Here is a 56306-nt window from a genome sequence, read left to right as displayed (position 1 = left end):
CGTCATGATAGACGCCCGGCTGGGCGGCGAAGGCAAGGCCCAGGAACAGTACGATGAAGATGTTGCCCACGCCGTGAATGGTGCCGAGCAGCAGCTTGAAGGTCTGGCTGACGATCGCCCCGCCGCTGGAGGCGAGCGCGCCGGCACCGGGCAAGGGCCCGCGCGATGGCGCCGCTGGCGCGGGCGTCGCGTCCGGCGAGGTCGTGGCGTCCGACGCAGCGTTGCCGAGATCGAAGAAGCTGGTGTCGATGCCGTGGGTTTCCAGGAAGGACCTGACATTCACGATCTGCGACTTGATGGTCTTGCTCAGCAGCGAGGCCTGTTCGGCAATGGTGGCGCCGCCCAGATAGGCGATGCCCGCGAGAAGCAGGGCGAGCGCGACGCAGACGATCGCAAGTCGGACCGTATGAGGCAGGTGAACCCGGCGGCCGAGCGCATGGACCAGCGCGTTGAGACCGAGGCCGAGCAGCATGCCGGTGAAGATCAGCAGCAGGGTGGCCGCAAAATACCAGGTGAAGGCGAGCAGTGCGGTGAACAGCACGACCCCGATGCCTCCGACCGAAATCGCCCAGGCCTGATCCCGAGCCAGGTCGCTGCGGGTCCGGAGGCGTTCATCTCTGGGAATCGTCACATTGGATCCTTTTCGAGGGGGCGGCGCCAGCGCACTCTTTCGCGAAATCCTGGCGCGGATCAAGCGGGACACGCGCCGGATCGGCGCGCTGGTCGCCAACGCGGGGCTGTAAGTCCCCTTCGAGCGATCGGACTCGCCGCCGCCCGGCCTGCCACGGCGCTCCAGTCCGGGTATTTGCGCGAAAATAGCATTGCCGTCCCGCGATCCCTTCTGTTGAATTTGTTCCATCGGAGGGGCATGTTGACAGAATCTTCTTACCTGGAGGCGCGGAACGACAGATGAGAAAGCCGGTCGTCGGCGTGATCGGGAATTCCCATCGCGTCGAAAATCGATTTCAGGTCCAGATGGTCGGCGAGCGAAACCTGCGCGCCGTGGCTGAGGTCTCCGGCGGCTTGCCGGTGATGTTCGCGGGTTCGCCCGACATCACGGATATCGCGGCGCTGCTCGATACCGTGGACGGCATCATTCTCACCGGCGCCCGCGCGAACGTGCACCCGACCCGTTTCAACGTCGATCCTTGCGAGAAGCACGAGCCCTACGACATCCACCGCGACGAGGTGGCGCTGGCGCTCTCAGTTGCCTGCGTCTCCCGCGGCATCCCGCTGTTCGGTATCTGCCGCGGTCTCCAGGAGATGAACGTCGCCTTCGGCGGCTCGCTGCATCCCGAGATCCGCGAGATCCCGGGCCGTATGAACCATCGCATGCCCCGGCTCGAGAACGGCGAGATCCATCCCGATCCGACGGTGGTGTTCGCCGACCGCCATGACGTCGACCTGACGCCGGGCGGGGCGTTCGCAAAAATCCTCGGCTGCGAGAAGATCCGGGTGAATTCGCTGCACGGCCAGGGCATTCTCGAACCCGGCAAGCGCGTCCTGATCGAGGGCGTCGCCGAGGACGGCACCATCGAGGCGATCCGCATCGCTGAAGCCCCGGCCTTTGCGCTCGGCGTGCAATGGCATGCGGAGTACGATCCGCAGCACAACCCGATCAACCGCAAGCTGTTCGAGGCCTTTGGCCAAGCGCTGGTCGCGCGGCAGAGGGCGGCGGCGTAGCTCGCGCTCGTGTCCCGGACGCGCTGCAGCGTTCTTGCGCTGCTGCGCAGAGCCGGACTCAGCGTCGCGCCGTGGAGCGCAGTTGCATGGACCCCGGCTCTGCAGCGCACCACTGAAGAAGCGCTGCGTCCGGAGCATCAATACGCATTCCAAATCTTGGCAAGCCAATCTTCAGCGGCATAAACCAATCAGTAGGAATTGGTCCGCCCCGATTTTTGCGGTGCTGATTTGTTCTTTGAGAACGAAGTGGAGTCAGATGCAGAACGAGAGCTGACGGCTTTCGGCAAGGGCTGCGTCCGCAATCTCGTCGTCATAGGCTTGGAGCAGATCATTTCAGCCGGCCTCACGCCGCGTGTTCCATCCTCCGTGCGCGATAGGCCCGCGGTGACATCAGTGTCAGCTTGCGAAACGCCTTGCGGAAGCTGCTTTCGTCCTCATAGCCGGCGGCACGCGCGATGGTCTTGACCGGCTGTGCCGTCGTCTCCAGCAGCGTGCGCGCGTGCTCGACGCGGCGGCGCATGATGAAGGCTTGCGGCGGCTCGTGCGTGAGTTCCTGAAACTTCCGGTTCAGCGTGCGCTCGCTGAGGCCGAGCGCACCGGCGAGACGTTTGACCGTCATCGGGCGCTTGCCGGTGCGTCGAACCAGCAGGTCGGCCCTGGTCAGCAGCGGGTCCTGCGAGAGCAGATAGCCGACGGGCATGAAGATCGACTGGGTGCGCTGCGCCGTGTCGATCACGACGTAGTCCGCGCACAATCTTGCGGTCTCCTTGCCCTCGACCATCTCGATCAGCCTGAGCAGGAGGTCCACCCAGGACATCGGTCCAGCCGCACAGACGATGCGGTCCGCCGCGGTGATGACGGCATCCGGGGCGAGGTCGATGGTTGGATGCCGCTGCCGCAATTCGCCTTGCAGCCACCAGGTGATCGTCGCGCGGCGGTTGTCGAGCAGGCCGGCGCCTGCGAGCAGGAACACGCCGCTGCAAAACGCGCCGATCAGGCGGCCATTCGCGTGCTGCCGCCGGAGCCAGGCGCCGGCCCGGGCATATTGCGGTTGCAGGCGTTTTGCCGTGACGTGATCGACGAGGTTGCCGGGAACGAGGATCGCGTCAAGGGACGCGCGTTTGCCGATCGCGCCGTCGACCGCGACAAGCTGGCCGCCGCCGGCGCGCACGGGCTTGCCGTCGAGCGAAAGCGTCTGCCAGCTGAAGCGGGGTTTTGCGCCGCTCTGCTGCATGACGTGATTGGCGAGCGACAGGACGTCGGCGACGCCGGCGATCGCCGAATGCATGCAACCTTCCAGCGCCAGAACTGCGAGCTTCATGAGACCCCCGGGTGATGCCGTATCCTAGCCGATCGGTGCGCGGGCGTGTGGCGGAAATTGCCCGATGTCCGTCTTATCTGCCACTGCCGTGCCGAGAGCGTCCGGTCCAATCTGGCGCCGTCGTCACCGACATGATTGGAGAGAGACATGCCTTACGTCACCATTTCCACCGTCCGCGGCATTCTGGATGCTGCGCAGAAGAAGATTCTGCTCGAACGCGTCACGGACCTGCTGGTCGAGGTCGAAGGGCAGGGCAGCCCCGATTTCCGCCGCAACGTCTGGGTCAGGATCGAGGAGCAGGAGCCCTCGCACTGGTCCCTGGGCGGCATGCAGCCGACGAGCGAGATCATCGCCGGCACGTTCGGCCCGATCGGGGCGGATGGCATGCGGGTCGCGCGGCCGTAGCAGCGGCATCGTGCGCGGGCGGATCAGCCGAAGGCTTGGTCCGCCCCTGTGCGCAATCTGCCTGCGGGGCGATTTCCATTGCATCGCACAATCACGACAATGGTCTGCACGCGGCCACATTGAGGTTCGACCGGCGCGCACCATATGCTCTGAAAGGGAGCCCGTGCCGTGCAGACCATGAAGGCGGCCCTCGTTGCGACGATCACCGTCGTGGCTTTGATCTGCTGCCTCCTTCCCAGTTCAGCGGAGGAGAGCGGCCGTGTTGCACTTGTTGTTACGATCGACGGGGCGATTGGCCCGGCGTCGGCCAGCTACGTGCAGGAGGCTTTGGCCAAGGCGGGCGAACGGCGGGCCGAGGTCGTGCTTCTGAGGATGAACACTCCCGGCGGTCTCAATTCCAGCATGCGCGAGATCATCGCTGATGTGCTCGCGTCGCCCGTTCCTGTTGTCGGCTACGTCGCTCCCTCCGGCGCCCACGCGGCGAGTGCCGGGACCTATATCCTTTATGCGACCCACATCGCGGCGATGGCACCAGGCACCAATATCGGGGCGGCGACGCCGGTGCAGATTGGCGGGCCGCTTCCGGGCCTGCCGAGCGGCACACCCGAGAAGGATGGCAAAGACAAGAAGGATGAGCCGAAGGACGCGATGACGGCGAAGGCCACGAACGATGCCGTCGCCTTCATCCGCAGCCTCGCCGAGCTGCGCAACCGCAACGCGGACTGGGCCGAGAAGGCGGTCCGTGAGGCTGCAACACTCTCTGCCAACGGCGCGCTGGAGGCACATGCCATCGATCTCGTCGCGCGCGATCAGGCTGAATTGCTGCGGCAACTCGATGGTCGTGTGGTGGAGGTTGCCGGCGGCAGGACGCAACGCCTCGCGACGAAGGATGCTGTCGTCGAAGCCATCGACCCCGGACCGATATCCCGCTTCCTGGCAGTCATCACCAATCCGAACGTGGCATTCATTCTCCTGATGGTCGGCATTTACGGCCTGATCTTCGAGTTCGTATCTCCCGGTGCGGTCGCGCCGGGAGTCGTCGGCACGATCTGCCTGCTGACCGGCCTCTACGCACTCAATTTGCTGCCGATCAATTATGCCGGTCTCGCCCTGATGTTGGTCGGACTGGTGCTTCTCACCGTCGAAGCCTTCAACCCGACCGTGGTGGTCGGCTTCGGAGGGATCATCGCCTTCGTGCTGGGAGCGATGATGCTTTTCAGGAGCGAGGCGCCTGGCTACCAAGTGTCGTGGTGGGTGATCGGCGCCACTGCGGCAGTGTTCAGCGGCTTTGCGCTGATCGTGCTTGGTTCGCTTCGGCGCGTCCGCAAAGCTCCTGCGCTGGTCGGCGCACAGGCCATGCGCGGCTTGCCCGCCGAGATTCTCGACTGGAACGGGAACGAAGGTCATGTCTTCGCCCATGGTGAGCGCTGGCAGGCGCGCGGCGCCGAGACGTTCAGGCCCGGAGAGATCGTCGAAGTCGCCAACATCATCGACCTGACGCTGCTGATACGCCGCACACCCGCCCGAACAGGCGAGGGAGGTACGTCATGATGCTCGAATATCTGACATATGCGGCGCTTGCGCTGCTCGTCGTCGTGTTTCTGTCCCAGGCTATTCGAATCCTGCGCGAATACGAGCGTGGCGTGATCTTTACGCTCGGCCGCTTTACCGGCGTGAAGGGCCCGGGTCTCATTCTCCTCGTGCCGATCGTGCAGCAGCTCGTAAAGGTCGATCTGCGGGTCATGGTGCAGGTCGTGCCGCCGCAGGACGTGATTTCGCGGGACAACGTGTCCGTCAAGGTGAATGCCGTTCTGTACTTCCGCATCGTCGATCCCGAGCGGGCAATCATCAAGGTCGGCGACTACATGGCGGCGACCAGCCAGCTCGCCCAGACCACGCTGCGTTCGGTGCTCGGCAAGCACGAGCTCGACGAGATGCTTGCCGAGCGGGACAGGCTGAACGCCGACATCCAGGAGATCCTCGACAAGCAGACCGACGTCTGGGGCATCAAGGTCACCGGCATCGAGATCAAGGACGTCGATATCAACGAAACCATGGTTCGCGCGATTGCCAAACAGGCCGAGGCGGAACGCCTGCGGCGGGCCAAGGTGATCAACGCGATGGGCGAGCAGCAGGCGGCCGAAAAGCTGGTCGAAGCCGGCCGGATCCTCGCGCAGGAGCCTCAGGCCATGCAGCTGCGTTACTTCGCGGCTCTGCACGACATCGCCGGCGAGCGGTCCTCGACCATCGTCTTTCCGCTGCCGACGGGCTTGCTCGACCACTTCATGCCGCGGCCAAATAACCCGTAGCGATAGGCTTGCCGCAACGTCCAAAACGAAAAGGCGCCCCTTTCGGAGCGCCTTTTGCCTGTCGTGGTCTGTTCGAGCCGATCAGCCCGAATAGTACATGTCGAACTCGATGGGGTGCGGGGTCATCTCGAAGCGCTCGACCTCGGTCATCTTCAGCTCGATATAGGCGTCGATGAAGTCGTCGTCGAACACGCCGCCGGCCTTGAGGAAGGCGCGGTCCTTGTCGAGGTTCTCGAGCGCCTCGCGCAAGCTGCCGCATACCGTCGGAATCTGCTTCAGCTCTTCCTTCGGCAGGTCGTAGAGGTCCTTGTCCATCGCCGGACCCGGATCGACCTTGTTCTTGATGCCGTCGAGGCCGGCCATCAGCATCGCGGCGAAGCCGAGATAGGGATTGGCGAGCGGATCGGGGAAGCGCACCTCGACGCGCTTGGCCTTCGGCGAAGCAGTGTAGGGGATGCGGCAGGACGCCGAGCGGTTGCGCGCGGAATAGGCGAGCAGCACGGGGGCCTCATAGCCCGGGACCAGACGCTTGTAGGAGTTGGTCGAGGGGTTGGTGAAGGCGTTGATCGCCTTGGCGTGCTTGATAATGCCGCCGATGTAGTGGAGGCAGGTCTCCGACAGGTCGGCATATTTGTTGCCGGCGAACACCGGCTTGCCGTCCTTCCAGATCGACTGGTGCACATGCATGCCCGAGCCGTTGTCGCCATAGACCGGCTTCGGCATGAAGGTGGCGGTCTTGCCGTAGATGTGCGCGACCTGATGGATGCAGTACTTGTAGATCTGGAGGTGGTCGGCCATCAGCGTCAGCGTGTCGAACTTCATGCCGAGCTCGTGCTGGGCGGAAGCGACCTCGTGGTGATGCTTCTCGACCTTGACGCCCATCTTGGCCATGGCCCCGAGCATCTCCGAGCGCATGTCCTGCACGGAGTCCTGCGGCGGCACCGGGAAATAGCCGCCCTTGGTGCGGACGCGGTGGCCGAGATTGCCGCCCTCATATTCGGTGTCGGAATTGGTCGGCAGCTCCGAGGAGTCGAGGCGGAAGCCGGTGTTGTAGGGGGTGGAGGAGAAGCGCACGTCGTCGAACACGAAGAACTCGGCTTCGGGGCCGACGAACACGGCGTCGCCCACGCCCATCGACTTCACCATCGCCTCGGCCTTCTTGGCGATGCCGCGGGGGTCGCGGTTGTAGGGCTCGCCGGTGGTCGGCTCGAGCACGTCGCAGGTGATGACCATGGTGGTCTCGGCGAAGAACGGATCGATCGTCGCGGTCACCGGATCGGGCATCAGGCACATGTCGGACTCGTTGATCGCCTTCCAGCCGGCGATCGAGGACCCGTCGAACATCGTCCCTTCGGCGAAGATGTCTTCATCGATCATGCTGACGTCGAACGTGACGTGCTGCCACTTGCCGCGCGGATCGGTGAAGCGCAGGTCGACGTACTTGACGTCGTTGTCCTTGATCGATTTCAGGACGTCTTTGGCGGTCTTCATGCATACCCCTTTTGGCTCTGCGGATCGGTTTCCAGATGAGCAAACTCGTTCTCGCTTTGGGCGAGTTTTGCGCGACCGCACAAACGAAATCAGGCCGCCGAAGCAGCCTTATTTCTTGTCGGAGTGTCGCAAAATGCGGGATAGCACCCGGCTCAGATAGCGTCCAGCCCGGATTCGCCGGTCCTGATGCGGATCGCCTCTTCGATGTTGGAGACGAAGATCTTGCCGTCGCCGATGCGGCCGGTCTGCGCGGCGCGGCGGATCGCGTCGATGGCGCGCTCGACCAGATCGTCGCCGATCACGATCTCGATTTTTACCTTCGGCAGGAAGTCGACGATGTATTCTGCGCCGCGGTAAAGTTCGGCGTGACCCTTCTGCCGGCCGAAGCCCTTGGCTTCGGTGACGGTGATGCCCTGAAGGCCGACTTCCTGAAGCGCTTCCTTCACCTCGTCGAGCTTGAATGGCTTGATGATGGCTTCGATTTTCTTCACTGCGCGACTCCCGGCCTCTCGATCAAATAGCAACGTCTTCGTCAGGATGCGCATTTCTCAACGCACGATCTTGTCTTCATCTATGCCGGGATCCCTGACCAGTCCGGCAACAACGGCCGGCCACACCCTCTAAGATGCCAGTGAGCACGACGAACCGAAGCGGCTTCCTCGAAAGCAGGGTCTATGCCAAGTTGCAAATGCCCTGGTTATTGGAGCGTTATCAGCCTTTTAACGAGCATCCCTGGGTGGTGGCGCCGATCTGCACAAAATACCGAAGACTACGAAATAGGCAAACGGTTCAATATATGTGCAGATCGATGTTTTCGCCGTCGGATCGGCACGGAAGGTGCCTGTTGAAGAGGCGATTGTACTAGGAAGTGGCATGGAAGTTCTGACCAACGCCGAAATGCAGCGCGCCGACCAGCTCGCCATTGCGGCCGGTACGCCCGGCTTCAAGCTGATGCTGAGCGCGGGCCAGGCGGTCGCCAAGGCCGCCCATGCCCTGGTGGAGGAGGGGCCGATCCTGATCGTGGCCGGCCCGGGCAATAATGGCGGCGACGGCTTTGTCGCGGCCGCCGAGCTCGCCGCGCAGGGGCGGGAGGTCTCGGTGATCCCGATGTGCGAGCGCGATCAGCTCCAGGGCGATGCGGCCTCCGCGGCGCGCGGCTGGAAGCATCCGGTGCTTCCGTTCAACCCCCAGGCAATCGGAAAGCCTGCGCTGATCGTCGATGCGCTGTTCGGCGCCGGTCTCAGCCGTCCCGTCGACGGCGAGGCGCGCGAAATGATCGAGGCGATCAACGCCAACGGTGCCCCGGTGCTCGCGGTCGACCTGCCGAGCGGCATCAACGGCACCAGCGCGGCCGTCATGGGGGTGGCGGTGAACGCCACCGAGACCGTCACCTTCTTCCGCAAGAAGCCGGCGCATCTGCTTCTGCCCGGGCGGATGCATTGCGGCCGCGTGCGCGTCGCCGACATCGGCATCGATGCGCAGGTGCTGGACGAGATCGCGCCGCAGACCTTCGAGAACGATCCGGACCTCTGGGGCGCCGCCTTTCCGGTGCCGCGCATCGATGGCCACAAATACGCGCGGGGTCACGTGCTGGCGGTGTCCGGCGATGCGGCAGCGACAGGCGCCGCGCGGCTCGCTGCGCGCGGAGCGCTGCGGGCTGGCGCAGGCCTCGTGACGCTGGCGAGCCCGCGCGATGCGCTCGCGATCAATGCGGGCGCGCTGACTGCTGTGATGGTTCGCCCCGTCGACACCGCGATCGAGTTCGGCGAGCTGCTCGGCGACAAGCGCTATAGTACCTGCATCATCGGTCCCGGCGCGGGCATCGGTGAGCGCACCTGCGACCTCGTTCACACTGCCCTCAACGCGCAGCGGCATCTGGTGCTCGATGCGGATGCGCTGACGAGCTTTGCCGCGACCCCCGAGCGCCTGTTCGAATCGATCAAGTCCTCGCAGGACAACGCGGTGGTGCTGACCCCGCACGAGGGCGAGTTTCCGCGCCTGTTCTCCGATCTCAGCAACAAGCATCCCGGCCGCTCCAAGCTCGAGCGCGTCCGCGCTGCCGCCGAACGCTCCGGCGCCGTCGTGCTCCTGAAAGGCCCGGACACCACCATCGCCGCCCCTGACGGCCGCGCCACCATCGCCGCCAACGCGCCGCCCTGGCTCGCCACGGCCGGTGCCGGCGACGTGCTCTCCGGCATCATCGCAGGGCTCCTGGCGCAAGGCGTCCCGGCTTTCGAAGCCGCCAGCATCGGCGTCTGGATGCACGGCGAGGCGGCAAGCGAGGCGGGGCCGGGTCTGATCGCCGAGGACCTCACCGAGACCCTGCCGGCCGTGCACCGGCGCATCTATGATGCGCTCGGGGTGGAATACTGATGCTCAGGCAGCTCGCGCTCCTGGAAATGGGCGCGGCGGCGCAGATCCATCGGATCGCGTTTGACCAAGCGATGCCGTGGCTGGTCGGGCTGCACACGCCGGATCAGGATCGCTGGTTCTATCGCGAGCGTGTTTTCCAGACGTGCCGGGTATGGGGACGCTTCGACGGCGATCAGCTGAGCGGGATCATCGCGTTTCGGGACGGCTGGGTCGAGCAGCTCTACGTTCGTCCCGCGGCACAGGGACGGGGGTTCGGCACCGAACTCCTCAACGTCGCCAAAGGCACCTGCGATCGGCTGGATCTCTGGACCTTCCAGCGCAATGCGTCGGCGCGGCGCTTCTATGAGATGCGCGGGTTCACGCTGATCGAGCAGACCGACGGAGCACGGAACGAGGAAAAGGAGCCGGACGCTCGCTATCACTGGATACGCCAGTAGGCGCTCACTCCACCGCGTACCAGCGCACCAGGCGCGGCGCGGCCCAGTCGGTTGCGACGGATTCGATCAGCCAGCGTCCGGGTGAGATTGCCGCGAATGCGATGCGCTGGGTCTGGCCGGGCTCGATCGCGAGCGTGTCGAGCCAATAGGGCTTCCAGCCGTCGTCGAGCGAGTCGAGCAGGCGGAAGGGGTGGCCGTGCAGATTGAAGATGGTGGCGATCGGACCGGAGTTCTTCAGCGTCAGCACGACGGTGCGGCCGGGCTTGGCGCGGAAGACGGGGGCGGAGGCCGTGGAGAAGTTCGCGGGCCGCGTCCAGGCGGCGTCGGCTGCGCCAAGCGCGACATCGAACCGCAGGGCGCCTCTCAGATCGAGCTTCTCGGGAAGGTCGTTCGAAGGGAGCGGCTGCGGCGGCAACAGCGGCGCGCGCTCCAACTTCCCGGAGATGACGAGGCTTCCGACCTGGCGCGCCTCCTTGCCGTCATGGAGCAGGAATGGGGCCGATGTCGCTGCATCCACAAATGCGTCGGCTCGCGCGCCCGGGGCCAGCACCAGGGCGCCATTGCGGGCGGGGAACGGCTCGGCCGGCTGGCCGTCCAGGGCCATCACGCGGACCTCGTGGCTTCCCAATCTGATCGCCAGAACAGTACGTTGGGAGCCGTTGATGAAGCGTAGCCGCAGCCGCTCATTGGCCGCGGCTGAGAGTTCGAATGAAGTTCTGCCATTGACCGTGTAGAGCGGTGTCGTGTCCTTCGGGTCCTGGCCCGGCGGGACCGCGGTGCCATCCGGCCGCAGACGCCATTCCTCGATCAACAGGACCTCGTCACGGTCGGCCGCAACCCGGCTGGTCTCGGCCACGATGATCGGGAGCGGGCGCGCAGGCTGCTTCAGGCTGCCCTCGAAGAGACGGAAGTCCGCCAGCAGGGTTCCCGCGTTTGGTGTTGAAATAATTGATGTTTCGGTCGTGTCTGGTGCGGCGGGCGCGCGCCCTCGCAGCGGGTCGGCGGCAGTCGCGCCATTGAGGCCGTACCAGACCGGCGCAAGTGGCACAGGCAGGTCGTTGCGAAACACCACCTCGCATCGGTCGCCGCGCTTGAGACGGACGTTCCCGAGATGGCTTACGGCGGCCAGCTCCCAGATTGCTGTAGCTGGTTGCCCCGCCTTCGAAGCCAGGGTTGCCGGCCTTGCCTGAAGCGCAAGCTGGGCGGTCACAAGCGGCCCTGCGCCGCCGGTCATCAACCCGGTCGCCGAGGCCCCGAGACCGGCCAAAACCTCGCGTCGGGTCGGGTCGTGAATCCGCGGTTTCATGGGGCGATCCGGATCATGCCGCGCTGGATAAGTCCAGCCATCGTGCCTACTTGAAGCATGCCTCCAACCAGCCATTTTTTTGCTGCGAACAGTCAGGCACATGCTATAAGCCCGGCCGCCCGCGGCATCGCGGCCGGTCTTGATGCAAATTCACGCGGGCGTGGCGGAACTGGTAGACGCGCTGGATTTAGGTTCCAGTGACGAAAGTTGTGGGGGTTCGAGTCCCTCCGCCCGCACCAAGCGCTTATCGCGTTTGCACGGATTACGAGACCTGCTTCTGCGGATGATCGTCCGTCTGGAGCCGGTCCGATGAACCACCGGTGGTGAGGCGTTTGCCTCGCGCCGGATCGATTAATGACAGCGTCCCGACGCGCGACGTGCCGGGACCGAACGAGAAGAAGATTGGACGCCATGCAGGTCACAGAAACCCTCTCGGAAGGTTTGAAGCACGAGTTCAAGATCAGCGTTCCCGCGTCTGATCTCGATGCCAAGGCCGGCGCCAAGCTCGTCGACCTCAAGGACAAGGTCCGCATCAACGGCTTCCGTCCGGGCAAGGTGCCGGTCGCGCACCTGAAGAAGGTCTATGGCCGCTCTGTGATGGCCGAAACCATCGACCAGACCATTCGCGACACCAACACGCAGCTGTTCTCCGAACGCGGCTTCCGCCTCGCGACCGAGCCGAAGATCACCATGCCGACGGAGCAGAAGGATGTCGAGGAGCTGCTGAGCGGCAAGACCGATCTGACCTACACGGTTGCGATCGAAGTGGTGCCGGCGATCGCGCTCGCCGACTTCAAGACCTTCCAGGTCGAGAAGCCCGTCGCCGACGTCACCGACACCGACGTCGACGAGGCGATCAAGCGCATCGCCGATACCAACCGCACCTTTGCCGACAAGGGCGAGGGCGCCAAGGCTGCCTCGGGCGACCGCGTCACCATCAACTTCAAGGGCAGCATCAACGGCGAAGTCTTCGAGGGCGGCACCGGCGAAGGCATCCAGGTCGTGATCGGCTCCAACACCTTCATCCCGGGCTTCGAGGAGCAGCTGATCGGCATCGGCGCGAACGAGATCCGCACGCTGAAGGTGTCGTTCCCCAAGAACTACATGAACGACAAGCTCGCTGGTCAGCCGGCCGAGTTCGAGACCACTGCGACCCTGATCGAGGCGCCGCAGGACCTTGCGATCGACGACGCATTCGCCAAGTCGCTTGGACTGGAATCGCTGGACAAGCTCAAGGAAGCCGCGCGCGAGCGCCTTTCTGCCGAGTTCGCGACCGCGACGCGCCAGCGCGTTAAGCGCGCGCTGCTCGACCGCCTCGACGAGGCGCATCGCTTCGAGGCGCCGCCTTCGCTGGTCGACGAGGAGTTCAATCTGATGTGGAACTCGGTCAAGGCCGAGATGGATTCCGCCGGCAAGACCTTCGCCGACGAGGACACCACGGAGGACGCCGCCAAGGAGGAGTACCGCAAGATCGCCGATCGCCGCGTGCGGCTAGGCCTCGTGCTCTCCGAGATCGGCGAGAAGAACAAGATCACCGTGACCGACGACGAGGTCGGCCGCGCCGTGATCGAGCGCGCGCGCTCGATGCCCGGCCGCGAGAAGGAGGTCTGGGACTATTACCGCAACAACGCCCAGGCGTTGGCCCAGCTTCGTGCACCGATCTACGAGGACAAGGTCGTCGACTTCATCCTCGAACTCGCCAACGTGACCGAGAAGAAGGTCTCGCGCGAGGACCTCTACAAGGACGACGACGCGGAAAAGACCGCAGCCTGAAGGGTCTGTAGCGTTTTCGAGCGAAGTGGATACCGGTTCGCGTAGAGAAAACGCGTCAAAACCAAAATCCAGAGGCCCGTTCCGATACCATCGGAATGGGGCTCTGAGACAGTCTTCCATTAAGGATGATCAGCGAAGGGGCCCAGCTAGCCAGATGGCCGGCTGGGCCTCTTTGTACGAATCAGCTTCAACTGGTTCGAGGATTAAGCCTTAATGCGCTCCGCACTTGTCAGGAGCGAATTGGGCTATATCTGTCGCTACGCCTTCTACCTCTACCAAGTTCCTGCATCACAGGACGTCCATTCGCCCTTCCGGCAAATCCAGCCAAACTGGCGGCCAGGCCCGGCGATGTCCGTCTCCGAAAACCCTAGGTGACTCATGCGCGATCCGGTTGAAACCTACATGAACCTCGTGCCCATGGTGGTCGAGCAGACCAACCGTGGCGAGCGCGCCTACGACATTTTCTCGCGCCTCCTGAAGGAGCGCATCATTTTCCTGACCGGGCCGGTCGAGGACGGCATGTCGACGCTGGTCGTCGCGCAGCTGTTGTTCCTCGAGGCGGAAAACCCGAAGAAGGAAATCTCGATGTACATCAATTCGCCGGGCGGCGTGGTGACGTCGGGCCTTGCGATCTACGACACCATGCAGTTCATTCGCCCGCCGGTCTCGACGCTGTGCACGGGCCAGGCGGCCTCGATGGGCTCGCTGCTGCTCGCCGCCGGCGAGAAGGACATGCGCTTCTCGCTGCCGAACGCGCGTATCATGGTGCACCAGCCCTCCGGCGGCTTCCAGGGCCAAGCCACCGACATCATGCTGCACGCCCAGGAAATCCTCAACCTGAAGAAGCGTCTCAACGAGATCTACGTCAAGCACACCGGCCAGACCTACAAGGCGATCGAGGATGCGCTGGAACGCGACAAGTTCCTGACTGCGAACGACGCCAAGGAGTTCGGCCTGGTCGACAAGGTCATCGACAGGCGCGCCGAGGAGCCGGCGCCGGTGAAGGCTCCGTAGCACTACGGGTCGTCACGGCGATCCCTCAGATCGCCGTGGACCCGTCGGGGTGCGGCCACGTTAGGTGCGGGTGCGCGCGTCGCAAAATGCGGTTTTGCGCGCTGCGACACGCAGAAAGTTCCGCTTTCGTGCTTTTTTCGTGGCAATCCAGCAACGCCGGGGTGATTTCGATCACTTCGTCCGTGCCAAGACCGGAAATCACGGTATTGTCACGGGTAGCCGGCGGCGTCCGATTAGCGAATTCTTGATAGTCGGGTGACAGCATGGTTGGCTACGACTGATCGGCTATGATCGCGGGAGAATCGAGTGACCGTGATTCGCACGGGATGTAATGCGTAGGGTCTTTTTTGGTACGGAATTTGCTCTACTTAAGCTTCATGCCGGCCATCGTGTCGGAATGGAGCGATCGAGCGGAACGGGATCGAACCGCGGACGGAGACAGGAATGAGTAAGGTCGGCACGAGCGACTCCAAGAACACGCTATATTGCTCGTTCTGCGGCAAGAGCCAGCACGAAGTCCGCAAACTGATCGCGGGTCCCACGGTCTTCATCTGCGACGAGTGCGTCGAGCTCTGCATGGACATCATCCGCGAGGAGAACAAGTCCTCGCTGGTCAAGTCGCGCGACGGGATTCCGACGCCGAAGGAAATCTGCAAGGTGCTGGACGATTACGTGATCGGCCAGAGCCATGCGAAGAAGGTCCTGTCGGTCGCGGTGCACAACCACTACAAGCGCCTCAATCATCAGACCAAGCACAACGACGTCGAGCTCGCGAAGTCGAACATCCTGCTGATCGGTCCGACCGGCTCGGGCAAGACGCTGCTCGCGCAGACGCTCGCCCGTATCCTGGACGTGCCGTTCACGATGGCGGATGCGACGACATTGACCGAAGCCGGCTATGTCGGCGAGGACGTCGAGAATATCATCCTGAAGCTGCTCCAGGCCGCTGACTACAATGTCGAGCGCGCTCAGCGCGGCATCGTCTATATCGACGAAATCGACAAGATCAGCCGCAAGTCCGACAATCCCTCGATCACGCGCGACGTGTCGGGTGAGGGCGTGCAGCAGGCGCTGCTCAAGATCATGGAAGGCACGGTGGCTTCGGTCCCGCCGCAGGGCGGCCGCAAGCATCCGCAGCAGGAGTTCCTGCAAGTGGATACCACCAACATCCTCTTCATCTGCGGCGGCGCTTTCGCCGGCCTCGAGAAGATCATCTCGGCGCGCGGGCGGTCGACTTCGATCGGCTTCGGCGCCCAGGTGCTCGCCCCCGAGGACCGCCGTACCGGCGAGATCTTCCGTCACGTCGAGCCTGAGGACCTCCTGAAGTACGGCCTCATCCCCGAGTTCGTCGGCCGTCTGCCGGTCGTGGCGACGCTCGAGGACCTCGACGAGACCTCGCTGAAGAAGATCCTGACCGAGCCGAAGAACGCGCTGGTGAAACAATACCAGCGGCTGTTCGAGATGGAGAACATCGAGCTGACTTTCGCCGACGAGGCGCTTGGCGCGGTCGCCCGCAAGGCGATTGAGCGCAAGACCGGCGCGCGTGGGTTGCGCTCGATCCTCGAGGCGATCCTGCTCGAGACCATGTTCGACCTGCCGGGCCTGGAAGGTGTGGAAGAAGTCGTGATTTCCCGCGAAGTGGTGGAAGGAACGGCGCGTCCGCTCTACATCTATGCCGATCGATCTGATCGTGCCGTCGAGAACGCCAGCGCCTGATCTGGCGGCGCTGGAGCGCTCCAATCCTCTCCTCGAGATGGGCTGCGGAACTGTATCTCCGCAGCCGGTGTTGCGTCGCTTATTTGCGTGCGTAAGCGCCTGATGGCGCGCGTTTTTCAATGACTTGACACCCCCCGGGTCGATAGCCACCTAATGTCGGCGGCGAGCGAAAATTCTCTTCAAGATTCGCCTCAGTCAATCCGGCGAGCCGGTCCAACTCGTAGAGGACCGATCGGTTCTGCGGATCACCTCGGCACCTTGTGGCGGTTGCGCATCATCAGCGGGCTGCGTGCAAGGGGGCAAAGCAAAAGGAAAAGGCCATGACCAATCCCAAACCCCGGCCAACCATCGTCCATGGCGAAACGCACGCTTATCCCGTGCTGCCGCTGCGCGACATCGTCGTCTTCCCGCACATGATCGTGCCGCTCTTTGTCGGCCGCGAGAAGTCGATCCGCGCGCTCGAAGAGGTGATGAAGAACGATGCGCTGATCATGCTCGCGACGCAGAAGAACGCGTCCGACGATGATCCGGCGCCTGATGCCATCTACGAGACCGGGACGCTTGCCAGCGTGCTCCAGCTCTTGAAGCTTCCGGACGGCACCGTGAAGGTGCTGGTCGAAGGGCTCGAGCGTGCGCGCGTGGCAAAATACACCGACCGCGCCGACTATTACGAGGCAACTGCCGTTGCGCTCGCCGACACCGATGCGAAGTCGGTCGAGGCGGAAGCGCTGGCGCGCTCGGTCGTGTCCGACTTCGAGAGCTATGTGAAGCTCAACAAGAAGATCTCGGCCGAGGTCGTCGGCGTCGTGCAGGCGATCACCGACTTCGCCAAGCTCGCCGACACCGTTGCCTCGCATCTCGCCGTCAAGATCGCCGACCGCCAGGGCATCCTGGAGACGCTGTCCGTCACCACGCGCCTGGAGAAGGTGCTGGGTCTGATGGAGAGCGAGATCTCGGTGCTGCAGGTCGAGAAGCGGATTCGTTCTCGTGTCAAACGACAAATGGAGAAGACCCAGCGCGAGTATTATCTCAACGAGCAGATGAAGGCGATCCAGAAGGAACTCGGCGACGACGACGGTCGCGACGAGCTCGCCGATCTCGAAGAGAAGATCTCCAAGACCAAGCTCTCCAAGGAAGCGCGCGAGCGGGCGCAGCATGAATTGAAGAAGCTGCGCCAGATGTCGCCGATGTCCGCGGAAGCGACCGTTGTGCGCAACTATCTGGATTGGCTGCTGTCGATTCCGTGGAACAAGAAGTCCAAGGTGAAGAAGGACTTGGAGGCTGCGCAGGCCATCCTGGATTCGGATCACTATGGGCTCGAGAAGGTCAAGGAACGCATCGTCGAGTATCTCGCGGTGCAGTCGCGCGCCAACAAGCTGACGGGCCCGATCCTGTGCCTCGTCGGACCTCCCGGCGTCGGCAAGACCTCGCTCGGCAAGTCGATCGCGAAGGCGACGGGGCGCGAATTCGTGCGCGTCTCGCTCGGCGGCGTGCGCGACGAGGCCGAGATCCGCGGTCACCGCCGCACCTATATCGGCTCGATGCCCGGCAAGATCATCCAGTCGATGCGCAAGGCGAAGTCGTCCAATCCGCTGTTCCTGCTGGACGAGATCGACAAGATGGGCGCCGATTTCCGCGGCGATCCGTCCTCGGCCTTGCTCGAGGTCCTCGACCCCGAGCAGAACGCGACGTTCAACGACCACTATCTCGAGGTCGATTACGATCTGTCCAACGTGATGTTCATCACGACCGCGAATACGCTGAATATTCCCGGCCCGCTGATGGACCGCATGGAGATCATCCGGATCGCGGGCTACACCGAGAACGAGAAGGTCGAGATCGCGCGCAAGCACCTGATCCCGAACGCGGTGTCCAAGCACGGCCTGGACTCCAAGGAGTTCTCGATCGACGACGACGCGCTGCTGCTTCTGATCCGCCGCTACACCCGCGAAGCGGGCGTGCGCAATCTGGAGCGTGAGCTCTCGACACTCGCCCGCAAGGCGGTGAAGGAGCTGATGATCTCCAAGAAGAAGTCGGTCAAGGTCACCGAGAAGACTCTGGAAGAGCTGCTCGGCGTGCCGAAGTACCGCTTCGGCGAGATCGAGAGTGAGCCGCAGGTCGGCATCGTCACCGGCCTTGCCTGGACCGATGTCGGCGGCGAGCTGCTGACGATCGAAGGCGTCATGATGCCCGGCAAGGGCAAGATGACGGTCACCGGCAATCTGCGTGACGTGATGAAGGAGTCGATCTCGGCGGCGGCGTCCTACGTCCGCTCGCGCGCGATCAACTACGGCGTCGAGCCGCCGCTGTTCGACCGGCGCGACATCCACGTGCACGTGCCGGAGGGCGCGACGCCGAAGGACGGTCCATCCGCCGGTGTCGCCATGGCCACCGCGATCATCTCGGTCATGACCGGCATCCCGGTGCGCCACGATGTCGCGATGACCGGCGAGATCACGCTGCGCGGCCGCGTGCTGCCGATCGGCGGCCTGAAGGAGAAGCTGCTGGCGGCGGCCCGCGGCGGCATCAAGACGGTGCTGATCCCCGAGGACAACGCCAAGGATCTCACGGAGATTTCCGATGCGATCAAGGGCGGCATGGAGATCATCCCGGTCTCGCGCCTCGACGACGTCATCGCCAAGGCGCTGGTGAGGAAGCCCGTGCCGATCGTCTGGGAAGAGGACACCAAGGTGACGGTGAAGCCTGATGGCGACGAGGCCGCCGGCGGCCTGACCGCTCACTGAGGTTCGGCGAAAGATGATAAAACGGCGCCTTCGGGCGCCGTTTTTGTTTTGGGGGAAGGGGAGGAGGCAATGCACATCGACGGGCAATGCCATTGCGGAAAGATCGTCTTCGAGGCCGACATCGATCCGGAGGAGGTCTCGGTGTGCCATTGCACCGATTGCCAGGCATTGACCGGCTCTCCGTTCCGGGTGACTGCCGTCTGTTCCGCGGCCGATGTCCGCCTGACCGCCGGCACGCCAAAAATCTACGGCAAGCGCGGCGACAACGGCCGGATGCGCTTCCAGCATTTCTGCGCCGAATGCGGTTCCCCGCTGTTCACGAGCGGCGAGGGCAACCAAGCCGACGATTGGGGCATCCGCTGGGGCTCGATCCGCCAGCGCGACCAATTGCGACCGGTGCGGCAGATCTGGTGCCAGTCGGCAGCGGTGTGGATCGACGCGGTGCCGCTGCTGCCGGGTAGGCCGGGGGATTGATCTCTGGCTTGCTCAGCCGTAGCGGGCCAGGGAAGCCTGGTGGGCGGTCACGGATTCGAACCGCGGACCCTCTCGGTGTAAACGAGATGCTCTAACCAGCTGAGCTAACCGCCCCATGGCGCCTCTTTAGCCTTGCCGTGGGTGTCGGAGCAAGGGGGCGGTGACATTGCGCCCCGACCTCAGTTGACCGCCTGACCTGTTTCCGGCGTGGTATGACCTCGCAGCGCAGCGATGGAGGCCCCAATGGAACAGCCAAGCGGACACGAGCAAAACGCCGACCAGATCGCCTATTGGAACGGGCCGAGCGGGCAGCGCTGGGCCGACCGCCATGCGGCGCAGGAGAACCTGCTCGGCCCCATTGCCGACGTGCTGATCGACCGCGCCAGGCCGAAGCCCGGCGAGCGCGTTCTCGATGTCGGCTGCGGCTCCGGTGCGACGACAGTCGCGTTCGCGAAGGCCGTGGCGCCGGATGGGTTTGCACTCGGCCTCGATGTCTCCGAGCCGATGCTGGCGCAGGCGCGCGCGTTTGCGCCGAAGGGCCTGCCGCTCGATTTCGTGCTGGCGGATGCGACCGTCCACCCGTTCGAGCCGGCGAGCTATGATCTGCTCGCCTCCCGCTTCGGCGTGATGTTCTTCGCCGATCCCATTGCGTCCTTCACCAACCTGCGCCGTGCGCTGAAGCCGTCCGGGCGGCTCGCCTTCGCCTGCTGGCGCGAGCCGAAGGAGAATCCGTGGATGATGGCGCCGCTGATGGCGGTCTACAAGCACGTGCCGAAGATGCCGCCGGTCGGGCCGGAAGAGCCGGGCCCGTTCGCCTTCGCCTCGGAGGAGCGCGTGATGCGCATCCTGAAAGGCGCAGGCTTCGTGGACGTGGCGATGGAGCCGCACAATCTCGCAATGGACATCGCGATCGGCGGCGGCCTCGATGCGGCCGTCGACGGCTCGCTGCAGATCGGCCCGGCCAGCCGCGCGCTGCAGGGCCATCCGCCCGAGACGTATGAGGCCGCCAAGGCTTCGATCCGCGAGACGCTCGCGCCGTTCCTGGAGGGGCAGAGCGTCGAGTTGCAAGGTGCGATCTGGATCGTGACGGCGAAGGCGAGGTAGGGCTCGGCGCTCTCTCCACGCCTGTCATTGCGAGGAGCGAAGCGACGAAGCAATCCAGAGTCTTTCTGCGGAAGGATTCTGGATTGCTTCGCTGCGCTCGCAATGACGACGTGGATGGATTTGCGATCCTACACCACGTCATCCGGCGCCAGCGCGCAGCCGTTGTCGGGACGCGTCTCGACCTGGAGGGTGGTGTGGCCGATGCGGAAGGATGTCTTCAAGAGCTGCGCCGTCTGCATCAGGAATGCGTCGTCCGCGCCTGTGGGCAGCACGAGGTGGCAGGTCAGCGCCGTCTCGGTGGTGGAGATCGGCCAGACATGGAGATCGTGGATCCCTGAGACGCCGGGACGCGCCAGAAGGAACGCTCTGATCGCGGCGAGGTCGGTGCCCTTGGGCGCGGCCGCCATCGACATGTCGATGGAGCCCCGCAGCAGGCTGGTGGTGCTCCAGAGGATGGTTGCGCAGATGACGAGGCTGGTGATGGGATCGAGCCAGAGCCAGCCCGTCCAGATGATCAGCGCCGCCGAGACCACGACGCCGAGCGAGACCGCGGCGTCGGCCGCCATGTGCAGGTAGGCGCCTTCGATGTTGATGTCGTCCTTGCGTCCGCTCGCGAACAGCATGGCGGTCAACCCGTTGATGAGGATGCCGATGCCGGCGACCACCATCACCGTAACGCCTGCGACCGGCTCCGGCTGCTGCAGGCGCAGGATCGCCTCCCAGCCGATCGCGCCGGTCGCGACCAGCAGGAACGCCGCGTTCGCAAGTGCCGCGAGGATGGTGGAGGCGCGCAGGCCGTAGGTGAAGCGGCCGCTCGGGGCACGGCGCGCTGCGATCGAGGCGCCCCAGGCCACCACCAGGCCGAGCACGTCGGAAAGGTTATGACCGGCGTCCGCGAGCAGGGCGGTGGAATTGCCGATATAGCCGTAGACCGCCTCGGCCACGACCAGCGCGATGTTGAGCGAAATGCCGATCGCGAACGCCTTGCCGAAAGTGGCGGGCGCATGGACATGCGCATGGCCAAGTCCATGATCATGGGCGTGGCCGGCATGGTCATGGTGGTGATGGCCGTGATGGTCGTGGCTTCCCACCTCTAGCGCTCCCCGGAAGCTGCCAAGTCGGGCCCCATTGTAGGCGCTTCCCGCGCTACGTCACGACGGAACAGGACATAGAGCGCCGGCAGCACCAAGAGCGTCAGCATGGTCGAGGAGATGATGCCGCCGATCACCACGGTCGCGAGCGGCCGCTGCACCTCGGCGCCGGCACCGGTGGCGAGCGCCATCGGCACGAAGCCGAGGGAGGCGACGAGCGCCGTCATCAGCACAGGCCGCAGCCGCGTCAGTGCGCCTTCGCGAACGGCCTCAACAACGGACCGTCCCTCGCTGCGCAGACGCTCGATGAAGGCGATGATCACGAGTCCGTTGAGCACGGCGACGCCCGACAGCGCGATGAAGCCGACGCCGGCGCTGATGGACAAGGGAATGTCGCGCAGCAGCAGCGCCGCGACGCCGCCGGTCAGCGCCAGCGGCACGCCTGAAAACACCAGCGCCGCATCCGCCGCCGATCCCATGCCCATGAACAGCAGCAGAAACACCAGCAGCAGAGCCACCGGCACGACGATGGTGAGCCGCTTGGTCGCGGAAACCAGCTGCTCGAACTGTCCGCCCCAGCCGATGAAGTAGCCCGGCGGCAGCTTGACCTTCTCGGCCACGGCCGCCTCGGCCTCGGCCACGAAGGAGCCGAGGTCGCGTGCGCGGACGTTGGCGGTGACGACGATGCGCCGTTTGCCGTTTTCGCGGCCGATCTGGTTGGGCCCGGGCGTCGCATCGACGGTTGCGACCGACGACAGCGGCACATAGCGCATCTGGGTGAGGGAAGAGGCGGACAACGCTGTTCGGAGCGGCGTGTTGGCCGTGGCCTCCTCACCGGGCGGCAGCGGGATCGGGATCGCCCGGATCGCCTCGAGATTGCCGCGCAGATGCTCAGGCAGGCGCACGACGATGTCGAAGCGGCGGTCGCCCTCGAACAGCTTGCCGGCCGATTTGCCGCCGACGGCGATCTCGACGATGCCCTGCACCTCGGCAACGCTGAGGCCGTAGCGGGCGAGCGCCTGGCGGTCGAGCCGCACGGTGAGGATCGGCAGGCCCGCGACCTGCTCGATCTTGACGTCACTGGCGCCGCGGATGCCCCGGATCGCGGCCTCCACCTGTTTTGCGGCGCCTTGCAGGATGTCGAGGTCGTCACCGAAGACCTTGATGCCGACATCGCTGCGCACGCCGGAAATCAGCTCGTTGACACGGAACTGGATCGGCTGGGAGATTTCATAGGCGCTACCCGGAATCTCGTCAGCAGCATGATCGATGGCCTCGATCACCTCGGCTTTCGGCTTGTCCGGGTCGGGCCATTCGGCGCGCGGTTTGAGCATGATGTAGCCGTCGGTTTGCGCCGGCGACATCGGGTCGGTCGCGATCTCCGCGGTGCCGATGCGGGTGAAGAACTCCTTCACTTCGGGGATCTGCTTGATGCGGTTCTCCAAGGCCTTCTGCAGGTCCAGCGACTGGGTGAGGCTGGTGCCGGGAATCCGGATCGACGCCAGCGCGACGTCGCCTTCGTCCAGGCTCGGAATGAACTCGCCACCCATGCGTGCGGCGGCGATGCCGCTCGCAACCACGATGACCACGGCCATGATGGCGACCGCGGCCCGGTTGTCGATGGCAAAGCGGAGCAGGGGGAGATAAGCGCGCTTGGCGACCCGCATGAACAGGTTTTCATGTTCGGACACCTTGCCGGTGACGAAGATGGCAACGGCCGCCGGCACGAAGGTGATGGAGAACAGCACGGCGGCGCCGAGCGCCATGAGCACGGTCAGCGCCATCGGCGTGAACATCTTGCCTTCGACGCCGGTCAGCGTCAGCACGGGCAGGTAGACCACGGCGATGATCAGTGTTCCGAACAGGCTAGGCTTGATGACATCGCTCGACCCGCGCTGGATCGCCTGCAGCCGCTCCGGGAGCGTGAGCAGGCGACCCTTCTCGCGCTGGGCCTCGGCCAGCATGCGCAGGCAATTCTCGACGATGATGACGGCGCCGTCGACGATGATGCCGAAGTCGATCGCACCCAGGCTCATCAGGTTCGCGCTGACCTTGGTCTCGACCATGCCGGTGATCGTCATCGCCATGGACAGAGGGATGACGCAGGCGACCACGAGGGCAGCGCGAATGTTTCCGAGGATCAGGAACAGCACGGCGACGACCAGCGCCGCGCCTTCCAGGAGGTTGTTCTGCACCGTGCGGATGGTGGCTTCGACCAGATCGGTGCGATCGTAGACGGTTCGCGTCACGACGCCTTCGGGCAGCGATTTGGCGATGTCCTCGATGCGGGCCGCGACGCGCCGCGCCACGGTCCGGCTGTTCTCGCCGATCAGCAGCATCGCGGTGCCGAGCACGGCTTCCTCGCCGTCTCGCGTCGCCGCGCCCGTGCGCAGATCGCGGCCTTCGATGACGGTCGCGACATCCCTGATCCTGACGGGATTGCCGCCGCGCGAGCCGATCACGATGTCCTGGATTTCGGCGATGTTGCCGACCTGCCCCGGCGAGCGCACCAGATATTGCTCGCCATTGCGCTCGATATAGCCGGCACCGACATTGGCGTTGTTGGCGGCCAGCGCCGTCATGACGTCGCGAAAGCCGAGCCGGTAGGCCATCAGCTTGCCGGGGTCCGGCAGCACATGGAATTGCCGCTCGAAGCCGCCGATGGTGTTGACCTCGACCACGCCCGGCACGTTGCGGAGCTGCGGCCGGATGATCCAGTCCTGCACGGTGCGCAAATCGGTCAGCGAATAGTCGTGGCCGCCTTGTGTCTTGGCGCCCGCCCTGGCCTCGACGGTGTACATGAAGATTTCGCCGAGCCCGGTCGAGACCGGCCCCATCGCGACCTCGACGCCCGCCGGGAGCTGGTCCTTCACCTGCTGGATGCGTTCGCCCACGAGCTGGCGGGCGAAATAGATGTCGGTGCCGTCCTTGAAGACGATCGTCACCTGGCTGAGGCCGTAGCGCGACAGCGAGCGGGTGTAGTCGAGCTTCGGCAGCCCGCTCATGGCGGTCTCGACCGGGAAGGTGATGCGCTGCTCGGTCTCGAGCGGCGAATAGCCGGGCGCGCGGGTGTTGATCTGGACCTGGACGTTGGTGATGTCGGGCACGGCGTCGATCGGCAGGCGCTGGAAATTCCAGGCCCCGAAAGCGACGGCGCCGAGCGCGAGCAGGAGGACCAGCCAGCGCTGGTGCAGCGAGGCGGCGATGAGACGCTCAATCATGCTCGGCCTCGCCCTTGCCCATCTCCGCCTTCACGACGAAGCTGTTCTCCGCGACATAGTGCTCGCCGGCCGCGAGCCCAGCCTTGATCTCGACGAACCTCGGATCGGAATCCCCGAGCTCGACCGGGCGCGCCTCGATCTTGTCGCCGTCCTCGCGCACGAACACGATGGTCCTGTTCTCCAGCGTCTGGATCGCGCTACGGCGCACGGCGACCGCGACGTTGCGCGCGGCGAGGATCAGCCGCGCCGTGACGAACAGACCGGGACGCAGACGTCCGTCCGGATTTGCCAGCACCACGCGCGCCAGCGCGGTCTGGGTCTCGCTACTGCCGATCGGAGCCATGTAGGAGATCGTGCCCTTGATCTCGCCGCGGCCGTCGTCGGGATCGATCAGCACCTCGTCGTTGATGCGGACGCGCCTCAAGTCCTGCCGGTAGATCGACAGATCGACCCAGATGGTGGAGAGGTCGGCGACGACGAAGGCCGGCTTCTGCTCGGAGGCGTATTCACCGAGCGAGATCTGCCGCTCGATGATGGTGCCGGCGAACGGCGCCTTGAGCTCATAGACGGTGAGACTCTGGTTGCTCTCGATCGCGGCAAGCAGATCGTCCTTGGCGACCTTGTCGCCGATGCGCTTCAGGATGGATTTGACGACGCCCGGAAAGCGCGGCGTCACCTGCACCACGGCTTCCTGGTTGGCGCGCAGGATGCCGTTGAAGGCGAGCGTGTCGGTCAGCGTGGCGCCAGCGGCTTCGGCCAGCGTGACGCCCGCGGCCGCGAGCTTGACGTCGGAGATGCGGATGCGGTCGGCGCCGTGCTCGTCCTGCTCGACATGGTCGTTCGGCTTCTTTTCGGCATGCTCGGCATGCTCGGTGTGTGCGAGCTTGTCCGGGGCGAGCAGGGAATAGCCGTAAGCGCCGAGCGCGGCGGCAACGATGGCAACGACGATGGTAGAGGACGTCCTCATCGTGCGCTCTCCCGCGCCAGCGTGAAGGGATTGCCGACGAGGCCCTCGATGATCGCAACGCCGGCATGGAAATTCTGCAGCGCCTCCTGCTCGCGCAGCCGCGCCTGGGTGACGCTGGCCTGGGCATCGAGCACCTCGAGCAGGGTGAAGCGGCCCTGGCCGTAGCCCTGCGAGATCGCCTCGGACGCCTCGACGGCCTTGGGGATCGCGGTCTCACGCAGCACGGCGAGCTCGCGCAGCGAGCCCTGGACCGAGTCATAGGCGCGGCCGGCAATCACGATCAGCGTGTTGCGGTTGGCCTCGCGCTCGGCCCTGGTCTTGGCGAGGCTTTCCTGCGCCGAGAGGATGTTGCCCTGGTTCTGGTCGAACACGGGGATCGGCACGGAGACGGTCAGGCGCGCCGCATCGTCGCCCGTTTCGTTGAAGTGGCGCCAGCCGGCGGCGATCCGCACGTCGGGATAGGGTTTGAGCCGCGCCAGCAGCAGCTCGGCATTGCGCTGCGCGTAAACGGCGGTCCAGCGCACCAGTTGCGGATTGGCATCGATGGCGGCAACCACCGCCTGAAACGAGGGCGGGCGTCCCGTGGTGTCGAGCCTGCCGGACACTTCGCCGAATTTCGCGGCTGGATCGCCCATCAGCACCGCAAGCTCGCGCCGGGCGCTGGCCAGCGTCGCCTTGAGGCGCTCGCGGTCGGCTTTCACCAGGGCGGAGGCGACCTCGGCACGGCCGGTCTCGGCGGGCGAGGAGGCGCCGGCCTCGACGCGGCGGCGCAGCAGCGGCGTCAGGCGGTCGATGGCGGCAATCTGCTCGTCGAGGATCTGAATGCGCCGCTGTGCGCCGAGCACGCTGAGGAAGGCGATCGCGGTCTCCGACAGCACCTCCAGCCTGACGGCCTTGCGCTGGATGGCGGCCACTTCGACGCCGGCGACGCCTGCGGCAATCCGCGCATCGCGTTTGCCGAACAGCTCGAAGGCCTGGCTGATCTGCAGCGTGGTCTCGGCCGATCGCGTCCCGCGATATTTGCCCGAGCCGAAGGAATCGTCCTGCTCGTAGGACAGTTCCGGGTTGAAGAGGGCGCCTGCCTGGATGCGCTGGCCCGTGGCGATGCCGACGTCGCGCTCGGCCGCCGTCAGCCGCGGGCTTGCGGCCAGTGCGCGCGACAACGCGCTCCGCATCGTCAAAGTCTGGGCGTGAGACGGCGCAATCGCGAGTCCGGCAATCAGACACGCCGCCGCGCACGCCAGGCGCGCGGCCATTCCTCTGAAAAACATCAAGCCGACCTGTAAAGGATGAACCTAATGGGCGCGGGACGCCCGACCAATCCGTTCAGGCAATATGTTTGGGAGGCGGCGAGTCCGTATCCAGGATAATTCCGGCGAGCCGGGGTGCATGTTGCGGGCTCGGTGCGGAAACAAGCGCGACCGATGCGGTCGACGGTGCCGGCTGTGTCACCGTCAGCGAAAAGCAGCCATGACAGTGATGGCTGCCGATGACCTTGTGGTCGCTGTGGCCTGCGGGGCCATCAAGGACCGCCACGATCTCCGAGCCGCCGCCGGGAGTGGTGACGTCGATGTCATGCGAGCCGTGCAGCGCGCTCGCGAACAGATAGACGGCCGCGATCAGCACAGACAGCAGCCCGCGCCAGTTGCGCGGGCGGCAGTATCCTGAGGGCTGGCGGTTTGCGAGCACGACGTCTCTCTGGTTGCGGTCTGTGCCCGGCCTAGCATGGGCGCGGGAACAGAGTCGACCCGCAACATTGTTACGTCACTGGAACAATTGCCGCAGCGGCGCATACGTCGCCGGCGCATCTATTGGCGGGTCACGACGCGCCGATGCGGGGCCGTGGCTTCGGGGTCCGCCTCCGGAACGTCGTCTGCCGCCATGGTGATGACGGCGTGACAGCTCGCTTCCATCGCCCGTTCCAGCCATTTGATGGCTTCGTCGATCCATTGATCGTGGTGCTCGGGATCTGCGATGGCCTTCTCCCGGAATGCATTCGCCTGATGCAGGCACGCGGTTCTGCGATCCACGCGGTGCTCCTGATCTGGAGGGTCCGCCCCGATCGCATCTTTGATGATCCCGGCTTCTTCGTCGTTAACATAGGACAGGCGCGGGCAAGCTGGTTGCAACGCGAAAAGGCCCCAGCCCGAACGAACGGGCTGAGGCCTTGTGTGCTCACAATCTCTATCCTTGGGACTTGAGCCGATAACCCTCAATTCCGCAGTTCGTTCCCGCCGCTCCGTCCAATTAGGAACGTTCCTCATACCTCGCGATTAGCGACCGGAATAAATAAACTGAGGAGGACCAACAATGGACGGACTGATTTACTTGATCGGCTTGATCGTGGTCATCATGGCGATCCTGTCGTTCTTCGGCCTGCGCTGAGAGCGCTACGATGACGGTCGAAACTCTCATGCGCGAAGAGATCTTGGAAGGCGGCCTGGAGGACGAGGCTCCCCGAACCATCCAGTGGAGCTCGGTGTTCGCAGGTGCGCTTGCGGCGGGCGCGATGTCGTTCATCCTGCTGAGCTTTGGTGTTGCGATCGGCCTTGGTGTCAGTTCGGCCTCGCCGACCTGGCGCGATGCCTCGGCTGCGCTGGCCCTGCTCTCCGGGCTGTATCTGATCATCCAGGCGGTCATCAGCTTCGGCTTCGGCGGCTACATCGCCGGACGGACGACGCGGCCGGCACCCGCGCTGGCGACGATCGAGGACGACGGCGAGCGGTGGGACGGGCTGCATGGGCTGACGTCCTGGGCGCTCGCCGTGCTGCTCGGAGCCGCTTTGCTTGCGCTGCTCGGCGCATCGGCGGTTGACCGTTCGCCGTTGCGCAGCTCGGCCGGCGGTACGTCCGCGGCCGAGCCCCTGCTGAGCTATGAGCTCGACAAGCTGTTCCGCGCGCCGCGGCGTCCGCCGAACACGGACCTTCGCGAACCGCGCGCCGAAGCAGGACGCATCCTGATGACGTCGTCCAGCCACAGCGGCGTCACCACCGACGACAGGGCCCATCTCGTGCAGCAGGTGGCCGCGCTCACGGGTCTTGCGGCGCCCGATTCCGAAAAACGGGTCGATGCGCTGATCGCGGAGTCCAAGACGGCCATCAACCGGGCGCGGCGCAACTCGATCATCGTCGCGTTCTCGGTCGCAGCCGCGACCCTGATCGGAGCGGTGGTGGCCTGGGCGGCGGCCGCCGCCGGTGGGCGGCATCGTGACGGCGCACCGCTGCCGAACTGGATGGCGAGTTCAAATCGCTTCCACCGCACTCCGCGCGCGATTCCGGTGCCGTAATCTCAAAGCAAATGGCCGGGCGTGAGCCCGGCCATTTCGATATTGCGACGGTGAGGGGCCCTAGGCCCGTTCCTCCCAGATCATGGCGAGGTGGACGATGGTCTGCACCGCCTTTTCCATGTCCTGCCGGCTGACCCATTCGAGCCGCGAATGAAACGCGTGCTCGCCGGCGAAGATGTTGGGGCAGGGCAGGCCCATGAAGGACAGGCGGGAGCCGTCGGTGCCGCCGCGGATGGCGGTGCGCATCGGGCGCAGGCCGGCGCGGCGGATCGCCTCGATGGCATATTCGAGGACATGCGGGTGACGATCGATCACCTGCTTCATGTTGCGGTACTGCTCCTTGATCTCGAATTTGTAGGTCGAGCGCGGATAGTCCTTCATCACGTCCTTGACGATGCCCTCGAGCAGGACCTCCTTCTCCTTCAGTCCTTCCTCGGTGAAGTCGCGGACGATGAAGGAGAGCGTCGCCTGTTCCAGCGCGCCCTCGATGCCGATCGGATGCAGAAAGCCCTGCTTGCCCGAGGTCGTCTCCGGCGAGCAGCCTTCCTTCGGCAGCCGCTCGACGATGGCGGCGGCGATCTTGATCGCATGCTCCATCTTGCCCTTGGCGTAGCCGGGATGGGCACTAACGCCGTGGATGGTGATGGTGGCGCCGTCGGCCGAGAAGGTCTCGTCCTCGACGCAGCCGGCGCTCTCGCCGTCCATGGTGTAAGCGAAATCGGTGCCCAGCTTCTTCAGGTCGACGTTGTCGACGCCGCGGCCGATCTCCTCGTCCGGCGTGAACAGGATCTTGATGGTGCCGTGCTTCACATCGGGGTTGTTGAGGAAGAAATGCGCGGCATCCATGATCTCGGCGACGCCGGCCTTGTTGTCGGCCCCCAGCAGCGTGGTGCCGTCGGTGGTGATGATGTCGTTGCCGATCTGGTTCTTCAGCGCCGGATGCTCATTGAAGCGGATCACCTGGCTGGGGTCGCCCGGCAGGGCGATGTCGCCGCCGCGATAGTTCTTCCAGATCTGCGGCTTGACGTCCTTGCCGGTGACGTCGGGCGAGGTGTCCATGTGCGAGCAGAAGCAGATCACCGGCACCTTCTTGTCGGTGTTGGCCGGGATGGTGCCGTAGACATAGCCGTATTCGTCGAGATGAGCGTCCTCGACGCCGATGGCCTTCAGCTCCGCGGCGAGCACGCGGCCGAGATCCTTCTGCTTCTCGGTCGAGGGCGAGCGGGGGGATTCCGGATCGGACTGGGTGTCGATGGTGACGTAGCGCAGGAAGCGCTCGGTCACGGTGTGCGAAAAGGTGAGAGAGGACATTTCTGGTCGAACCGCCGAACTTGAGGGAAGCAGGCGGTATATCAGAAAAGCCGGCCGCGATGCGGCCGAACGAACCCCGATCAGGCCTAATGAAGCGTAAGTGCTAGATCGCCTCTTTCAGTTCCTTCACCGGGCGGAACGCGACCTTCCGGCTGGCCTTGATGTGGATCGCTTCGCCGGTGGCGGGATTGCGGCCGGTACGGGCGGCGCGCTTGCGGACCTGGAGAATGCCAAGGCCCACGATACGGACACGGTCGCCCTTCTTGAGGTGCTTGGTGATCAGGTCGACCATATCGGTCAGGACGGCTTCGGCGTGCTTTTTCGAGAGATCCTGGCGCTCCGCGATATCGGCGGCGAGGTGCTTGAGCGTGATGGTCGCGGGAGCGGCAGCCTTCTTCGCCGAATCCTTCTTCGCCGAATCCTTCTTAGCCATGACTGGCCTCCTCGATTCCACAGGAAGCCCCGGAAAAGCCGGAAACGCGTGGGGATCCCTCTAAGTCTCGGAAGGCGTAGACGATTCGGGCGTGGGCTGACTATGCCGAGAGTTCCCGCCGGACGCCGGCAGATGCGACAGGCGTGGAGAAGTTCAGGCTAAGGCTATGAAGGGATTGCCAAAATGGCGCGAGAGACGGGGCTCGAACCCGCGACCTCCGGCGTGACAGGCCGGCGCTCTAACCAACTGAGCTACTCCCGCGTGGTTCGCTCGATGCGCGCGGAACGAGGGGGAATTAAAGGCGGGGCTGGGTGAAGTCAAGGACGTTGCGCTTCGCCGGTGCATCTCGGCTAAGCATTGCCCCGGAAAACGAAAAAGGCCGCCCGAAAGGCGGCCTTGGGTCAGCCCGGAAGAGGACGTATCAGCGAATCTCCGAGCTCGCCGCACTCGTCACCGCCACCGGCTTGCCGGCCTTGATCACAGGCGTCGACTGGGCCGTCTGGCCGTAATCGGCATTGGTGCGGGCTGCGATCCCGAAGCCGGCCACCATGATGCCGGCCACCAACGCCACCACCACGATCTTCAGGTGGGTCGCACGATCAGCAGAGTGAATTGAGTGGTTCATCTGAGCCTCCCGACGGGCTTTGCCGCCGTCTATGGCTCTTGTCTTAAGGACCGTCTGTTTCCGGACGGTTTCGCAGGTTCCGCAAAATGGTTTCATTAATACGCCCGTCGGGTTTCGCCAGGCTTGCGGCGGATAAGGTTTCAGGCCGCCGCCCTCTCGATATCGGCCCGGATCGACCGCGCCGCCCAGATGAAAAGCAGGGCGCCGAGCGTGGTCGTGACCGCCGCCGAGAGCAGGGAATAGCGCACGGCCTCGGCGCCATAGCTGCCCTTCAAGGCATCGTTGACCATGCCGACCGCGAGCGGGCCGACGCCCTGGCCGAAGCAGGTGGCGGTGAGCGCGATCAGCGCGGAGGCGAGCGCCCGCATGCTGGGCTTGGCCACGGTCTGCGCGATCGCGAAGATCGGGCCAAGATGGAAGCCGACCAGAAACGAGGTCAGCGCCAGCATGGCCACCATCATCGCAAAGTCCTGCGTTAGCATGCACAGCGCGAACACCGGGCCGGCGAGGCCGGAGGTGATAGCGGGCGCCCACAGCTTCCAGCGGTCGTCGCGCCGGCTGATTTGCGCCACGACGAAGCCGCCGAGCAGGGTGCCGGCCATTCCGGCGAGACCCTTGAAGGTGCCGGCATAGGTGCCGATCTCGGCACTGGAGAGATGATGCACGCGTGCCAGGAATGGCGGGATCCAGGCCGCGGTCGCGTAATTCGTGTAGGTGGTGAGGCAGAACCCGATCAGCACGATGATGAAGCTGCGCTGCGAGGCGAGGAAGCGCAGCGTCGGCCCGAGCGGCTCGGGCACGAAGCTTTCCTGCATCGCCCCGCGCTTCGGCTCGGAGATCGTGAGCCACAGGACCAATGCGAGCAGGATGCCGGGCAGGCCCGCGACATAGAACGCCATCCGCCAGCCATAGTGCTGGTTGACGTAACCGCCGACGAAATAGCCGAGGAAGACGCCGAGATAGGTGCCGATGGCGTAAATGCCGAGCGCGCGCGGACGTTCGTTCTTGGCAAAGAGATCGGCGACGATCGACTGCGAGGCGGGGGAGCCGGCGGACTCGCCGATGCCGACGCCGATGCGCGCCAGCGCCAGCGAAGTCAGGCTGGTGGCCGCGCCGCACAGCGCCGTCATCGCGCTCCAGAACGCAAAGGCGACAGCCACGATGTTGCGCCGGTTGAGCCGGTCGGCGACGCGCGCGATGGGAATGCCGAGCAGGGAATAGAACAGCGCAAAGCCGAAGCCGGCGAGCAGGCCCATCATGGTGTCGCTGAGCTGGAACTCCTTCTTGATCGGCTCGATCAGGACGTTGAAGATCGTGCGGTCGAGGAAGTTCAGCGCATAGATGATGGTGAGCAGACCCAGCACGTAATAGCGCCGCGGCGAGGGCGTTGCCGCAGCAGTCGTTTGCACCGACATCTGTGACGTCACATCGACCATCGCTTCCCCCAATTTGTCTTTGTTATCGTTGTCGGTCCAGCTCTTGTCTTGAGCCGGTTGCTCAGCCTTCGCGGATGTAATTCCCCGCTTCGAATGCGACCGGCGGCGCGCTTTGATCGAACGAGACACCGATCGGATCACGGCCGGCTTCCATCGCTTCGAGCTGGTCGCTAAGCATGCGCCGGATCATGAGGACGCCGCGGTCGCTCTGGCCGAAATGCTCTTCGGAGTGGACGGTGACCTCGCCCTGGCCGACCTGGGCTTCGTAGTCGCCCGGAAATTGCTGGTGCTCTTGCTCGGTCATATCCCACCAGAACTTGCCGTTGAACTTCGAGCGCATGCGGCTGATGTCGCCGGAGTTCTTGACGCGGCCGGCGACATAGATGCGGAAGGAGGTGTCGTCGATTGGAAGCACCCAGCCGATCGATTCGACGCGGGCGAATTGCGCGACGCGCGGGTTCGGCACCACGCGCAGCGTCGGCAGCGCGGCCTCGCTGATGCGATAAAACACCTTGCCGTCGTCCTGCTTGCGTTCGGAGCGCACGAGCACGCCGCGTGGCGATTTCTCGAACTTCACCTCCGGGATCGAGGCCATCATGTTGGTGAATTGCGGCCCCGAGAACGAGCCGTGCAGCACCGGCACGTGATAGGGGTCGACCACGTTCTCGAAGTGCTGCAGCCAGTTGCAGGGAATGATGGCGGGACCACCGCCGCCGATCGAGGAATCATCGGCCTCGACCAGTTCGCCGTCGTCCATGTTTTCCAGACATTCATAGCGCGGCAGCACCGGACGTTTCTCGGCTGGCCCCATATACGCGAAGATCAGGCCGTAGCGCTCCTCGACCGGATACCAGGGCTGGCGCACCTTGTCCTTGAACTGGCCGCCGTCGGGCTCGCAGGGCTGCTCCAGGCAATGGCCCTCGGTGTCGAATTTCCAGCCGTGATAGCAGCAGCGGATGCCGTCCTCCTCGACCTTGCCGTAATAGAGCGTGGTGCCGCGGTGACAGCAGCGGGCGTGCAAGAGCCCGGCGCGGCCATGCTTGTCGCGAAACAGCACCAGATCCTCGCCCAGCGCGCGCACCTTTTTCGGCGTGTCGGTGGCATCACTGATGAGCCCAACCGGATGCCAGTAGCGGCGCAGCAGCTCGCCCATCGGCGTGCCGCGCACGACCGAAGTCAGCTCGGTGCGGGTGTGCGGCGGCTTCATCGCATAGGCCGTGCCGAGATCGCGATCCCGCTGGGTGATGGTCATGCTGGTCCTCCCGCTCCGGTCCATGGGGCCGTGCGCATTTTCGCGCCTTGCCTACAGTGAAGAATAATTCGATGACAATGTCAACGATCCTCTAAATGCCTCTTCTAAATGCCTCTTAGAGGCATTTGATGAGCCGGCCGGCGCTTGGCAGGTCCCGGCTTTCTTGGCAGAGGTGGGTCATGAGTCAGATCGAGAGCAGGGGCGGGGCGACATCGCCCGCATTGGACGAGAGCGAACCGTCGGCCCCGATCACCGTGATGCTGTCGTCGCGCCTGATGGTGCTCGCCAATCTGCTCAAGCGCGGCGCAATCCTGCGCTACAAGCGCCTCACCGGATTGTCCTCGGTCGAATTCGGTCTCGTCGCCTCGCTCGGCCGCCGGCCGCCGATGAGCGTGGCGCGGCTCGCCGAGGCGGTCGGCCAGGACAAGGGACAGATCAGCCGCGCGCTGGCCAATCTGCTCTCGCGCAAGCTGATTGCGAAGACCGCAAATCCGAAAGACAGCCGCGAGGTGCTGATCTCGCTCACCCCTGCGGGTCTCGCCGCGCATGATGCGATCGTCGAAGGCGCGCAGGAGCGTAACCGCCGCTTGCTGGAGCAACTGAGCGAAGCCGAGTTCCACACGCTGCTGGCACAAGTCGACCAGCTCACGGCGATCGCCGCAGAGATGCTCGAGAGCGAGAAGAGCGCGCGCTGATCTCGCGGCCATCTCTGGACATCTTGGATCGCTTCTAAGAGTCCTTCTAAGACCTTTTCAATTAGGGAATTTACGCGCGCTCCCATAAGCGTCACGTCGAAGCGCATGCCGTCCGGGGACAGGCGGCATGTCGTAGCGAACATGCAGCTTTGGGGTGGCGCGTTGAACAGTCTTGGAATGCTGCGGTCGGCCGTGTTGGCGACCGCATCCGCTTGGGTCTTGATGCCGCAGGCATCGCTCGCACAATCTTCCTCGCAGAGTGGCGCGCAAAACCTGCCGGCGGTGACCGTCACCGCGCCGGAAGCGCGCCGCCGCGCAGCCACAACTCCTCAGCGCCGTCTGCCGCGGGCGTCGGAACAGGTCGCCACTCGGAACAGACCGCAGCAGCCGCAGCGCAATGTCGGCTTCGTCGAGACGCCGCGCGGCCCGGTGAACGGCTACGTCGCCGGCCGCAGCTCGTCCGGCACCAAGACCAACACGCCGATCATGGAGACGCCGCAGTCCGTGTCGGTGATCAGCGCCGAGCAGATCCGCGACCAGAAGCCGATGAAGCTCGACGAAACCCTGCGCTACACCGCCGGCGTGCGGGCAGGGACATTCGGTGCGGACACCCGCAACGACTGGTGGCTGATCCGCGGCTTCAAGTCCGACGACATCGGGCTGTTCCTCGACGGTCTGCAGCTGTTCTACACGTCCTATGCGAGCTGGCGGCTGCCGCCGTCCAACATGGAGCGCGTCGAGGTGCTGCGCGGTCCGTCCGCCGTGCTCTATGGCGGATCGAGCCCGAGCGGCATCGTCAACGTCATCAGCAAGATGCCGCCGGCCGAGCCGATCCGTTACATCGAGACCGGCGTCAACAATTTCGGCAACGCCTATGTCGGCTTCGATGTCGGTGGTCCCGTGGCAACGCAGCCCCAGGACGGAAAGCTGTTCTACCGCGTCGTCGGCGAGGTCAGGAACGGCGGGACGCAGGTCGACTTCACGCCTGACAACAACTACTTCATCGCACCGTCATTCACCTGGAAGCCCGATGCCGATACGACCCTCACGGTTCTTGCGTCGGCGTCGAAGACGGACACCCGCGGCATCAACTTCCTGCCTTACCAGGGCACGGTGACCAACGCGCCGTTCGGCAAGATTCCGACCAGCTTCTTCGTCGGCGATCCCAGCGTGGACAAGTTCACGCGCGAGCAGGAGATGCTCGGTTACCAGTTCGAGCGCAATCTCACCGACGATCTCACGTTCCGGCAGAATGCCAGATTTGCGCATATCGACCTGGCCTATCGCGGTTACATCGGCAACGGTTGGGACAACGTCAACACGGCGACGATGGGCCGCTATAACTGGTATGCGAAGAACACCGCGAACCAGGCCAATCTCGACAACCAGCTGGAGTATCGCTTCAACACCGGTGCCGTCAGGCACACGATGCTGTTTGGCGTCGATCTCAAGGGCTATCAGATCGACGACTACCAGAGCTTCAATTTCGGCACCGTCCCTTCGATCAATGTCTTCAACCCCGTCTACGGCCTCGACATTCCGCTCACGGGCGCCCCGTTCCGCAACTTCCAGATCACGCAGAAGCAGGCAGGCACTTATCTTCAGGATCAGATGAAGCTTGGCAATTTCACGCTGGTGCTGAGCGGTCGCAATGACTGGGTCGAGACGACGCAGGTCGCCCGCGATAGCGGCGCGACGCTCGCCAGCCGCGACGACAGCAGGTTCAGCGGGCGGGCCGGGCTGATCTACAATTTCGACAACGGCATCGCGCCCTATGTCTCCTATGCAACCAGCTACAATCCGGTCATTGGCCTCAACGCGCAAAATCAGCTGTTCCTGCCGGAAACCGGGCGACAGGTCGAGGTCGGCGTGAAGGTCGCGCCGAAGGGATTTGACGGCTACTTTACCGCCTCGGTGTTCGATCTGAAGCGCCAGAATGTGCCCACCACCGATCCGGTGATCACCACGCTGCAGAACCAGACGGGCGAGGTGACCTCGCGCGGCATCGAGCTCGAAGCGGTGGCCAACGCCACGAAGGAGCTGAAGCTGATCGGTGCCTTCACGGCCTATGATCTCTTTACCAGCAAGGATCTCAATCCGGCGCTCGTCGGCAAGACGCCGACAAACACGCCTGAACTCCTGGTGTCGGGCTGGGCGGACTACACCTTCAGGGACGGGCCGCTCGCGGGGTTCGGCTTCGGCGGTGGCGTGCGCTACATCGGCTCGTCCTGGGCGGACACAGCCAATACGCTCGAGGTTCCCGCAGTCGTGCTCGGCGATCTCGCGCTCCATTATGAATGGCAGAACTGGCGCACGGCGCTGAACGTGATCAACCTGACCGACAAGATCTATGTCGCGAGCTGTGCGTCGACCACGTCCTGCTTCTACGGCGATCGCCGGCGCATCACCGCCAGCGTCTCCTACAAGTGGTGAGGTCAGGCGAGGGCAGGACGTTGCGGCGGCAGGCTCCGAGAATTGGACCAGCTGATCGCGATCGTCCTTCTGCTCCGCCCAGCCGTCCGAACGCGGATCCTCCGTCAGGAGATCGATGAGCCTGCAGGCCATGCCCCCCAGCCCGAAGCTCATCTGGGCGCGGCGCGAGCGACCGACCAGGTCGCCGCCGCCGCGCTCGCGGCCGGTCCGGGATGGGCGCGGGCCGACGCATTCGCCAGACGAGACCCGGCCTCGTCGTGACGCATGGCTCTTCCCATCGCTCGCAGCTGTGGATAGTGTCTTCCGCAGCGCCTGTCCTGATCGCGGCGGGCGTCATGATCGGCTCCCTTGGCTGCGCTGCTCTGGAAGACTGTCGGCAAAATCTGCTGCTGCGGCGGCGGAGGGGGCCCTGCGGCAGTCATTGCCGGGGTTTGAGTGTGCTGCCGCACCAAGAAAGCCGAGCATTTTGGTTGTCAGCGCATCGCGCATAGCTGTCCCGGCCCGAGCGCCGCAATCTCAGAACTGCTGACTCAGAACGGCTGACCTGCGAAACCGTGACTGCCCTTGCTGGGGCAGGCGATCTGCTCCATACCAGCCGCGGGGTGATTCCGGGATTTTCACCGTTCTGGGAGCGGCAAAGGGCCTGAAAAGAGCGTGTCTTGCGCCCATTGGTGCACTGCGCTAAGGCTCAGAATAATTCCAAATCGGACGAATCCGTGGCTGTCCCGAGGCTGCGGGAAAAAGGGCTCGTCAATGAGCGGCATTCTTCAGAACTATCTACCACTCGTCGTCTTTATAGGGGTAGCGGGCCTCATTGGCCTGGTGCTGCTGATCGCGCCCTTCATCGTGGCGTTTCAGCAGCCGGACCCGGAAAAGCTGTCGGCGTATGAGTGCGGTTTCAACGCCTTCGACGACGCCCGCATGAAGTTCGACGTCCGCTTTTATCTGGTCGCCATCCTCTTCATCATCTTCGACCTCGAGGTGGCGTTCCTGTTTCCCTGGGCGGTGGCGTTCGGCAAGCTTGGCGCGACCGGCTTCTGGTCCATGGTGGTGTTCCTCGCCGTGCTGACGGTCGGGTTCGCCTATGAGTGGAAGAAGGGAGCACTGGAATGGGATTGAACCCTGCACCGTCCGCCGGTCCGGTCGTCGCGCCGGCCCCGAAAGGCATCCTGGATCCGTCAACCGGCAAGCCGGTCGGGGCCAGTGATCCGTTCTTCCTCGAGGTCAATTCCGAGCTGTCCGACAAGGGCTTCTTCGTGGCCGCGACCGACGACCTCATCACCTGGGCGCGCACCGGCTCCCTGATGTGGATGACTTTCGGCCTTGCCTGCTGCGCGGTCGAGATGATGCAGGTGTCGATGCCGCGCTACGACGTCGAGCGCTTCGGCTTCGCGCCGCGCGCCTCGCCGCGCCAGTCCGACGTGATGATCGTCGCGGGAACCTTGACGAACAAGATGGCGCCGGCGCTGCGCAAGGTCTACGACCAGATGCCTGAGCCGCGCTACGTCATCTCGATGGGCTCCTGCGCCAATGGCGGCGGCTACTATCACTATTCCTACTCGGTCGTGCGCGGCTGCGACCGTATCGTGCCGATCGACATCTACGTGCCGGGCTGCCCGCCCACGGCGGAAGCGCTGCTCTACGGCGTGCTGCTGCTGCAGAAGAAGATCCGGCGCACCGGCACCATCGAACGCTAAGGTTTTACGTCATGGACGACGCCAAGCTCGACGCCCTGGGGCAGACGATCGTTAGCGCGCTTCCGGCCGCCGCCACCGGTCATTCGGTGGCCTTCAACCAGCTCACGGTTGATGTCGAGGCCGTCAAGATCGTCGAGGTGGTCAAGTACCTCCGCGACGATCCGAACTGCCGTTTCGTCAACATCACTGACATCACGGCGGTGGACTATCCCGATCGTGAGAAGCGTTTCGACGTGATCTATCACTTCCTGTCGCCGACGCTGAACACGCGGGTCCGGCTCCGGGCCCAGGCGGACGAGACCACGCAGGTGCCCTCGCTGATCGACGTATTCCCGGGTGCGGACTGGTTCGAACGCGAGGCCTACGACCTCTATGGCGTGTTCTTCGTCGGTCATCCCGACATGCGCCGCCTCCTCACCGATTACGGCTTCGAGGGGCATCCGCTGCGCAAGGACTTCCCGCTCACCGGTTTCGTCGAGGTCCGCTACGACGACCAGGAGAAGCGCGTGGTCTACGAGCCCGTGCGGCTCAACCAGGAATTCCGCAAGTTTGACTTCTTGTCGCCGTGGGAGGGTGCGGATTACCCCCTTCCTGGCGATGAGAAAGCAGGACCGAAGGCCTGACCATGAACGAGCAAGCTGAAAACCTTCGCAACTTTACGATCAACTTTGGTCCTCAACACCCTGCGGCGCATGGCGTGCTGCGTTTGGTGTTGGAGCTGGACGGTGAGATCGTCGAGCGCGTCGATCCGCATATCGGGCTGCTTCACCGCGGCACCGAAAAGCTGATCGAGCAGAAGACCTATCTCCAGGCGATCCCGTATTTCGACCGGCTCGACTACGTCGCGCCGATGAACCAGGAGCATGCCTTCTGCCTCGCGGCCGAAAAACTGCTCGGCATCGAGGTGCCGCGCCGCGGCCAGTTGATCCGCGTGCTCTATTGCGAGATCGGCCGTATCCTGTCGCATCTGCTCAACGTCACCACGCAGGCGATGGACGTCGGCGCGCTGACCCCGCCGCTGTGGGGCTTCGAAGAGCGCGAGAAGCTGATGGTGTTCTACGAGCGCGCGTCGGGCAGCCGCATGCACGCAGCCTTCTTCCGCGTCGGCGGCGTGCATCAGGACCTGCCGCAGAAACTGGTCGACGACATCGAGGCCTGGTGCGATCCGTTCCTGAAGGTCGTGGACGACCTCGACCGGCTGCTCACCGCCAACCGCATCTTCAAGCAGCGCAACGTCGACATCGGCGTGGTGCCGCTCAAGGAGGCCTGGGAGTGGGGCTTCTCGGGCGTGATGGTGCGCGGCTCCGGCGCGGCTTGGGACCTGCGCAAGTCACAGCCTTACGAGTGCTACGCCGAGATGGATTTCGACATTCCGATCGGCAAGAACGGCGATTGCTACGACCGCTATCTGATCCGCATGGAAGAGATGCGCCAGTCCGTGCGCATCATGAAACAGTGCATCCAGAAGCTGAACGCGCCTGAGGGCAAGGGCCCCGTCGTCGTCGAGGACAACAAGGTCGCACCGCCGCGCCGTGGCGAGATGAAGCGCTCGATGGAAGCGCTGATCCACCACTTCAAGCTCTACACCGAGGGCGTCCACGTGCCGGCCGGCGAGGTCTACGCCGCGGTCGAAGCGCCCAAGGGCGAGTTCGGCGTCTATCTCGTCTCCGACGGCACCAACAAGCCCTACAAGTGCAAGATCCGCGCGCCGGGCTTTGCGCATCTGCAGGCCATGCATCACATCTGCCGCGGCCATCTGCTCGCCGACGTCTCGGCGATCCTCGGCTCGCTCGACATCGTGTTCGGAGAGGTCGATCGGTGATGGGGCAGCAGGCGCCAATCCAGTTTGACCGCGCCTCGGGGGCCCTGGAAGGGGCCAACCTGTGGGAGCGGACGGCTGCATTGGCGCTGGTGACCGGATCGAAGATCTCCTCGCATTTCTCGCACATGGGCTACATCGCCTGCGCGAATTTGCTGCGCAGGACGCTGCCGGAGCGCAACATCGCGATCAGGCTCAATCCCGACGCCGTGTTCGAATTCCCCTACGGCGACGGCTATTGGAGCAAGCTGCTCAACCGATCCTACAATTACGAGGACGAGCTCGAGCTGTTGTTCGCCGACTCCATCGACGTCGACTACACGCTGCTCGATTGCGGCGCCAACTACGGCTACTGGTCGGTGCTGGTGTCGAGCAAGCCGTTTGGTTCGCACAAGGCGATCGCGATCGAGCCGTCGGGGCAGAACTATCCGAAGCTCGCCAACAACGCCCGCGTCAACGGCAACCGCTTCGAGACCATGAAATGCGCCATCGGCGCGGCCCGCGGCACCGCGCGGCTGTCCGGCACCAAGCACGAGGCCTTCAGCATTGCCGGCGATCCGTCGGCGGGCGGTGAAGAAGTGTCCGTGATCGCGCTCGACAACCTCATCGACGACGGCAAGGTCGCGGCCACCGGCAAATACCTGATCAAGCTCGACGTCGAGGGCGTCGAGATCGAGGCGATCAAGGGTGGCGCGCGGCTGCTCGAGGCCGACAGCGTCATCATGTGCGAGGAGCACGGCAGCGACCGCAATCACTCCGTGTCGCGCTACATCCTCGAACAGACCCCGCTGAAGCTGATCGTGTTCGATCCGCGCAGCAACCGGATGGAGACCGTGACCGAGCTGTCGATCCTCGACCGCATCAAGGTCTCGACCCACGTCGGCTACAACGTTTTCGGCACCGCAAGCGCATTCTGGCAGGACAGGATCGATGCCCTGAATGCCAAGAACTTGAGTGCGAAGTCCGCGCGCCGCATGCAGTGAGAGATTGAAGAGATGTCCGTTCGCCGATTAGCACCGAAGGAAGTCCAGCCCGCGAGCTTCGCGTTCACGGAGGAGAACCTCGCGTTCGCCAGGCAGCAGATCGCGAAATATCCGGCCGGCCGGCAAGCCTCGGCGGTGATCGCCATCCTCTGGCGCGCGCAGGAGCAGAACGAGGGTTGGGTCTCGGAAGCCGCGATCCGCGTCATCGCCGACATGCTCGACATGCCCTATATCCGCGTGCTGGAGGTCGCGACCTTCTACACGATGTTCCAGCTCGCCCCGGTCGGCAAGAAGGCCCATGTCCAGGTCTGCGGCACCACGCCGTGCCGCCTGCGCGGCGCCGAGGATCTGATCCACGTCTGCGAGCACCGCATCCATCACGAGCCCTTCCATCTCTCCAAGGACGGCAATTTCAGCTGGGAAGAGGTGGAGTGCCTGGGCGCCTGCGTGAATGCGCCGATGGTGCTGATCGGCAAGGATACTTACGAGGACCTGACCAAGGAAAGCTTCGGCAAGGTGCTCGACGGTTTTGCTTCGGGCAACCCGCCCAAGCCGGGTCCGCAGAACGGCCGCCAGTACTCGGCGCCGATCACCGGGCCGACCACGCTGAAGGAGGTCACCTGATGCGTGATCTCTCGTCGCCGGCAATGCAGGGGAGCGGTGCCATGAAGAAGTGGGGCTTCATCGCGATGCACGCCGTCGTGGCGGCCGCCTTCATCTTCCTGCTTCAGCGTTTCGGCCTGAACGCGTCGCTGGAATCCAGTCTGCTCTGGGCGCTGACGTTTGGTATTTGCGCCGCCGGACTTGCCTACAAGCAGTCCAATCGTTGATCGGAAAGCACTGATATGCTCGAGGACAAGGACCGCATCTTCAAGAACCTCTACGGCCTCCACGATTGGGGGCTCGAGGGCGCGCGGCGCCGCGGCGCCTGGGACGGCACGAAGAACATCATCGACAAGGGCCGCGACTGGATCATCAACGAGATGAAGGCCTCGGGGCTCCGCGGCCGCGGCGGCGCAGGCTTCCCGACCGGTCTGAAATGGTCCTTCATGCCGAAGGAATCGACCGACGGCCGGCCGAGCTATCTCGTCGTCAACGCCGACGAGTCCGAGCCCGGCACCTGCAAGGATCGCGAGATCATGCGGCACGATCCGCATCTCTTGATCGAGGGCTGCCTGATCGCGAGCTGCGCGATGAACGCGCACACGTGCTACATCTACGTCCGCGGCGAGTTCATCCGCGAGCGCGAGCATCTGCAGGCTGCGATCGACCAGGCGTACGATGCCAAGTTGGTCGGCAAGGACAACGTCAACGGCTGGCCGTTCGACATCTACGTCGCCCACGGCGCCGGAGCCTATATCTGCGGCGAGGAGACCGCGCTGCTCGAAAGCCTCGAAGGCAAGAAGGGCCAGCCGCGCCTGAAGCCGCCGTTTCCGGCGAACGTCGGTCTGTTCGGCTGCCCGACCACCGTCAACAACGTCGAGTCCATCGCCGTTGCGCCTGACATCCTGCGCCGCGGCGCGGCGTGGTTCGCCGGCATCGGCCGCCCGAACAACGTCGGCACCAAGCTCTTCTGCATCTCCGGCCATGTCGAGCGGCCCTGCAACGTCGAAGAAGCCATGGGCATTCCGTTCCGCGAGCTGATCGAGAAGCATTGCGGCGGCATTCGCGGCGGCTGGGACAACCTCAAGGCCGTGATCCCCGGCGGCTCGTCGGTGCGCATGGTGCCGGCCGAGCAGATCATCGACACGCCGATGGATTTCGATTCCTTGAGCAAGCTGCGCTCGGGCCTCGGCACCGCGGCCGTGATCGTGATGGACAAATCCACCGATCTGATCCGCGCCATCGCCCGCATCTCCTACTTCTACAAGCACGAGAGCTGCGGCCAGTGCACGCCGTGCCGCGAGGGCACGGGATGGATGTGGCGCGTGCTCACCCGCATGGCCGAGGGCCGCGCCCACAAGCGCGAGATCGACATGCTGCTTGAAGTGACGAAGCAGGTCGAAGGCCACACCATCTGCGCGCTCGGCGACGCGGCGGCCTGGCCGATCCAGGGCCTGATCACGCATTTCCGTCACGAGATCGAAGCGCGCATCGACCAGTATTCGCACAAGGCCGACATCGACGATATCGGCGTGCGCGATCCCGTGAACATGGTCGCGGCGGAGTAAGAGACATGACCAAGCTCATCATCGACGGCAAGGAGATCGATGTCCCCGCCGAATACACGCTGCTCCAGGCGTGCGAGGCGGCCGGTGCCGAGATTCCGCGCTTTTGCTATCACGAGCGGCTGTCGATCGCCGGCAATTGCCGGATGTGCCTCGTCGAGGTGAAGGGCGGCCCGAAGCCGGTCGCCAGCTGCGCCTGGGGCGTGCGCGATTGCCGACCAGGCCCCAAGGGCGAGCCGCCGGAGATATCCACCCGTTCGCCGATGGTGAAGAAGGCGCGCGAAGGCGTGATGGAGTTCCTTCTCATCAACCATCCGCTGGACTGCCCGATCTGCGACCAGGGCGGCGAGTGCGACCTCCAGGACCAGGCGATGGGCTATGGTGTCGACACCAGCCGCTTCGCCGAGAACAAGCGTGCGGTCGAGGACAAATATCTCGGCGCGCTGGTCAAGACCTCGATGAACCGCTGCATCCAGTGCACGCGCTGCGTCCGCTTCTCGGCGGAAGTCGCCGGCGCCCCCGAGATGGGCGCCACCGGCCGCGGCGAGGACATGGAGATCACGACCTATCTCGAGCACGCGCTGACGTCGGAACTGCAGGGCAACCTCGTCGACATCTGCCCGGTCGGCGCGCTGACCTCGAAGCCCTATGCGTTCGCGGCGCGTCCGTGGGAGCTCGGCAAGACCCAGTCGATCGACGTCATGGACGGCCTGGGATCGGCGATCCGCGTCGACACCCGCGGCCGTGAGGTGATGCGTATTCTGCCGCGGATCAACGAGGCCGTGAACGAGGAGTGGATCTCCGACAAGACCCGTCACGTGGTCGACGGCCTGCGCACCCAGCGCCTTGACCGTCCCTATATCCGCGAAGCCGGCAAGCTGCGCGCGGCAAGCTGGACCGAAGCCTTTGCCGCAATTGCCGCCAAGGCGGCGCGCACCGACGGCAAGCGCATCGGCGCGATCGCCGGCGACCTCGCCGGTGTCGAGGAGATGTTCGCGCTGAAGGATCTGCTCGCCAAGTACGGCTCGAGCAATCTGGCGGTGCAGGGCGGCGACGCCTTCGATCCGGCGCTCGGCCGCGGCTCCTATATCTTCAACCCGACGCTCGCGGGCGTCGAGCAAGCCGACGCGCTGCTCATCATCGGCGCCAATCCGCGGAAGGAGGCGGCCGTGTTCAACGCCCGCATCCGCAAGCGCTGGCGTGGCGGCGGCTTCAAGGTCGGCGTGATCGGCGCCAAGGCCGACCTCACCTACGACTATGACCACCTCGGCGCGGGTACCGAGACGCTCGCCGACCTCGCGGCCGGCAAGCACTCCTTCATGGACGTGCTGAAGAACGCCAAGAATCCGATCATCCTGGTCGGTGCGGGCGCGGCCGCCCGTCACGACGGCGCTGCCATCCTCGCCGCCGCCGCCAAGCTCGCGCTCAATGTCGGCGCGGTGAAGGACGGTTGGAACGGTTTTGGCGTGCTGCACGAGACCGCCTCGCGCGTCGGTGCGCTCGATATCGGTTTCTCCGCAACGAGCGGAGGCCTGAACGCGGCGCAGATGACGACGTTCGGCACGCTCGACTTGCTGTTCCTGCTAGGGGCCGACGAGATCAAGGCGCCGGACGGCACCTTCGTCGTCTATATCGGCACCCATGGCGACCGCGGCGCGCATCGCGCCGACGTCATTCTGCCGGCGGCCGCCTACACCGAGAAGTCCGCGATCTACGTCAACACCGAGGGCCGCGTGCTGATGACCGGCCGCGCCGCGTTCCCGCCGGGCGAGGCCCGCGAGGACTGGGCGATCATCCGCGCGTTGTCGGAAGCGCTGGGCAAGAAGCTCGGCTACGACTCGCTCGCGGCCCTGCGCCAGACGATCTTCAAGTCGGTGCCGCATCTGATGCGTCTCGACCAGATCGAGGCCGGCACCGCCGACCAGGTCAAGAAGCTGGCAGGGAAGGGCGGCTCGCCCGAGAAGGCGCCGTTCAAGCCGCTGGTCGAGGACTTCTACCTGACCAATCCAATCGCGCGTGCATCCGCCGTGATGGCGGAATGCTCGCGCCTCGCCTCCGGGCATATGCTGACCGCAGCGGAGTGAGCGTGATCTGATGGAATTCTTCGAAAGCGCATTCTGGACCGGGTTCCTCTGGCCGCTGATCATCATGGTCGCGCAGAGCGTCCTGGTGCTCGTCGTCCTCCTGGTCGCGATCGCCTATATCCTGCTCGCCGACCGCAAGATCTGGGCGGCGGTGCAGATCCGCCGCGGCCCGAACGTGGTCGGTCCCTGGGGCCTGCTGCAATCCTTCGCCGACCTTTTGAAGTTCGTGCTGAAGGAGCCGATCATTCCGGCCGGCGCCAACAAGGGCGTGTTCCTGCTGGCGCCGCTCGTGTCCTGCGTGCTCGCGCTCGCCGCCTGGGCGGTGATCCCGACCAATCTCGGCTGGGTGATCGCCGACATCAATGTCGGCGTCCTCTTCATCTTCGCGATCTCGTCGCTGTCGATCTACGGCATCATCATGGCCGGCTGGTCGTCGAACTCGAAGTATCCGTTCCTGGCCGCGCTGCGCTCGGCGGCGCAGATGGTGTCGTACGAAGTCTCGATCGGCTTCGTCATCATCACGGTGCTGCTCTGCGCCGGCACGCTGAACCTGTCGGCCGTGGTCGAGGCCCAGCACGCGCGCGGCCTCGCCAGCCTGATCGGGCTGCCGCAGCTCACCATCCTGAACTGGTACGTCTGGCCGCTGTTCCCGATGTTCGTGGTGTTCTACGTCTCGGCGCTGGCGGAAACCAACCGTCCGCCCTTCGACCTCGTCGAAGCCGAATCCGAGCTCGTCGCCGGCTTCATGGTCGAATACGGCTCGACGCCGTACCTGCTGTTCATGCTCGGCGAGTATGTCGCGATCGTCACGATGTGCGCGCTGGCGACGATCCTGTTCCTCGGGGGCTGGCTGCCGCCGGTGGACCTGCCGCCCTTCAACTGGGTGCCGGGGATCATCTGGTTCTCGCTGAAACTGTTCTTCATGTTCTTCCTGTTCGCGATGGCGAAGGCGATCGTGCCCCGCTACCGCTACGATCAACTGATGCGCCTCGGCTGGAAGGTGTTCCTGCCGCTGTCGCTGGTGATGGTGATCGTGGTGGCCGGCGTGCTGCATTTCGCCGGCATCGCGCCGAAGTGAGGGCCGTCATGGGTATCAACGTCAACGCCACTGCACGCTCGCTTCTGCTGTCGGAGTTCGTCTCGGCGTTCTTCCTCGCCATGCGCTATTTCTTCCAGCCGAAGCCGACGCTGAACTATCCGTTCGAGAAGGGCCCGATCTCGCCGCGCTTCCGCGGCGAGCACGCGCTGCGCCGCTATCCGAACGGCGAGGAGCGCTGCATCGCCTGCAAGCTGTGCGAAGCGGTCTGCCCGGCGCAGGCCATCACCATCGAGGCCGGGCCGCGCCGCAACGACGGCACCCGCCGCACCGTGCGCTACGACATCGACATGGTGAAGTGCATCTATTGCGGCCTCTGCCAGGAGGCCTGTCCTGTGGACGCCATCGTCGAAGGCCCGAACTTCGAGTTCGCGACCGAGACCCGCGAGGAACTGTTCTATGACAAGGCCAAGCTGCTCGCCAACGGCGACCGCTGGGAACGCGAGATCGCGAAAGCGATCGAGCTCGACGCGCCGTACCGGTGAGGTGAGGGCATGATCCTTCCCTCCATCTCCTCGTCATTCCGGGGCGCGCGAAGCGCGAACCCGGAATCTCGCGTCACAACCTCCAGATTCCCAAATGCGCAATTGCGCATTGCGGTTCGCGGGCTTTGCCCGCGCCCCGGAATGACGGGGAATGCCCGATGATCCTTCCCGCGCTGTTCTTCTATCTGTTCGCCGGCGTCTGCGTCGCCTCGGCCGTGATGGTGATTGTCTCGCGCAATCCCGTGCACTCCGTGCTGTACCTGATCCTGGCCTTCGTCAACGCCTCCGGCCTGTTCGTGCTGATGGGCGCCGAGTTTCTCGGCATGATGCTGATCGTCGTCTATGTCGGCGCGGTCGCGGTGCTGTTCCTGTTCGTGATCATGATGCTCGACGTCGACTTCCTCGAGCTGCGCGAGGGCTTCATCGAGTACCTGCCGGTCGGCCTCGTGATCGGCGGCATCTTCCTGTTCGAGCTGCTGCTCACGGTCGGCTTCTGGGTCATCAATCCCGGCGTCTCCAAGACGATCACGGCGGCGATCCCGGCCAATGTCAGCAACACCGAGGCGCTCGGCCTCGTGCTCTACACGAAGTACATCCACTACTTCCAGCTCTCGGGCATGGTGCTGCTGGTCGCCATGATCGGCGCCATCGTGCTGACGCTCCGGCACAAGGCGAGCGTGAAGCGGCAGGACATCAACGTTCAGAACGCACGCACGCCCGAGATGGCGATGGCGATGCGCAAGGTGGCGCCGGGGCAGGGGCTCTCGGACGCCGATGCGGCGGAGTGGGTGAAATGACGATCGGGCTCGGACATTATCTGGCGGTCGGCGCGATCCTGTTCACGCTCGGCATCCTCGGCATCTTCCTGAACCGCAAGAACATCATCGTCATCCTGATGTCGATCGAGCTGATCCTGCTCTCGGTCAACATCAACCTCGTGGCGTTCTCGACCTTCCTCGGCGACATCGTCGGCCAGGTCTTCGCGTTGCTGGTGCTGACCGTTGCGGCCGCTGAAGCTGCGATCGGTCTCGCCATCCTGGTGGTCTATTTCCGCAACCGCGGCTCGATCGCGGTTGAGGACGTCAATCTGATGAAGGGCTGAGCTCTCAAATGGTTCAGGCAATCGTTTTCCTGCCTCTGCTGGGCGCCATTCTGGCCGGCCTCATCGCGCTGTTCGGCGCGCATGCCCGCAACCCCTCGGGCGACGAGGTCGAGCTTCACGGCGACCACGGCCACGGCGCCCATGCCTCGACGGCCCATGACGCCCATGGCCACGACGAACACGGCCACGACGATCACGCTCATGGCCCGACCGAGCCGCCCGCGGCGGGCTCGCGCCCCGCCGAGCTGATCACCACGGCGCTGCTGTTCGTCTCGGCGGCGTTGTCCTGGATGACGCTGGTCGATGTCGGCTTCATGCATCACGACTACAGGATCCAGCTGCTGCCCTGGATCTTCTCCGGCGACCTCCAGGTCTGGTGGACGCTGCGCGTCGACACGCTCACCGCCGTGATGCTGGTGGTGGTGACCACCGTGTCCTCGCTCGTGCACCTCTATTCCATCGGCTACATGGACGAGGACCCGAACCGGCCGCGCTTCTTCGGCTATCTCAGCCTGTTCACCTTCGCCATGCTGATGCTGGTGACGGCGGACAATCTCGTGCAGCTGTTCTTCGGCTGGGAAGGCGTGGGCCTGGCGAGCTACCTGCTGATCGGCTTCTGGTACCAGAAGCCGTCGGCGAACGCGGCCGCGATCAAGGCCTTCGTGGTCAACCGCGTCGGCGATTTCGGTTTCGCGCTCGGCATCTTCGCAATCTTCATGCTGGTCGGCTCGACCGATTTCGAGACCATCTTCCACGCTGCGCCCGGCCTCACCGGCAAGACCGTCAACTTCCTCGGCTGGCACGCCGACGCGCTGACCCTGACCTGTCTCCTCCTGTTCATGGGGGCGATGGGCAAGTCGGCGCAGTTCCTGCTGCACACTTGGTTGCCGGACGCGATGGAAGGCCCGACCCCGGTCTCGGCGCTGATCCATGCCGCGACCATGGTCACCGCCGGCGTGTTCATGGTGGCGCGCCTGTCGCCGCTGTTCGAGCTCGCCCCGAACGCACAGGCCGTCGTGATGTTCTTCGGCGCCACCACCGCGTTCTTCGCGGCGACCATCGGCCTCGTCCAGAACGACATCAAGCGCATCGTCGCCTACTCGACCTGTTCGCAGCTCGGCTACATGTTCGTGGCGATGGGAGCAGGGGCCTATTCGGTCGGCATGTTCCATCTGTTCACGCACGCCTTCTTCAAGGCGCTGCTGTTCCTAGGCTCCGGCTCGGTGATCTATGCGATGCACCACGAGCAGGACATCCGCAACATGGGCGGGCTCTGGAAGAAGATCCCCTACACCTATGCGGTGATGGTGGTCGGCACCCTGGCGCTCACCGGCTTCCCGCTCACCGCCGGCTACTTCTCCAAGGACGCGATCATCGAGTCCGCCTACGCCTCGCACAATCCGTTCGGGGTCTACGGCTTCCTGATGACGATCGTGGCCGCCGGCCTGACCTCGTTCTATTCCTGGCGCCTGATTTTCAAGACCTTCCACGGCGAGCCGCACGACGAGCATCATTACGAGGCCGCGCACGAGGCTCCGCTCTGGATCCTGGTCCCGATCGGCGTGCTCGCGGTCGGCTCGTTCGTCGCAGGGTTCCCGTTCAAGGAGCTGTTCGCCGGTCACGGCGTCGAGGAGTTCTTCCGCGAATCCGTGAAGATGAACCCGCACATCATCGAGGAGATGCACCACATCCCCGCGACCATCGCGTTCCTGCCGACGGTGATGATGGTGTTGGGCTTCCTCGTCTCGTACCTGTTCTACATCCGCCGGCCCTATCTGCCGGTCGAGCTCGCGAAGACGCAGCCGATGCTGTACCAGTTCCTGCTCAACAAGTGGTACTTCGACGAGCTCTACGACCTCATCTTCGTCCGTCCGGCGAAGTGGATCGGCTACCAGCTCTGGAAGAAGGGCGACGGGCTCATCATCGACGGCTTCGGCCCCGACGGCGTTTCGGCCCGCGTGCTGGACGTCACCCGCAACGTCGTGCAGATCCAGACCGGCTATCTCTACCACTACGCATTCGCCATGCTGATCGGCGCCGCCGGCCTGATCACCTGGTTCATGTTCGGCTTTGGAGGCCAGTAAATGACAACCTGGCCCATCCTTTCGGTCACGACGTTCCTGCCGCTGGTCGGCGCGCTGATCGTCTATCTCAGCCGCGGCGATGACGAGGCGGCCCGGCGCAACTCGCGCTGGATCGCGCTGTGGACCACGCTGATCACCTTCGCGGTCTCGGTGATCCTGGTCATGCGCTTCGACCCCGCCAACCCCGACTTCCAGTTCGTCGAGAAGGCGAACTGGCTCGCCACCGGCATCACCTACCACATGGGCGTCGACGGCATCTCGCTGCCGCTGGTGATCCTCACCACCGCCGTGATGCCGTTCTGCATCATCGCGAGCTGGAAGGCGATCACGAGCCGCGTCCGCGAATACATGATGGCGTTCCTGATCCTGGAGACGCTGATGATCGGCACCTTCTCGGCGCTCGATCTCGTGCTGTTCTACCTGTTCTTCGAAGGCGGCCTGATCCCGATGTTCCTGATCATCGGCGTCTGGGGCGGCCCGCGCCGGGTCTACGCGTCGTTCAAGTTCTTCCTCTACACGCTGCTCGGCTCGGTCCTGATGCTGCTCGCCATCATGGCGCTGTACTGGAACGGCGGCACCACCGACATCCCGACCCTGATGCACACCGCCGTGCCGCGGTCCCTGCAGACCTGGGCGTGGCTCGCCTTCTTCGCCTCCTTTGCGGTGAAGATGCCGATGTGGCCGGTCCACACCTGGCTTCCCGACGCGCATGTCGAGGCGCCGACCGCGGGCTCTGTGGTCCTCGCCGCGATCCTCCTGAAGATGGGCGGCTACGGCTTCCTGCGCTTCTCGCTGCCGATGTTCCCGCTGGCCTCGCACGACTTCGCGCCGCTGGTGTTCACGCTCTCGGCCATCGCCATCATCTACACCTCGCTGGTGGCGCTGATGCAGGAGGACATGAAGAAGCTGATCGCTTACTCGTCGGTGGCGCATATGGGCTTCGTCACCATGGGCATCTTCGCCGGCACCATGCAGGGTGTCGCCGGTGGCGTGTTCCAGATGATCTCGCACGGCATCGTCTCCGGCGCGCTGTTCCTCTGCGTCGGCGTCGTCTACGACCGCCTGCACACCCGCGAGATCGCGGCCTATGGCGGCCTCGTCAACCGGATGCCGCTCTACGCGATGACGTTCATGGTCTTCACCATGGCCAATGTCGGTCTGCCCGGCACGAGCGGCTTCGTCGGCGAGTTCATGACGCTGCTCGGCACCTTCAAGGTCTCGATCCCGACGGCGTTCTTCGCCAGCTTCGGCGTGATCCTGTCGGCGGCCTATGCGCTGTGGCTCTACCGCAAGGTCGTGTTCGGGGCGCTGGCTAAGCCGTCGCTGGCGAGCATGAAGGATCTCACCTTGCGCGAGTGCGTGATCCTGTTCCCGATGATCGCGCTGACGATCCTGTTCGGCGTCTATCCGAAGCCGGTGCTCGACATGTCGGCCGCCTCGGTCCAGCAACTCGTCAACAACTACAACACCGCTGTGACGGCCATGAAGGCCGCCGCACTGCTCCAGTGATCGGGCAGGTCAGGATATCGCCATGAGCTTTGAGACTGCAGGTTATCAACTGGCGCCGGTGCTGCCCGAGCTCGTGCTCGCGGTCGGCGCGATGGCGCTTCTGATGCTCGGAGCCTATCGCGGGCAGGAGACGACCAGGACGGTCACGTTGCTCTCGGTGGTGCTCCTGATCGTGGTCGGCGCGCTCGTCTACATGCAGCCCGCGGGCAAGCAGGTGACCTTCGGCGGCAGCTTCATCGCCGACGACTTTGCCCGCTTCATGAAGATCCTGGCCCTGATCGGCTCGGCGGTGACGCTGATCCTGTCGACCGAGTTCCTGTCCGATCCGTCGCGCCGCATCTTCGAATATTCGATCCTGGTGCTGCTCTCGACGCTCGGCATGATGGTGTTGATCTCGGCGGGCGATCTGATCTCGCTCTATCTCGGGCTCGAGCTGATGTCGCTGGCGCTCTACGTCGTGGCGGCCTCGAACCGCGACAACGCCAAGTCGACCGAAGCCGGCCTGAAGTACTTCGTGCTCGGCGCGCTGTCCTCGGGCATGCTGCTCTACGGCGCCTCGCTGATCTACGGCTTCACCGGCACGGTCAGCTTCGCAGGCATCGCCGCGGTCGCAACGGTCTCGAATGTTGGCCTTCTGTTCGGCCTGGTTTTCCTGCTCGTCGGCCTCTGCTTCAAGGTCTCGGCGGTACCGTTCCACATGTGGACGCCCGACGTCTATGAGGGCGCGCCGACCCCGGTCACCGCCTTCTTCGCCTCGGCGCCGAAGGTGGCCGCGCTCGCCGTTTTCACCCGCGTCACGCTGACCGCATTCCCCGGTATCGTCTCGCAGTGGCAGCAGATCCTGGTTTTCGTGTCGATCGCCTCGATGGCGCTCGGCTCGTTCGCCGCGATCGGCCAGAGCAACATCAAGCGCCTCATGGCCTATTCGTCGATCGGCCACATGGGCTTCGCGCTGGTCGGCCTCGCCTCCGGCACGGTCGAGGGCGCGCAGGGCGTCCTGATGTACATCGTGATCTATGTCGCGATGACGCTCGGCTCGTTCGCGATCATCCTCGCCATGAAGCGCAACGGCCAGGCGGTGGAGCAGATCAGCGATTTCGCAGGCCTCTCGCGGACCAATCCGCTGCTCGCCTTCATGTTCGCGATGCTGCTGTTCTCGCTCGCCGGCATCCCGCCGCTCGCCGGCTTCTTCGCCAAATGGTACGTCTTCGTCGCCGCCATCAAGGCGAACCTGTTCACGCTCGCCGTCATCGGCGTGCTGACCAGCGTGGTGGGTGCCTATTACTACCTCGCCATCGTCAAGACGATGTACTTCGACGAGCCGGCGGGCCAGGTCGATCCGGTGCGCATCGAAGTGCGGACGGTGCTGGCGGTCGCGGGCCTGTTCAACATCCTGTTCGCGCTGTTCGCAGGTCCGGTGGTGAGCGTCGCCTCCGCCGCGGCAAAGTCGCTGTTCTAGGATGGCTTTCGCGCTCGGTTCTCGCGCACTGTCGGCGGGCTATAAGCTCGCAGCTTTCGAGCGGACCGGCTCGACCAATACCGAGGCGATCGAGCGCGCCAGGGCCGGCGAGCGTGGCCCGATGTGGTTCGTGACATCGGAACAGACCGCCGGCCGCGGCCGCCGCCAGCGCGCGTGGGTCGCGCCCAGGGGCAATCTCGCGGCCAGCATCCTCGAAGTCATGGACGTCGCTCCGGCCGTCGCCGCCACGCTGGGCTTTGCCGCCGGGCTGGCGGAGGAGGCTGCGCTGGAGAAGGCGAGCCTCGAGGCCGCGCTCCGCCTCGGCGAGGGCCGCCCCCGCTACGCCCTGAAATGGCCGAATGATGTGCTCGCCGGCGGCAAGAAGCTGGTCGGCATTGGGCTTGAGGCCGAGGCCGTCGGCAAGGGTCTCGCCATCGTCGTCGGCATCGGCACCAACGTGGTCGCAGCGCCCGAGGGCACCCCGACGCCCGCGGTGTCGCTGGCCGCGCTCGGCGTCCAGATCAGCGCCGAGGAGCTGTTCTCGGCTCTCTCGGACGCCTGGGTCGAGTTCCGCGGCATCTGGGACAATGGCCGCGGCTTTGCCGAGATCCGGAAGCTCTGGCTCGAACGCGCTGCCGGCCTCGGGGAGAAGATCGCGATCCACACGGGAACGATGACGCTGGAAGGCGTTTTTGACACCATCGACGACACCGGCTGCCTGATTGTCCGCACCGCGGAGGGCCGTCGCGTGCCGGTGGCCGCCGGCGAGGTGTTCTTCGGCCCCGTCGCCTCCGTGGGAGCTGCGTGATGGCAAGGCCCGACGAACTGGTATTTGCGCCCCTCGGCGGCGTCGGCGAGATCGGCATGAACCTGTCGATCTACGGCCTCGGCAACCGCCACCAGCGCGCCTGGCTGGCGGTCGATCTCGGCGTGTCCTTCGGCGACGAGGAGCATCTGCCGGGCATCGACCTGATCATGCCCGACATCAGCTTCCTGGAGAAGGAGCGCAAGAACCTGATGGGCCTCGTGCTGACCCACGCCCATGAGGACCATTTCGGCGCCATCATCGATCTCTGGCCGAAGCTGAAATGCCCGATCTACGCCACCAAGTTCAGCGCGGCGCTGTTCGAGGCCAAATGCGCCGCCGAGCGCAATGCGCCCGAGATCCCCGTGACCGTCATCCCGTCCGGGGGCCGCATCGATGTCGGCCCGTTCAACGTCGAGTTCATCCCCGTCGCGCATTCGATTCCGGAAGCGCATGCACTGGCGATCCGCACCGAAGCCGGCACGGTGCTGCACACCGGCGACTGGAAGATCGACCCGACTCCGATCCTGGGCGCCCCGACCGACGAGAAGCGGCTGCGCGAATTGGGCGAGCAGGGCGTGCTCGCCCTGATCGGCGATTCCACCAACGCCGTGCGCGATGGCCGCTCACCGTCGGAAGCCGAGGTTGCCCGGACCATCATCGAGCTCGTCAAATCGGCCAAGGGCCGCGTCGCCGTGACGACCTTCGCCTCCAATGTCGCGCGCATCAAGGCCGTGGCCGCCGCCGCCAAGGCTGCCGACCGCGAGGTCGTCGTGGTCGGCCGCGCCATGGAGCGCGTGGTGCAGGTGGCGCGCGAGACCGGCTATCTCGACGGCGTGCAGAATTTCCGCTCGCCCGACATCTACGGCCATCTGCCGCAGGACAAGGTGCTGGCGCTGTGTACCGGCAGCCAGGGCGAGCCGCGCGCCGCGCTGGCGCGCATCGCCAATGACGACCATCCCGAGATCACGCTCAACCGCGGCGACAGCGTCATCTTCTCCTCGCGCACCATTCCCGGCAACGAGAAGGCCGTCGGCTCGATCATCAACAATCTCGTGCTGCAGGGCGTCGAGATCATCACCGACCGCGACGCCCTGGTCCACGTCTCCGGCCATCCCCGTCGCGACGAGCTGCGCGACCTGATCTCCTGGGTGAAGCCGCAACTCCTGATCCCGGTCCACGGCGAGGCCCTGCATCTGCACGAGCACGCAAAACTGGCGCGCGCCGCGGGCGTGCCGCGCGTGCTGGTCTGCCGCAACGGCGACCTCGTCAAGCTCGGCCCCGGCGATCCCGGCATCGTCGGCGAGGTGCCGTCGGGGCGTCTCTACAAGGACGGCACGATCTTGGAGGATTCCAAGTCCCGCGCCGTGGTCGAGCGGCGGCGCATGGCGTTCTCCGGCTGCGCCTTCGTCGCCATCGCCATGACCGGGCAGGGCGAGCTCGCCGACGATCCCGAGGTCGATCTGGTCGGCATCCCCGAGAAGAACAGGGCGGGCGAGCCCTTCGATGACATCGTCTTCGACGCCGTGATGTCTACCATCGAGGGCCTGCCGAAGGCGCGTCGCCGCGATCCCGACGCCTTGGGCGAGTCGGTGCGACGCGCCGTCCGGGCCGTGATCAACGAACATTGGGGCAAAAAGCCTCCCTGTCTGGTACACGTACTGACAGTGTAACTGTGTCAGCATCCCGGGAAGGCGGCCCGCCGCTTGTCCGGATCACGCGCTGAGGGAGAAGAAACCATGCTGGGCCGGCTCAACCATGTGGCGATCGCAACCAAGGATGCGGTCAAGGCCGCGAAGATCTACGGTGCGGCGTTCGGGGCCGAGATCTCGGAGGCCGTTCCGCTGCCCGAGCACGGCGTCACCACCGTGTTTGCGACCTTGCCCAACACCAAGATCGAGTTCATCGAGCCGCTCGGCGAGGCCTCGCCGATCGCGAAGTTTCTCGAACGCAATGCCGATGGCGGCATCCACCATGTCTGCTACGAGGTCGTCGACATCATCGCCTCGCGCGACACGCTGGTGAAGGAGGGCGCGCGGGTGCTGGGTGACGGCGTGCCGAAGATCGGCGCCCACGGCAAGCCGGTGCTGTTCCTGCACCCGAAGGACTTTTCCG

General features: G+C 64.7%; 51 protein-coding genes and 3 tRNA genes (2 of these 54 cut by a window edge). 35 read left to right on the top strand and 19 right to left on the bottom strand.

The annotated features are described in order from the left end of the window. Window positions 1–631, bottom strand: the 5' portion of a protein-coding gene (locus FJV43_RS00525) for an AI-2E family transporter (RefSeq protein ID WP_239623879.1). The gene continues 515 nt to the left of window position 1, outside the view; 631 of the gene's 1146 nt are visible here — the first part of the coding sequence; it begins with the start codon at window positions 629–631; its stop codon lies beyond the left edge, outside the window. Between the two features lie 278 nt (window positions 632–909). Here FJV43_RS00525 and FJV43_RS00520 point away from each other — a divergent pair, with 278 nt between their 5' ends. Beyond that, window positions 910–1683 carry a gamma-glutamyl-gamma-aminobutyrate hydrolase family protein gene (locus tag FJV43_RS00520; protein WP_239623878.1) on the top strand — a complete coding sequence of 258 codons (774 nt, stop codon included), beginning with the start codon at window positions 910–912 and terminating at the stop codon, window positions 1681–1683. Window positions 1684–2026: 343 nt separating this feature from the next. Here FJV43_RS00520 and FJV43_RS00515 read toward each other — a convergent pair whose 3' ends face one another. Further along, the gene (locus FJV43_RS00515) at window positions 2027–3004 is read right to left on the bottom strand and encodes a helix-turn-helix domain-containing protein (protein WP_239623877.1); all 978 of its coding nucleotides are present in this window, start codon (window positions 3002–3004) and stop codon (window positions 2027–2029) included. A gap of 147 nt (window positions 3005–3151) precedes the next feature. Here FJV43_RS00515 and FJV43_RS00510 point away from each other — a divergent pair, with 147 nt between their 5' ends. From FJV43_RS00510 to FJV43_RS00500, 3 genes are all read left to right on the top strand, one after another. After that, window positions 3152–3409 carry a tautomerase family protein gene (locus FJV43_RS00510; protein ID WP_239623876.1) on the top strand — a complete coding sequence of 86 codons (258 nt, stop codon included), beginning with the start codon at window positions 3152–3154 and terminating at the stop codon, window positions 3407–3409. Window positions 3410–3577: 168 nt separating this feature from the next. Continuing rightward, a complete protein-coding gene (locus tag FJV43_RS00505) occupies window positions 3578–4960 on the top strand; it encodes a nodulation protein NfeD (RefSeq protein WP_239623875.1) in 1383 nt (460 codons plus the stop codon). After that, window positions 4957–5718 (top strand): slipin family protein, encoded by a 762-nt coding sequence (locus tag FJV43_RS00500; RefSeq protein WP_239623874.1) that lies wholly within the window; start codon window positions 4957–4959, stop codon window positions 5716–5718. The genes FJV43_RS00505 and FJV43_RS00500 overlap by 4 nt, the downstream gene beginning before the upstream one ends. 81 nt (window positions 5719–5799) lie before the next feature. Here the strand turns inward: FJV43_RS00500 and glnA are convergent, their stop codons facing one another. Together glnA and FJV43_RS00490 are read right to left on the bottom strand one after the other, a co-directional pair. Beyond that, window positions 5800–7209 carry a type I glutamate--ammonia ligase gene (glnA, locus tag FJV43_RS00495; RefSeq protein WP_239623873.1) on the bottom strand — a complete coding sequence of 470 codons (1410 nt, stop codon included), beginning with the start codon at window positions 7207–7209 and terminating at the stop codon, window positions 5800–5802. A gap of 152 nt (window positions 7210–7361) precedes the next feature. Then, entirely contained in the window at window positions 7362–7700 is a 339-nt protein-coding gene (locus FJV43_RS00490) for a P-II family nitrogen regulator (protein WP_007603495.1), read from the bottom strand. A 382-nt stretch (window positions 7701–8082) separates the two neighbouring features. Here FJV43_RS00490 and FJV43_RS00485 point away from each other — a divergent pair, with 382 nt between their 5' ends. Together FJV43_RS00485 and FJV43_RS00480 are read left to right on the top strand one after the other, a co-directional pair. Continuing rightward, window positions 8083–9582, top strand: coding sequence for an NAD(P)H-hydrate dehydratase (locus FJV43_RS00485; RefSeq protein WP_239623872.1), 1500 nt, complete (start codon window positions 8083–8085; stop codon window positions 9580–9582). Continuing rightward, window positions 9582–10019: a GNAT family N-acetyltransferase gene (locus FJV43_RS00480; RefSeq protein WP_239623871.1), complete on the top strand. Its 438-nt coding sequence runs from the start codon at window positions 9582–9584 to the stop codon at window positions 10017–10019. The genes FJV43_RS00485 and FJV43_RS00480 overlap by 1 nt, the downstream gene beginning before the upstream one ends. A gap of 4 nt (window positions 10020–10023) precedes the next feature. Here the strand turns inward: FJV43_RS00480 and FJV43_RS00475 are convergent, their stop codons facing one another. Continuing rightward, window positions 10024–11325 carry a multicopper oxidase domain-containing protein gene (locus tag FJV43_RS00475; protein ID WP_239623870.1) on the bottom strand — a complete coding sequence of 434 codons (1302 nt, stop codon included), beginning with the start codon at window positions 11323–11325 and terminating at the stop codon, window positions 10024–10026. A 154-nt stretch (window positions 11326–11479) separates the two neighbouring features. Here FJV43_RS00475 and FJV43_RS00470 point away from each other — a divergent pair. From FJV43_RS00470 to FJV43_RS00460, 3 genes are all read left to right on the top strand, one after another. Further along, a tRNA-Leu gene (locus tag FJV43_RS00470) sits at window positions 11480–11564 on the top strand. Between the two features lie 172 nt (window positions 11565–11736). Then, window positions 11737–13098, top strand: coding sequence for a trigger factor (tig, locus tag FJV43_RS00465; RefSeq protein WP_239623869.1), 1362 nt, complete (start codon window positions 11737–11739; stop codon window positions 13096–13098). Window positions 13099–13476: 378 nt separating this feature from the next. After that, window positions 13477–14112 (top strand): ATP-dependent Clp protease proteolytic subunit, encoded by a 636-nt coding sequence (locus FJV43_RS00460; protein WP_028181340.1) that lies wholly within the window; start codon window positions 13477–13479, stop codon window positions 14110–14112. A 25-nt stretch (window positions 14113–14137) separates the two neighbouring features. On the opposite strand, the gene FJV43_RS00455 is transcribed toward FJV43_RS00460, so the two are convergent. Then, window positions 14138–14377, bottom strand: a complete 240-nt coding sequence (locus FJV43_RS00455; protein WP_239623868.1) for a hypothetical protein — start codon at window positions 14375–14377, stop codon at window positions 14138–14140. A 179-nt stretch (window positions 14378–14556) separates the two neighbouring features. Here FJV43_RS00455 and clpX point away from each other — a divergent pair, with 179 nt between their 5' ends. From clpX to FJV43_RS00440, 3 genes are all read left to right on the top strand, one after another. Next, window positions 14557–15828, top strand: a complete 1272-nt coding sequence (gene clpX, locus FJV43_RS00450; protein ID WP_008547851.1) for an ATP-dependent Clp protease ATP-binding subunit ClpX — start codon at window positions 14557–14559, stop codon at window positions 15826–15828. A 320-nt stretch (window positions 15829–16148) separates the two neighbouring features. Further along, window positions 16149–18572, top strand: coding sequence for an endopeptidase La (gene lon / locus FJV43_RS00445; protein WP_028181341.1), 2424 nt, complete (start codon window positions 16149–16151; stop codon window positions 18570–18572). 69 nt (window positions 18573–18641) lie between these two features. Continuing rightward, complete coding sequence (locus FJV43_RS00440; protein ID WP_239623867.1) at window positions 18642–19046, top strand: GFA family protein; 405 nt, start codon at window positions 18642–18644, stop codon at window positions 19044–19046. Between the two features lie 37 nt (window positions 19047–19083). Here the strand turns inward: FJV43_RS00440 and FJV43_RS00435 are convergent. Next, window positions 19084–19160: transfer RNA gene (locus FJV43_RS00435), tRNA-Val, on the bottom strand. Between the two features lie 129 nt (window positions 19161–19289). Between FJV43_RS00435 and FJV43_RS00430 the strand changes: the two genes are divergently transcribed. Next, window positions 19290–20150, top strand: coding sequence for a methyltransferase domain-containing protein (locus FJV43_RS00430; protein WP_239623866.1), 861 nt, complete (start codon window positions 19290–19292; stop codon window positions 20148–20150). Window positions 20151–20278: 128 nt separating this feature from the next. Here FJV43_RS00430 and FJV43_RS00425 read toward each other — a convergent pair whose 3' ends face one another. The 6 genes from FJV43_RS00425 to FJV43_RS00400 form a co-directional block, all read right to left on the bottom strand. Beyond that, complete coding sequence (locus FJV43_RS00425; RefSeq protein WP_239623865.1) at window positions 20279–21241, bottom strand: cation diffusion facilitator family transporter; 963 nt, start codon at window positions 21239–21241, stop codon at window positions 20279–20281. A gap of 2 nt (window positions 21242–21243) precedes the next feature. Beyond that, entirely contained in the window at window positions 21244–24462 is a 3219-nt protein-coding gene (locus FJV43_RS00420; protein ID WP_239623864.1) for a CusA/CzcA family heavy metal efflux RND transporter, read from the bottom strand. After that, on the bottom strand, window positions 24455–25429 hold the full coding sequence (gene ihpB, locus FJV43_RS00415) for a divalent metal ion exporter adaptor subunit IhpB (protein WP_239623863.1): 975 nt from the start codon (window positions 25427–25429) through the stop codon (window positions 24455–24457). The genes FJV43_RS00420 and ihpB overlap by 8 nt, the downstream gene beginning before the upstream one ends. Next, window positions 25426–26700, bottom strand: coding sequence for a divalent metal ion exporter subunit IhpA (gene ihpA, locus FJV43_RS00410; protein WP_239623862.1), 1275 nt, complete (start codon window positions 26698–26700; stop codon window positions 25426–25428). The genes ihpB and ihpA overlap by 4 nt, the downstream gene beginning before the upstream one ends. A gap of 55 nt (window positions 26701–26755) precedes the next feature. Beyond that, window positions 26756–27118, bottom strand: a complete 363-nt coding sequence (locus tag FJV43_RS00405; RefSeq protein WP_239623861.1) for a hypothetical protein — start codon at window positions 27116–27118, stop codon at window positions 26756–26758. Window positions 27119–27237: 119 nt separating this feature from the next. Further along, a complete protein-coding gene (locus FJV43_RS00400) occupies window positions 27238–27459 on the bottom strand; it encodes a hypothetical protein (RefSeq protein WP_239623860.1) in 222 nt (73 codons plus the stop codon). 365 nt (window positions 27460–27824) lie between these two features. Here FJV43_RS00400 and FJV43_RS00395 point away from each other — a divergent pair, with 365 nt between their 5' ends. Continuing rightward, window positions 27825–28715, top strand: a complete 891-nt coding sequence (locus FJV43_RS00395) for a phage holin family protein (protein ID WP_239623859.1) — start codon at window positions 27825–27827, stop codon at window positions 28713–28715. Between the two features lie 60 nt (window positions 28716–28775). Here FJV43_RS00395 and pepT read toward each other — a convergent pair whose 3' ends face one another. From pepT to FJV43_RS00365, 6 genes are all read right to left on the bottom strand, one after another. After that, window positions 28776–30026, bottom strand: coding sequence for a peptidase T (gene pepT / locus FJV43_RS00390; protein WP_239623858.1), 1251 nt, complete (start codon window positions 30024–30026; stop codon window positions 28776–28778). Between the two features lie 103 nt (window positions 30027–30129). Further along, window positions 30130–30459: an HU family DNA-binding protein gene (locus FJV43_RS00385; protein WP_239623857.1), complete on the bottom strand. Its 330-nt coding sequence runs from the start codon at window positions 30457–30459 to the stop codon at window positions 30130–30132. Between the two features lie 184 nt (window positions 30460–30643). After that, window positions 30644–30720: transfer RNA gene (locus FJV43_RS00380), tRNA-Asp, on the bottom strand. A gap of 160 nt (window positions 30721–30880) precedes the next feature. Next, window positions 30881–31084: a hypothetical protein gene (locus FJV43_RS00375; protein ID WP_239623856.1), complete on the bottom strand. Its 204-nt coding sequence runs from the start codon at window positions 31082–31084 to the stop codon at window positions 30881–30883. Window positions 31085–31224: 140 nt separating this feature from the next. Beyond that, window positions 31225–32520, bottom strand: a complete 1296-nt coding sequence (locus FJV43_RS00370) for an MFS transporter (RefSeq protein ID WP_239623855.1) — start codon at window positions 32518–32520, stop codon at window positions 31225–31227. 61 nt (window positions 32521–32581) lie between these two features. Continuing rightward, a complete protein-coding gene (locus tag FJV43_RS00365; RefSeq protein ID WP_239623854.1) occupies window positions 32582–33772 on the bottom strand; it encodes an aromatic ring-hydroxylating dioxygenase subunit alpha in 1191 nt (396 codons plus the stop codon). 179 nt (window positions 33773–33951) lie between these two features. On the opposite strand from FJV43_RS00365, the gene FJV43_RS00360 reads away from it, so the two are divergent. From FJV43_RS00360 to mce, 21 genes are all read left to right on the top strand, one after another. After that, the gene (locus FJV43_RS00360) at window positions 33952–34467 is read left to right on the top strand and encodes a MarR family transcriptional regulator (protein ID WP_239623853.1); all 516 of its coding nucleotides are present in this window, start codon (window positions 33952–33954) and stop codon (window positions 34465–34467) included. Between the two features lie 177 nt (window positions 34468–34644). Further along, entirely contained in the window at window positions 34645–36900 is a 2256-nt protein-coding gene (locus FJV43_RS00355; protein WP_239623852.1) for a TonB-dependent siderophore receptor, read from the top strand. Window positions 36901–37653: 753 nt separating this feature from the next. Continuing rightward, window positions 37654–38019, top strand: a complete 366-nt coding sequence (locus FJV43_RS00350; RefSeq protein WP_008136158.1) for an NADH-quinone oxidoreductase subunit A — start codon at window positions 37654–37656, stop codon at window positions 38017–38019. Further along, window positions 38010–38597, top strand: a complete 588-nt coding sequence (locus FJV43_RS00345; RefSeq protein ID WP_239623851.1) for an NADH-quinone oxidoreductase subunit B — start codon at window positions 38010–38012, stop codon at window positions 38595–38597. Before FJV43_RS00350 ends, FJV43_RS00345 begins: the two co-directional genes overlap by 10 nt. 11 nt (window positions 38598–38608) lie before the next feature. Then, window positions 38609–39220 carry an NADH-quinone oxidoreductase subunit C gene (locus FJV43_RS00340; protein ID WP_239623850.1) on the top strand — a complete coding sequence of 204 codons (612 nt, stop codon included), beginning with the start codon at window positions 38609–38611 and terminating at the stop codon, window positions 39218–39220. A 2-nt stretch (window positions 39221–39222) separates the two neighbouring features. After that, window positions 39223–40419 (top strand): NADH-quinone oxidoreductase subunit D, encoded by a 1197-nt coding sequence (locus tag FJV43_RS00335; RefSeq protein WP_239623849.1) that lies wholly within the window; start codon window positions 39223–39225, stop codon window positions 40417–40419. Beyond that, on the top strand, window positions 40419–41399 hold the full coding sequence (locus FJV43_RS00330) for an FkbM family methyltransferase (RefSeq protein WP_239629794.1): 981 nt from the start codon (window positions 40419–40421) through the stop codon (window positions 41397–41399). Before FJV43_RS00335 ends, FJV43_RS00330 begins: the two co-directional genes overlap by 1 nt. 12 nt (window positions 41400–41411) lie before the next feature. Continuing rightward, complete coding sequence (nuoE, locus tag FJV43_RS00325) at window positions 41412–42023, top strand: NADH-quinone oxidoreductase subunit NuoE (protein ID WP_239623848.1); 612 nt, start codon at window positions 41412–41414, stop codon at window positions 42021–42023. Continuing rightward, entirely contained in the window at window positions 42023–42229 is a 207-nt protein-coding gene (locus tag FJV43_RS00320; protein WP_194393700.1) for a hypothetical protein, read from the top strand. The genes nuoE and FJV43_RS00320 overlap by 1 nt, the downstream gene beginning before the upstream one ends. A gap of 15 nt (window positions 42230–42244) precedes the next feature. Further along, window positions 42245–43570: an NADH-quinone oxidoreductase subunit NuoF gene (gene nuoF / locus FJV43_RS00315; RefSeq protein ID WP_131868153.1), complete on the top strand. Its 1326-nt coding sequence runs from the start codon at window positions 42245–42247 to the stop codon at window positions 43568–43570. Window positions 43571–43575: 5 nt separating this feature from the next. Beyond that, window positions 43576–45651 carry an NADH-quinone oxidoreductase subunit NuoG gene (gene nuoG / locus FJV43_RS00310; RefSeq protein ID WP_239623847.1) on the top strand — a complete coding sequence of 692 codons (2076 nt, stop codon included), beginning with the start codon at window positions 43576–43578 and terminating at the stop codon, window positions 45649–45651. A 10-nt stretch (window positions 45652–45661) separates the two neighbouring features. Then, window positions 45662–46729: an NADH-quinone oxidoreductase subunit NuoH gene (gene nuoH / locus FJV43_RS00305; protein ID WP_131868155.1), complete on the top strand. Its 1068-nt coding sequence runs from the start codon at window positions 45662–45664 to the stop codon at window positions 46727–46729. Between the two features lie 14 nt (window positions 46730–46743). Next, window positions 46744–47232 carry an NADH-quinone oxidoreductase subunit NuoI gene (gene nuoI, locus FJV43_RS00300; protein WP_026202312.1) on the top strand — a complete coding sequence of 163 codons (489 nt, stop codon included), beginning with the start codon at window positions 46744–46746 and terminating at the stop codon, window positions 47230–47232. A gap of 158 nt (window positions 47233–47390) precedes the next feature. After that, window positions 47391–48029: an NADH-quinone oxidoreductase subunit J gene (locus FJV43_RS00295; RefSeq protein ID WP_061027048.1), complete on the top strand. Its 639-nt coding sequence runs from the start codon at window positions 47391–47393 to the stop codon at window positions 48027–48029. Beyond that, complete coding sequence (gene nuoK, locus FJV43_RS00290; protein ID WP_008547737.1) at window positions 48026–48334, top strand: NADH-quinone oxidoreductase subunit NuoK; 309 nt, start codon at window positions 48026–48028, stop codon at window positions 48332–48334. Before FJV43_RS00295 ends, nuoK begins: the two co-directional genes overlap by 4 nt. Before the next feature lie 8 nt (window positions 48335–48342). Next, window positions 48343–50418, top strand: coding sequence for an NADH-quinone oxidoreductase subunit L (nuoL, locus tag FJV43_RS00285; RefSeq protein WP_239623846.1), 2076 nt, complete (start codon window positions 48343–48345; stop codon window positions 50416–50418). Next, the gene (locus FJV43_RS00280; RefSeq protein ID WP_239623845.1) at window positions 50419–51927 is read left to right on the top strand and encodes an NADH-quinone oxidoreductase subunit M; all 1509 of its coding nucleotides are present in this window, start codon (window positions 50419–50421) and stop codon (window positions 51925–51927) included. 22 nt (window positions 51928–51949) lie between these two features. After that, on the top strand, window positions 51950–53386 hold the full coding sequence (gene nuoN / locus FJV43_RS00275; RefSeq protein ID WP_239623844.1) for an NADH-quinone oxidoreductase subunit NuoN: 1437 nt from the start codon (window positions 51950–51952) through the stop codon (window positions 53384–53386). 1 nt (window position 53387) lies between these two features. Further along, entirely contained in the window at window positions 53388–54194 is an 807-nt protein-coding gene (locus FJV43_RS00270; RefSeq protein ID WP_239623843.1) for a biotin--[acetyl-CoA-carboxylase] ligase, read from the top strand. Continuing rightward, window positions 54194–55864, top strand: a complete 1671-nt coding sequence (locus tag FJV43_RS00265) for a ribonuclease J (protein WP_239623842.1) — start codon at window positions 54194–54196, stop codon at window positions 55862–55864. The genes FJV43_RS00270 and FJV43_RS00265 overlap by 1 nt, the downstream gene beginning before the upstream one ends. Window positions 55865–55930: 66 nt before the next feature. Continuing rightward, window positions 55931–56306, top strand: the 5' portion of a protein-coding gene (gene mce / locus FJV43_RS00260; protein WP_239623841.1) for a methylmalonyl-CoA epimerase. Its footprint extends 29 nt past the window's final position; 376 of the gene's 405 nt are visible here — the first part of the coding sequence; its start codon is at window positions 55931–55933; the stop codon falls past the right edge of the window.

Origin of the sequence: Bradyrhizobium sp. I71 (assembly GCF_022354745.1) — a bacterium.
GTDB lineage: Bacteria > Pseudomonadota > Alphaproteobacteria > Rhizobiales > Xanthobacteraceae > Bradyrhizobium > Bradyrhizobium liaoningense.
Note: the sequence above shows the minus strand (reverse complement) of the source record. Positions and strands in the feature narration are given on the sequence as shown.

What these genes read in the sequence shown, in the direction of transcription:
- FJV43_RS00365 (WP_239623854.1), bottom strand. Translation starts at nt 33,772, where the DNA reads ATGACCATCACCCAGCGGGATCGCGATCTCGGCACGGCCTATGCGATG.
- FJV43_RS00375 (WP_239623856.1), bottom strand. Translation starts at nt 31,084, where the DNA reads ATGAACCACTCAATTCACTCTGCTGATCGTGCGACCCACCTGAAGATC.
- FJV43_RS00510 (WP_239623876.1), top strand. Translation starts at nt 3,152, where the DNA reads ATGCCTTACGTCACCATTTCCACCGTCCGCGGCATTCTGGATGCTGCG.
- FJV43_RS00455 (WP_239623868.1), bottom strand. Translation starts at nt 14,377, where the DNA reads ATGCTGTCACCCGACTATCAAGAATTCGCTAATCGGACGCCGCCGGCT.
- FJV43_RS00295 (WP_061027048.1), top strand. Translation starts at nt 47,391, where the DNA reads ATGATCCTTCCCGCGCTGTTCTTCTATCTGTTCGCCGGCGTCTGCGTC.
- nuoG (WP_239623847.1), top strand. Translation starts at nt 43,576, where the DNA reads ATGACCAAGCTCATCATCGACGGCAAGGAGATCGATGTCCCCGCCGAA.
- nuoK (WP_008547737.1), top strand. Translation starts at nt 48,026, where the DNA reads ATGACGATCGGGCTCGGACATTATCTGGCGGTCGGCGCGATCCTGTTC.
- FJV43_RS00265 (WP_239623842.1), top strand. Translation starts at nt 54,194, where the DNA reads ATGGCAAGGCCCGACGAACTGGTATTTGCGCCCCTCGGCGGCGTCGGC.
- FJV43_RS00345 (WP_239623851.1), top strand. Translation starts at nt 38,010, where the DNA reads ATGGGATTGAACCCTGCACCGTCCGCCGGTCCGGTCGTCGCGCCGGCC.
- FJV43_RS00280 (WP_239623845.1), top strand. Translation starts at nt 50,419, where the DNA reads ATGACAACCTGGCCCATCCTTTCGGTCACGACGTTCCTGCCGCTGGTC.
- FJV43_RS00460 (WP_028181340.1), top strand. Translation starts at nt 13,477, where the DNA reads ATGCGCGATCCGGTTGAAACCTACATGAACCTCGTGCCCATGGTGGTC.
- FJV43_RS00485 (WP_239623872.1), top strand. Translation starts at nt 8,083, where the DNA reads ATGGAAGTTCTGACCAACGCCGAAATGCAGCGCGCCGACCAGCTCGCC.
- nuoN (WP_239623844.1), top strand. Translation starts at nt 51,950, where the DNA reads ATGAGCTTTGAGACTGCAGGTTATCAACTGGCGCCGGTGCTGCCCGAG.
- lon (WP_028181341.1), top strand. Translation starts at nt 16,149, where the DNA reads ATGACCAATCCCAAACCCCGGCCAACCATCGTCCATGGCGAAACGCAC.
- nuoL (WP_239623846.1), top strand. Translation starts at nt 48,343, where the DNA reads ATGGTTCAGGCAATCGTTTTCCTGCCTCTGCTGGGCGCCATTCTGGCC.
- FJV43_RS00420 (WP_239623864.1), bottom strand. Translation starts at nt 24,462, where the DNA reads ATGATTGAGCGTCTCATCGCCGCCTCGCTGCACCAGCGCTGGCTGGTC.
- FJV43_RS00320 (WP_194393700.1), top strand. Translation starts at nt 42,023, where the DNA reads ATGCGTGATCTCTCGTCGCCGGCAATGCAGGGGAGCGGTGCCATGAAG.
- FJV43_RS00355 (WP_239623852.1), top strand. Translation starts at nt 34,645, where the DNA reads ATGCTGCGGTCGGCCGTGTTGGCGACCGCATCCGCTTGGGTCTTGATG.
- FJV43_RS00330 (WP_239629794.1), top strand. Translation starts at nt 40,419, where the DNA reads ATGGGGCAGCAGGCGCCAATCCAGTTTGACCGCGCCTCGGGGGCCCTG.
- nuoE (WP_239623848.1), top strand. Translation starts at nt 41,412, where the DNA reads ATGTCCGTTCGCCGATTAGCACCGAAGGAAGTCCAGCCCGCGAGCTTC.
- tig (WP_239623869.1), top strand. Translation starts at nt 11,737, where the DNA reads ATGCAGGTCACAGAAACCCTCTCGGAAGGTTTGAAGCACGAGTTCAAG.
- pepT (WP_239623858.1), bottom strand. Translation starts at nt 30,026, where the DNA reads ATGTCCTCTCTCACCTTTTCGCACACCGTGACCGAGCGCTTCCTGCGC.
- nuoF (WP_131868153.1), top strand. Translation starts at nt 42,245, where the DNA reads ATGCTCGAGGACAAGGACCGCATCTTCAAGAACCTCTACGGCCTCCAC.
- FJV43_RS00360 (WP_239623853.1), top strand. Translation starts at nt 33,952, where the DNA reads ATGAGTCAGATCGAGAGCAGGGGCGGGGCGACATCGCCCGCATTGGAC.
- ihpB (WP_239623863.1), bottom strand. Translation starts at nt 25,429, where the DNA reads ATGAGGACGTCCTCTACCATCGTCGTTGCCATCGTTGCCGCCGCGCTC.
- FJV43_RS00370 (WP_239623855.1), bottom strand. Translation starts at nt 32,520, where the DNA reads ATGGTCGATGTGACGTCACAGATGTCGGTGCAAACGACTGCTGCGGCA.
- FJV43_RS00500 (WP_239623874.1), top strand. Translation starts at nt 4,957, where the DNA reads ATGATGCTCGAATATCTGACATATGCGGCGCTTGCGCTGCTCGTCGTC.
- nuoH (WP_131868155.1), top strand. Translation starts at nt 45,662, where the DNA reads ATGGAATTCTTCGAAAGCGCATTCTGGACCGGGTTCCTCTGGCCGCTG.
- ihpA (WP_239623862.1), bottom strand. Translation starts at nt 26,700, where the DNA reads ATGTTTTTCAGAGGAATGGCCGCGCGCCTGGCGTGCGCGGCGGCGTGT.
- glnA (WP_239623873.1), bottom strand. Translation starts at nt 7,209, where the DNA reads ATGAAGACCGCCAAAGACGTCCTGAAATCGATCAAGGACAACGACGTC.
- FJV43_RS00335 (WP_239623849.1), top strand. Translation starts at nt 39,223, where the DNA reads ATGAACGAGCAAGCTGAAAACCTTCGCAACTTTACGATCAACTTTGGT.
- FJV43_RS00520 (WP_239623878.1), top strand. Translation starts at nt 910, where the DNA reads ATGAGAAAGCCGGTCGTCGGCGTGATCGGGAATTCCCATCGCGTCGAA.
- FJV43_RS00395 (WP_239623859.1), top strand. Translation starts at nt 27,825, where the DNA reads ATGACGGTCGAAACTCTCATGCGCGAAGAGATCTTGGAAGGCGGCCTG.
- FJV43_RS00350 (WP_008136158.1), top strand. Translation starts at nt 37,654, where the DNA reads ATGAGCGGCATTCTTCAGAACTATCTACCACTCGTCGTCTTTATAGGG.
- clpX (WP_008547851.1), top strand. Translation starts at nt 14,557, where the DNA reads ATGAGTAAGGTCGGCACGAGCGACTCCAAGAACACGCTATATTGCTCG.
- FJV43_RS00440 (WP_239623867.1), top strand. Translation starts at nt 18,642, where the DNA reads ATGCACATCGACGGGCAATGCCATTGCGGAAAGATCGTCTTCGAGGCC.
- FJV43_RS00270 (WP_239623843.1), top strand. Translation starts at nt 53,388, where the DNA reads ATGGCTTTCGCGCTCGGTTCTCGCGCACTGTCGGCGGGCTATAAGCTC.
- FJV43_RS00515 (WP_239623877.1), bottom strand. Translation starts at nt 3,004, where the DNA reads ATGAAGCTCGCAGTTCTGGCGCTGGAAGGTTGCATGCATTCGGCGATC.
- FJV43_RS00385 (WP_239623857.1), bottom strand. Translation starts at nt 30,459, where the DNA reads ATGGCTAAGAAGGATTCGGCGAAGAAGGATTCGGCGAAGAAGGCTGCC.
- FJV43_RS00430 (WP_239623866.1), top strand. Translation starts at nt 19,290, where the DNA reads ATGGAACAGCCAAGCGGACACGAGCAAAACGCCGACCAGATCGCCTAT.
- FJV43_RS00480 (WP_239623871.1), top strand. Translation starts at nt 9,582, where the DNA reads ATGCTCAGGCAGCTCGCGCTCCTGGAAATGGGCGCGGCGGCGCAGATC.
- FJV43_RS00340 (WP_239623850.1), top strand. Translation starts at nt 38,609, where the DNA reads ATGGACGACGCCAAGCTCGACGCCCTGGGGCAGACGATCGTTAGCGCG.
- FJV43_RS00475 (WP_239623870.1), bottom strand. Translation starts at nt 11,325, where the DNA reads ATGAAACCGCGGATTCACGACCCGACCCGACGCGAGGTTTTGGCCGGT.